The sequence below is a fragment of the Edwardsiella sp. EA181011 genome (assembly GCF_000800725.1).
Taxonomy (GTDB): domain Bacteria; phylum Pseudomonadota; class Gammaproteobacteria; order Enterobacterales; family Enterobacteriaceae; genus Edwardsiella; species Edwardsiella anguillarum.
Genome location: NZ_CP011364.1, coordinates 1439002 through 1496672 on the forward strand (window position 1 = coordinate 1439002; position 57671 = coordinate 1496672).

Consider the following 57671-nt stretch of genomic DNA (forward strand, 5'->3'; position numbering starts at 1 on the left):
CCCAGCGGCATCATTCTGTCCGGCGGCCCGGAGAGCACTACCGAAGCCGGCAGCCCGCGTGCGCCGGAGTTTGTATTCCAGGCCGGCGTCCCGGTCCTGGGCGTCTGCTACGGAATGCAGACCATGGCCATGCAGCTGGGCGGTCGCGTGGAGAGCTCCACCGAGCGCGAGTTTGGCTATGCCAAGGTAGAAGTCACGGCGCCGGGTCGTCTGTTCGACGGCATTCAGGACGCCCTTAGCGCCAACGGTAACGCCGTGCTGGACGTGTGGATGAGCCACGGTGACAAAGTGACGGCGATCCCGTCTGACTTCACCACTGTCGCTAGCACCGAAACCTGCCCGTACGCCATTATGGCCAACGAAGAAAAACGCTTCTACGGCGTGCAGTTCCACCCGGAGGTTACCCATACCCATCAGGGCCAGCATGTGCTGCAGCGCTTCGTGTTGGAGATCTGCGGCTGCGCCGCGCTGTGGACCCCGGCCACCATCATTGAAGATGCCGTCGCCCGCATGCGTGAGCAGATCGGCGACGACGAGGTGATCCTCGGCCTGTCCGGCGGCGTGGACTCTTCTGTCACCGCGCTGCTGCTACATCGTGCCATCGGCAAGCGCCTGACCTGCGTCTTCGTGGACAACGGCCTGCTGCGCCTGAACGAAGCCGAGCAGGTGATGGACATGTTCGGCGATCGGTTCGGCCTGAACATCATTCACGTCAACGCCGAAGCGCGCTTCCTCTCGGCGCTGTCTGGCATCGCCGACCCGGAGGCCAAGCGCAAGACTATCGGCCGGGTCTTCGTCGAGGTATTCGATGAAGAGGCGACCAAGCTGCCCCAGGTCAAGTGGCTGGCGCAGGGCACCATCTACCCGGACGTGATCGAGTCCGCCGCCTCTGCCACCGGCAAGGCGCACGTGATCAAGTCGCACCACAACGTGGGCGGCTTGCCGGAGGAGATGAAGCTGGGTCTAGTCGAGCCGCTGAAAGAGCTGTTTAAGGATGAAGTGCGTAAGATCGGTCTGGAGCTGGGACTGCCGTACGACATGCTGTACCGCCACCCGTTCCCGGGGCCGGGCCTGGGCGTACGCGTGCTGGGTGAAGTGAAGAAAGAGTACTGCGACCTGCTGCGCCGCGCCGATGCCATCTTCATCGAAGAGCTGCACAAGGCCGACCTGTATCATAAGGTGAGCCAGGCGTTCACCGTCTTCCTGCCGGTACGTTCCGTCGGCGTGATGGGCGATGGCCGTAAGTATGACTGGGTGGTCTCCCTGCGTGCGGTGGAAACCATCGATTTTATGACCGCGCACTGGGCGCACCTGCCCTATGACTTCCTCGGCCGCGTCTCCAACCGCATCATCAACGAGGTCAACGGCATCTCCCGCGTGGTGTACGATATCTCCGGCAAGCCGCCGGCCACCATCGAGTGGGAATGATTTCGCGTCTGGCAACAGCCTGCACGTAAAAGCAGTAAAGTACCTCTAAGTCCGCGTAACTGCGGGCTTTTTTGTTTTTGTGTCTGGCACTTTCTGGCAGCTGTTGGCAACGGGAAGCACGGTTTTTTCAATGGAATTTTTGATGGTACTCTCTGATTTCGAATTCAGGTTTGAAAAAGTACCATGTGATAAATTTCGGTTGAGTTATGGTATTTGTTTTTTATAACTCAATTAAAAACAGAGAGTTAAATGACTTTTCTGAATTTTTTACAACATGGTATTTTTTGATGAAGGAAAACAATAAACCATGTTGACTGACACCAGGCTGCGTCACCTTAAGCCGAAGGAGAAACTCTATAAAGTTAATGACCGTGATGGTTTGTATGTTGCGGTCACTCCGGCTGGAACGATCTCATTTCGTTATAACTATTCAATAAACGGAAGACAGGAGACCGTTACTTTTGGCCGCTATGGTGTTGGAGGGATCACGCTTGCAGAAGCGCGTGAACGGCTCAATGAAGCCAAAAAAATGGTTGCCGATGGAAGATCGCCTGCGAGGGAAAAAGCCAGAGATAAAGCGCGTATCAAAGATGCGGAGACTTTTGGTGCGTGGGCTGAGAAATGGTTACGCGGTTATCAAATGGCTGAATCGACGCGTGATATGCGGCGTTCGGTATATCAAAGGGAGGTGAAGTCAAAATTTGCCCAGCAGAAACTGAGTGAGATTACGCATGAAGACTTACGCGCATTAACCGATAATATTGTCGAGAGAGGAGCACCGGCGACAGCTGTACACGCCAGAGAGATTGTATTGCAAGTCTATCGCTGGGCTATTGAGCGCGGTCAGAAGGTGGAGAATCCAGCTGATCTGGTACGTCCTGCAAGCATTGCAAAATTTGAACCTCGTGACAGGGCATTGACGGCAGGTGAAATCGGGTTGATGTACCGTTATATGGAATGTGTAGGCTCGACGCCATCAATCAGAGCCGCAGTTAAACTATTACTGTTAACGATGGTACGTAAAAGTGAGCTTACTAACGCGACCTGGGATGAGGTCAATTTTAGTGAAGCTGTATGGACGATACCAAAGGAGAGGATGAAACGACGCAATCCACATTTGGTTTTTCTTCCCCGACAGGCAATGGATATTTTGATTGCACTCAAAACCTTTGCCGGTAGCTCTGATTTTATTCTTCCTTCGCGCTACGCATTCCGATGCGCCAATGAGTAGCGCTACTTTAAACCGGGTTTTGACACTGACGTATCGCCTGGCTCAGAAAGAAGGGGAGTTGTTGCCTAAGTTTGGTCCCCATGACTTACGGCGTATAGCCAGCACCTTGCTACATGAGGCCGGGTACAATACTGACTGGATTGAGAAGAGCCTTGCTCATGAAAAAAAAGGGGTACGAGCTGTTTATAACAAGGCTGAATATCGTGAGCAGAGGGCTGAGATGCTACAAGATTGGGCGAATATGATTGATGAATGGACTAGTAAGTAGTTAACAATCAGTAAGTTAAGTGGATATGCTTCTTTTGTCTACGCTAGGAGAGTAATTTTAGCCGCTAAAATTTACTGAATCTTTACTGGTTTTATCTGGATTGCATAAAAAGGAAAAATAAGAGTGCCTGAGTTGTCTGTAATTATACAATGGATGAATCAATACCCTAAGACCGGCTGGCTATTGCTGTTTATCTATATTGTACTCGGTGTAGTTCGTCACAGAGTAATTAATGCTGAATCTGGTAGTGTCTTTCGTGGACTACTCAATCTTAGGAAGCGCCGGCTAGAGCAAATGCTTACACAGCCATATTTGAATAAAAATGCGGTCCGTCTGGCAAAGCGTGAGCTTCGTCAGCGCAGCCTTTATCGGCTCACAGGCTTGTATAATTATCGGCTGCAGGATTTGGCTGTAATAATGTGTGATCGTTATGGGTTGCGGGCTGGTTATCTCAAGCCGTGGCGTAACTGGCTCGAAGAACGGGATGGACGGATTGTGTTCAACAGGAAATGGCATTGTTTTCGCTGGCGTCTTTTTCTGGCAGGTCAGATTGCAAACGCAGTTCTACTGATAGTATTCATTATCTATATAGTTTCTCATGCTTCGGCCGAAATGGTCGCACCGTTTATGATGCTCTTCATACTTGTATGGTGGTTTCCGTGGCTAATGGTGACCTTGGTACCCGCCCCTAGGTGGACTCGCGAAATGGAAGTCTATCTGGAGAAATTTAACGGTGAACAGACCATGGTCTAGGAGTATCCATTATTGCCATGCATTTTAGAGAAGCATCGTCTTCTTATCATTTCCGGGCCTCCGGGTGTAGGCAAAACGATATTGGCCGAGATGCTTTGCTACACCTTCCTGAGTGAGCAGTGGGAGCTCGTTCCCATCCGTAGTCTGGAGGACGGCTTCGCTGCTATTGCCGACAGCAAAAAGCAGGTATTCCTATTCGACGACTTTTTGGGAAAGGTTGCTCTTGACCGGCAAGCTTTGGCGTACAAAAATTCTGATTTGGCGCGGTTCATGAGCCGAGTACGTCGCTCACCCAATGCCCGTTTTATTCTGACGACGCGGGCGTACATCTTTGAGGAAGCCCGGAGGGTTTCAGAACATCTTGGCGATCAGCGCCTCGATGTAACGAAGTATGTACTCGATGTTGGTGTCTATACACGCCAGATCAAGGCACGGATTCTTTACAATCATCTTCTCGTCTCAGAGACACCTCAGCCGTATATCCGGGCCCTATTGGAAAGCAATAAGCTTGGGGAAATTGTTGATCATAAGAACTATAACCCACGTGTTATCGAGGCCATGACAGACGCATTTCGTGTCCGCGATATTGAACCTGCCAACTACCCTGCAGATTTTATCGACGCGCTGAATAATCCTCGCCAGATTTGGGACACCGCCTTCCGCACACACATCGATCATCGGTGCAGGCACCTTTTGATAGCGATGTTTTTTCTGGCGGAGTATGGGGTATCCTTGGTGACCCTTCGCTCATCTTTTGAGCCCTTACATACAGCGATGAGCAGAACCTACGGCTTAGCGCACGGGCCTAAGGATTTCGAAGAGGCCCTTCGTATCCTAGAAGGGGTTGTACGCCGGAACCGCCGAAATTTCCGGGATGGGGTTGTAAGCGGCAAGCCGCCAAAATTTTGTATATTCCGCCGAAAGCGGGTGATGGATCTGGCGTGTAGGGGTAGTGACCGGGTAGCAGCGATAGCTGCCAACTTTTCTTTCCTGTGGATCACCGGAACTGCTGAAAGCTGGTTTCAGACCAGTGAAGTGAGGTTTAAATGTTGATTTCTTCGTCGTCTCAAAAACTACATCTGCCTCCGAACGCTCAGGTTCGCCGGCGAGGATAACGGAACTGATAAAAAGAAGGCCTGTCAGCGTAGCTGTGGTGAGTATGGCCAACAAACTGGCGCGGACTGTATGGGCTATCACAGCCCATGGCCGTAAATACGATAAAAATCATGTCAGTATCAGGCCGTATTAATCGCTGATATCGATAAAAATCAACGCTTACAAATGGTGCATGCTGAAAGGTTGCTATGGTGGCCAGAGTTATGATCAAGACAGGTAAGACCGTGACTTGCTAAACCTGAAGGGCATCCAGAGCTTAAAGCTCGTAATGGGAATAAGGGGCAAGTCAGCGAATCTCATAGTGGCCCGCAGCTCTGGCTGTGTTAAGGCCGGATATAGAGCTGCAACCTACCTGACAAAGTCAAAACAATGGACGCCTTGCAAAACGGGATGCGTTCATATAGATGCCCTGAACGAATACTGCCGCAATGGCTGGGTGGAGATCGACAATAACCTGTGTGAAAACGCCCTCCGGGTGGTTGCGCTGGGGCGTCGTAACTACATGTTCTTCGGCTCTGATGGTGGTGGCGACAGTGCAACAGTGATGTACAGCCTGATAGGTAGCTGCAAACTTAACGGCATCGAGCTGGAAACGAGGCTACGTCACGTGATCAGTGTCATCAACACCTGGCCTGCCAACCGCGTGAAAGAGCTGTTGCTCTGGAACGTTACTCTCTCTGTAAACTAATTTTTACCCCACGTCCTTCACGGTGCGCTTACGTTCGAATAAACCAGTTCAATCAAGGTAAATGGTTGCACACTTTGCCTGAAGCAGCTAGATGACCAGCAGGGGGAGTGCGCACGGGTAATAAACACACTGGTGCGTGATAAGAGGGCGAAGCTCATGCTTCGCCCTCTTATTTAATCTTCCAGGGACACCACATCGACCATCAAAAGCTTCCTTATTCCGTACAGCCTGGCCTTACAGGCGTCCGGCGGACACCCGAAACCGGTAATAAGATTTTCCCAGTACATACGCCGGATTTTGCTGATTTGCGGGTAACTGACTGGAATTACTCTGTTGTTCGATTATTATTGCCACGCAGTCTGACAACATACTTATTACTAAGGTAAGATTATGGCTCGAACCCTGCTTCGCTCCCGCGATGGCCACGGCGCCAGTGTTTCATTTTCAGAGCTGCTTTTCGATCTGATTTATGTTTTTGCAGTGACCCAGCTTTCTCACTACCTGCTACATCACCTGACGCTGACAGGAGCCCTGCAAACGCTGGTGCTGTGGTTCGCTGTCTGGCTCGCCTGGCAATATACCGCCTGGGTCACTAACTGGTTCGATCCTGATACTCGCCAGATCCGCTTACTGCTTTTCGCCATTATGCTCCTGGGGCTATTTGCGGCGGCGGCCCTGCCAGAAGCTTTTGGTGAACGCGGAATGGTTTTCGCGCTTTCGTTTGCCGCTATTCAGGTAGGCCGCTCGTTGGTCATCCTGCGTTTACTGGGTCGGGATAATCCGTTAAGGAAGAATTTTCAACGGATCCTGGGCTGGCTTTGCATCTCAGCGCTTTTCTGGATCATCGGGGGTTTTACTGAAGGTCACGCCAGGTTGGCTCTGTGGGCCGTTGCGGTGCTGTGCGAATACCTTTCACCCATGTTCGGGTTCCGTCTGCCAGGACTGGGGCGTTCGGACAGCAATCAGGAATGGACTATCGAAGGTCATCATTTAGCCGAACGTTGCCAGCTGTTTGTGATTGTCGCACTAGGTGAAACAATTCTTATCACGGGAGCCACACTAAGTGAGCTTGAGTTTTGGAGTCTCCCCATCGTCATTGCTGCACTGGTTGCCTTTGTCGGTAGCCTGGCGATGTGGTGGGTTTATTTCGATACCAGCAGCAAAACAGGAAGTCATGCCATTACTCATTCGAAAAATCCCGGTCAAATGGGAGCCTGGTTCCACTATATTCATGTCGTGCTGGTTGGGGCAATTATTGTCTGCGCAGTGGCTAATGAACAAGTGATTGCGCACCCCGACGAGCGCATACAGTCCGTAACCGCCGTCGTGTTAATCCTCGGCCCCGCTATTTATATTCTGGCTAACGTTGTGTATAAGCGCATCATTCACGGCAGATTCCCACTGTCGCACCTTATTGGCCTGATTGCCTTTATCGTGTTGTTCCCGCTGGCGTTTCACACGGATTTACTGATGGTTAGCGGTTTAACGACGGTGATTCTGGTAGTGATTGGCATCTGGGAAAGCCTTTCCCGTGACAAAATAACAACGGGTTCATAGGTCTAAAGTCGCCAAATCAAGGTTATCCAGGTACATCAAAGACTGGGCAGCGAGGCAGTTCGAGGGGGATTCACTGAAACTGCACTGCTCTGTCACTCATCCACACTGGTACGGGTTGACGCTGCTGCCCATGGATGGCGTGGTCTGGCGAACGCCAGAAACTCCTTAGAATTATGCCTCCTTCCCGCGACAGACTTATGCCAGCCAGACAGCACCTTATCCGCAGATAAAAATGGTCTACCAGATAGAGCTGAGCAGCCATCTGCTGACGGCCGCCGCCTTTCGTGCGTTGAAGGAAAGCGAATAGGTTCTTTGTAAGCGCACCACCAAGGCTACCTCACAGGCAGAGATTTGATATTATAACGTTAATAATAACTGATTGAAAATCCTAACCATCAAGAAGTGCCGGATCTGCATCAGGAAAATCCTCTATGACAGTTTTTTCCGCAGTGGTTACGTAACCGGTGTCATTAATGAATTGAGCAAATTGTTTATTTGTTACAGGGGTAATATCAATCCAAAACCCATGAACATGCTTAGGCCTGACCGGCCGCTCCTCCGGATAATGCAGGTTGGATCCCATATTGAACTCGCCATCGTTTATCCTGCGCATATTGTCGTATGAATGAGGTACAGCTTTTTTCATAAGTAAATCCTACATGTTTCAAATGGGAGTAAAATAAATAATTTTGCAAAATGTCGGTTCCTCTAAGGAATACCCCACAGTTCAGCAAGATAACATAAACCTGACAATACCACTGATACGCTAAACGACAACAGCAGGAAATATCTGAGCGGGTACCGAGTGCTAAGGGGAGGAATTTTCAGAGAGTCGTCAACTGTATGGTTCAGGGTAAAACTGCACAGAGCTGCAGCAAACATCATCATCCCTGCGACAGCGTATGAAATTTTTTCACACAGTATGGCCTGTCTGAAGAAAAGTACCGCAATTGTAAGTGCTAAAAAAGTGGTTCTGGCCCAGGCAAGAGAGGTGCGTTCTGGTTGCAGTCCGGGATCGCGCATGATTATTTCACCATCATGCCATAAAAATCATATACATAATGACTACAGCAATGGCCAGCAGCCAGACGGATAATATTGGTAATAACTTCGAATAAGATAAGTCATCATCGTGGCGCATTGCCTTTTCATTTTGTTTCCAGCGTCTCCAGGCCATGCTTCCCAGAGCGATTGCTCCGAGCGTCAACATCGAAGGCAGCAAATAACTAGCAAGATATGAATCTGTGTGGCTGGTAAGTTGTTGAATACCAACAGCTCCTGCCAGCAGTGCCAACGCTGTACGGATCCATGCCAGGAAGGTGCGTTCGTTTGCGAGAGAAAACCGATAATCTGGACGTTTACCTCGTTGCCACCATTTTGTGGGGGAAGAACCGTTATTTTTTTGCATATTCTTATCTGCCCGTTTGAGAGCTAATCTTATATACTGCAGGAAAGGAACTAATCATCTTTACTGCTCAAATCAATGGAGTGCTGGATAATGAATGGGGCTTCTGTAAAATGAACGAAATTTACGAGTCACCCCTTATTCCTATAGCCACAACGTTCAGGTAAGATTTAATTCCCAATCAGTTTTTTATGCCATCCTGCATACTGTTGTTTTTATAAAGTGTGGGATCAGGCTGAAATGCCGTTGGTTGGCTATATTTTTCTGCCTCCTGTTGCCATATTTCCTTCATTTTTGATAGAATTTCCGGATTCTGGCTTGCTAAATCTGTGGATTCGGAAAAGTCTTTTTCGGTATCAAATAATTCCCATTTGTCCTGAGAGAAATCGGTATTTACGTCATGCATGGCAACCGCACGCCATTTTCCCCAGGTAATAGCGCGTTGTCCACGCAACTCGAAGTACTGGATATCGCGAGTTTTCGCCATATCGGAATTTAATGTATCAAGTATAGATTTTCCTGCAATCGGTAGTTGCTTTTGGCCGTCCACAGAAGCAGAAAATTTTGTTCCTGTTGCCTGTAGAATGGTTGGTGCCAAATCAATGATGTTGACATATTGATGCCGAATAATTCCCGGGTTATCAATATGCTGAGGCCAGGAAATAATTAATGGAGTCCTGACTCCACCTAAATATGGCCAGAGTTTATATCTGCGGAATGGTGTAGTACCGGCATAGGCCCATGGGCGTTGATACAGCATATATGTAGAAGCGCTGCCGGCTTCGTCAAGACGTTTATCCATTTCCTCAACCGGCATTTTATCATTATAGGCGACCTGGAAACCCCCATGTGGCCCTCCTTCGGAAGCGGCTCCATTATCGGTTAAAAATACGATCATTGTATTATCATACTGACCCGTTTTTTTAAGCGTATCGATTATCCGACCAATCTCATGATCGGTATGGGTTAGGAAACCGGCGTAGGTTTCCATAAACTTTGAATAGACTCTTTTTTCAGTTGGATTTAAAGAGGCCCAGGCTGCATCGCCATTTTCTCTCGGTGGTAATTTGGTATTGGTAGGGATGATGCCCATTTTTATCTGTCGTTCGTAACGTTGGCGCCGTAGCTCGTCCCAACCTTGTGAGTATAACCCTTTATATTGCTGAATATAGGTGTCAGGTACCTGATAAGGTGCATGAGCAGCTCCGAATGCCAGGTATACAAGTTTGGGCTTTTTTGCATCTTTTGTTATAGCATCAATCGCGTGATTAACAATATCGGTAGAAAAATGGTAACCGCTCGGGTGTTCAACTTTAGGTAAAACTGTATTATTTTCTACCAGGTCCGGATGATATTGGTCAGAGTGGCCACTTAAAAAACCGTAAAAATAGTCAAACCCGCGTTGCCGTGGATAAAAGGGTTTATTCCGCTCTGTATTGTCTTTGTATAAAGGAGCCATATGCCATTTACCAAATGCATAAGTTGAATACCCGTCGGCCTTAAGTACTTGCGCTATATTCTGCGCGTTCAGCGGTATTTCTCCACTGTCAGACGGCCCTGATCCCAGTGGGACCTTTTGCGATGGTGTTGGCTTTCCTTTCGGTGGGAGGTCAGCCATATTGACCGTATGGTTGTTTCGACCGGTCAGTAGGGAGGCTCGTGATGGCGAGCACATAGCTTTCGTATCGAATTGATTATACCTGACGCCTGAGCTGGCCAGGGCGTTGATATTTGGGGTTTTAATTTCTGAACCAAAGGCTCCAAGGTCAGCAAAACCGACATCATCAAGTACAATAAGTAGCACATTCACCTTTTCATTCGGAGCCGTGTGTGAGGCAGCGAGAGCGGAAGGCGTAGCTGCGAGGGCTGCAAGGACAAACGCGCCGACCACGGTTATCCGGGTACGTTGAATTAGTTGATCTGTCAATGATTGCTGGCACGATTTGTGGGTAGAGGAGGCTTGTTTCATATTTTTCTCCTTATATTTCATTGTATAACTGGTTTATGTATTACATTGATCTCTCTGAATGTATCCGAAGCTATTCATGATGCTCGATTGAGAAAAGTTTTTTGTAATTTTTGTTTCTAAATTTAAATTCAGTGAGAATTAAATATTTCATATAATAATATGAGTCAACGCTGTTGTGAGCATAAAGTGATGTATGTCACGCTTTATGCGGAAAACATTCAGTCTCTTGCTTGCTTAAAGTTGTTTGGGTCGCTGCAATGGCCGATGCAGTATGCATGACGTTAGCAGGGGGAAGGTGTAGATTTAACTGGTATGCCATAAATCTCATATAGGGATCTATGTGACTGAAAATGGCCTTATATCCGGGACATAGGTGGTTATGCCAGCCTCTGCTCGTTTTGTGGATACGGTGCTTTGGGCATCCTCCCTGGCAGGCAAAACGCCACTGACAGCGCTCACATTCGGCTGACAGCTGATTTTTTGCCAGTCCAAATTTGCGCTGCTGTTTGCCGTTCGCCATCTGGACCAGATTATCATGGTGTAAGTTACCCAGTCGGTGCGAGGGATAGACATAATGATCGCAGCTATAAACGTCTCCATTTTGCTCGACAACAAGCCCTTTGCCGCAGGATGAGCGCATAACGCATAGCGAGGGTTGTTCACCAGCCCAGGCGGCCAGAGCATTGTCGAATAGCTGAATAAATACGCGACCAACGTCGTGGCGCACCCAATAGTCAAAAATAGTATTGATAAAATAACCGTACTGTCCTCCCGATACGGACCACTCTGTAACCATCCCTCCGGATAATGTTTGTGGATAAAGAAGCTCTCCGAACTTTTCAGCGTCGGGACGCTGTTCCACTGCCGGGATAAACTGAATGAATTCGGCTTTCAGCTCTTGGGTTAAAAATTTATATATTTCAATGGGGTGACTGGATGTGATGTTATTGACGACCGTTAATACGTTAACTTCAACCCGGTGGCGCTGAAGCGCATCCATCGCCTTGATGACTTTATTAAACACCGATTTATTGCTGTTTGATTTACGGTACTGATCGTGAAGCCACTCCGGGCCATCGATAGAAAGACCTACGAGGAATTTGTGCTGGGCAAAAAAAGAAGCCCATTCGTCATCGATGAGTACCCCATTGCTCTGAAAGCTGTTGGAGATCGTTTTTCCTTTTGCATACTTCTGTTGCAGCATGAGCGCTTTCTTATAGAATTCTATTCCCGCCAGCGTGGGTTCCCCCCCTGCCAGGTGAACTCGATCTCGGACATCGGGTTAGCTTCAATGTACTGGCGTACGTAGGCTTCCAGCGTTGCATCGTCCATATGTCTTTGTTCCTTACATGTCTTTACTAATCCCTTTTTTGCAGAATAAAAGCAGTAATCACAGGCGATATTGCATTGATAGCTAACGGGTTTAGCCATCAAATGAAAAGGGCGATTCATATAACCTCCGGACCAATTTCTGCATCAGTAATAGTGATGTTGATCACTTTTGCAGCATCCAATTTTGACTTTACGTATAAACAGTAGAAATAATGATTTCATGACTTTAATTTGTATGTGAAATATAAACTACATTTGGTTAATACCAGAGGTTTTTATGAGTAAACTGTTCGCTGGGGCACAAAATCTGGGCAAATCATTCATGTTGCCCATTGCTATCTTACCTGCTGCCGGTCTGCTGCTAGGGTTTGGTGGCGTTTTCACCAATCCGGTAACGATCGAAACTTACCCCATTCTGGACAACCATATTGTTCAGATGATTTTCACCGTAATGAAACTCTGCGGCAGCGTGGTATTCGATAACCTCGCACTTTTGTTTGCCGTGGGGATTGCCGTTGGTATGGCGCGAAGCGATAAAGGAACCGCAGGGCTAGCCGCGGTTCTGAGCTTTCTCGTTATGAACAAAGCAATCAATGTGCTGCTATTGTTGAGTGGCAAACTGGCCAGTGAAAATATGAACGCGGTAGGCCAAACTAGTGTTCTGGGTATTACCACTCTGCAAACGGGTGTGATGGGCGGAGTGATGAGCGGCCTGCTTGCCTGGTGGGTACAAAAGCGTTTTGGCAAAACCGAGCTACCGAACATGCTGGCATTCTTTAGCGGCTCGCGATTTGTACCTATTGTCACTTCTTTTTTCGCTATTTTTCTGGGTGCTGCGTTATTCTGGGCGTGGCCGCCGGTCCAGGCCGGGATCACTCATTTAGGTGGGCTGGTGGAACGGACTGGCTACGTCGGAACTTTGTTCTACGGCATGATTCTGAAGTGCCTTATCCCGTTAGGACTGCATCATCTCTTTTATCTGCCATTCTGGCTGACAAGTGTCGGAGGAGAGGTGATGGTAAATGGTCATCTTGTGCAGGGCACGCAAAAAATATTCTTTGCGCAGTTGGCTGATCCCAGTGTAACCCAATACTACATTGGCGTTTCCCGTTTTATGGCCGGAAGATTCGCCGACTTCATGTTCGGATTACCAGGCGCCGCGCTCGCCATTTATCAATCTTCTCGCCCTGAAAACCGTAAACGCGTCGCCAGCCTGATGTTGTCCGCTGCTTTGACGGCATTCGTGACGGGGATCACTGAGCCTCTGGAGTTTGCCTTCATGTTTTGTGCACCACTTCTTTTCGGTGTGCATATCGTCCTTACTGGCGTAGCGTTTATGTTTACACATATTCTGCAAATAACGGTAGGCCAGACTTTCTCCGGGGGATTAATTGATTTCCTCTTATTCGGCGTGCTCCAGGGGAACGCGAAAACTAACTGGTTACTAATGCTGCCGCTCGGTGCCGTCATGTTCTGCTTGTATTACTTTAGCTTCCGTTTCCTCATCTCATGGCGCCAGTTAAAAACGCCCGGGCGTGAGGATGATACTAACGCTGTGATGACGGAGGAAAGCGGTGTTTCGACACAGGGTCAACGAGCTGCAGGCATCGTGGAAGCGCTGGGAGGGAAAAATAATATCGTCGATGTCGACTGCTGTGCAACCAGATTACGTGTGATCGTTAAAGATCCAAACTATGTGAAAGTTGATGATTTTAAACGGTTGGGGAGCAAGGGCGCTTTTGTAAAAGGTGAAGGGGTGCAGGTGGTCTACGGACCTCATGTCACGCTGATTAAGAACGAAGTTGAAGAATTTATTGGTTTGTAAGCAGGAATAAATTATGAAAGCCGTTATGTTGATTTTTGACACACTGACTCGCCATCATCTCGCACCCTATGGGGGCGAGGCGATCACGCCGAATTTTACTCGTCTGGCGGCGGAGTCGGTACAGTTTGATAACTTTTATGTCGGCAGTATGCCATGCATGCCTGCGCGGCGGGAATTGCATACCGGACGTTACAATTTTATGCACCGGAGCTGGGGCCCGCTGGAACCGTTTGATTTTTCAGTCATGGAGGCATTACATCAGGCTGGGATTCATTCCCATCTTGTCACAGACCATAAACACTATTGGCGCGACGGCGGTGCCACCTACCATACACGATACTCGACTTTTGAATTTATCCGTGGTCAGGAGGGGGATAACTGGATAGGGCAGGTAGAAAAGCCCGAAGTTAACTGGCAAGGGGCAGAGGATGAGGAAACCCGCTGCCGCAGAACCGTCAGAATGACGCAGGACTTGATTAATCGGTCCGCGATGCCCAGACAGGAAGACCACTATACCCACCGGACCATTGGTGCCGGCATGGAGTTCCTTCAGCGGAACCAGAACCAGGAAAACTGGTTCCTGCAGATTGAATGCTTTGACCCTCATGAACCCTTTTTCGTGCCGGAAAAGTATCTGACTCAGTACGACTGTAAGCAGGAAGATTTTAACGGTTGGGTACCTTATTATTGTGATGCTCCCGGCGGACCGGCGGATGACAAAACAAAGAAATTCTATCAAGCCTTGATCACCATGTGCGATGACTACCTTGGTCAGGTGATGGATAAAATGAAAGAATTAAACCTCTGGGAGGATACCTTACTTATTGTCTGTACCGACCACGGTTTTTTACTAGGTGAGCACCAGTGGTGGGGGAAAAATATTATGCCGGTCTATAACGAGATTGCTAATACCCCTTTCTTTATTCGTGATCCACGTAATGATGTACGGGGTGTACGGAAAGATATTTTGGCTCAAACCATTGATATTCCTGCTACTTTGCTGGATTATTTCAATATCACTCAGCCCAAAACGATGACCGGTAGATCTTTACTTCCGGCGATAGAGAAAAATGAGTTGATCCGTGATTACGCTCTCTATGGTTATTTTGGTGGACATATCAATATCACTGATGGTGATTATGTTTATATGCGCTGCTCGCGTGATAAAGGGAAGGGGTCGCTTTATGAATATACGTTGATGCCGACTCGTATCGACAGTCCGTTCAAACTTTCCGAGTTGCGCGAAATTACTATCCATCCGGGCTTTAATTTTACCCAAGGGGCCCAGGTAATGAAAATTCCTGCTTCATTCAGCTACCTTAATCCGTGGCGTTTCGGTGATAAATTATTCGATCTGAAAAACGATCCCGCCCAGAAGCGGGCTCTTAACGATGTAGATAAAACGCTTTATTATATGCAGGCAATGGTTTCGTTAATGAAAGAGCATGATGCGCCGGATGAGCTATATCAACGTTTCGAGCTGGAACCAATTTCGCGCTCGCGTGAGCTGGCATTTGCCGTACGCAGAAATGAGCAATACAGGTTCCAGGATTCTTCACTGCGTTGTACCGATCCGGGGGTTAAGGAGGCTCTATCATTTATTTCCGCGGCCAGCAGGGAACAAGGGAAAAAACTGTCAGATATCGAAGCGTTATTTTTTGAGGGGAAAGTCATAACTGAGCAGGATATTTTCAAACTGATTGATACGTTTTTCTCCGGGGACCGACATAAGGCGCTGATGTATCAGGTTCGTTTACTTTTACGTACCGAATAGGGCGAGCCAGATGCAAAAATGGATACTTGAGAATAACTGTTTCAGGGTGATGGTTAGCGCGCAAGGCAGCGAGCTTTGCAGCGTATGGGATAAACAACGGGAAAGAGAATGGATCTGGCAGCCCAGGCAAGGCGTATGGAACAACTCTGCGACCTGTCTCTTTCCCGTGGTGGGCAGACTTATCCATAACGGATGGCGGCAGAATGACCGTTTTTTTACACTACCTGCACACGGTTTTTTGCGCGATCAGGTTTTCTCCTGTGTTCATCAGCATGATACACAGCTGGCGCTCACCGCGAGCGCCAGCGAAGAAACACGCCTTATCTGGCCGTGGAGTTGGCGGGTGGATAGCTATTGGGAACTGGATGAGCAAGGCGTTCAACTTTGCTTTACAGTCCAGAATGAAGATACGATACCTTTTGCCTACTCTATGGGGTGGCATCCTGGTTTTAACTTGCCTATTTCGTCACAGCCCGGTTGGCAGGTTAATTTCGCTGGAAAACAGGTTGTTGGTCCGCTGCCGACACAAGATCGCACATTATCAATTCCGCACCCTGAGCCGGGAACCATGGCATTTCCGCTGACAGCGGAGTGCTTTCATCGCGGCGCTGTCTATTTTGGCTCCTGCCGCACCGTATGTGTAAACAACCCGATGGGAAAAACGGTGTTACGTCTGGAGTCGAAAAATTTTGACTGGCTCGCCTTATGGAACGTACCTGACGTCGATTTTTTATGCGTAGAACCGTTGGCGGGAACGACTGATGATCCGGACTTTTCCGGCCAGGTCGATACCAAACGGGGTATTCGCTGGCTGGAACCAGACGAGAGCTGTATGTTTAAGGTATCCCTCAGGTTTGATATAGACGTATAGCGTCAAAATTGGCAAAATGGCTAGGGCTATTTTTTCAACAGGATCTGGGCTATATGGGCGTAAATAAAGAAAATGTACGAATATATATTAGCAATATTCTTAATGGTCTGAAGCAATCAGACCGACAAATAGCCGAGTTTATTCTTCAAAACCCGGCTCAATTTGCCCAAATGCCGGTAAAGAAACTTGCTGAGCAAATTGCCCTTAGCGAGGCAACAATAGTTCGTTTTTGTAAAAAAATTGGTTATAGCGGTCTTTTGAACCTAAAAAGCGATTTAAAGAGGGAGCTGCTTGCTGAGAATGATTTATCATTACCTTCATCCCCTGATATTTACCTTAATGATTCACGAATTGATGTCGCCTATAAAATTGCGCTGACTGTTGATACAACCCTTAAAGAAACCATTGGCCTATTAGATATGAAGGTTGTGAAACCCGTGGTGGAAAGGTTACTACAAGCAAGCCGTGTAATTTTTGTCGGGTTTGGCGCGTCGGGTTTATCAGCTCTTGAGGCCAGAGATAAGATGAATCGTCTAGGGGTCGAGTCCGAGGCTTATATAGATCGGTTTACTATCACACTTAAGCTTGCCAATTTAAAACAAGACGATATTGTACTTGCGTTTTCTCATTCGGGAGAAACTCCGGAGGTGGTAAATGCTTTCCGGTTGGCTCAAAAGGCTTTAGCTTATCGGCTGGCGATAACCCACAATACTACTTCTCCGCTTGCAGAGTTGGCCAGCACTATTCTACTCACCAGTGGAACGGAAGGTCCTTTGCAAGGAGATTCAATCACAACCAGGGCTTCCCAACTTTTTATTATTGAGTTCCTTTGTACGGAAATTACTCGCTACAGATTTCGGGAAAGTGCTTCTATGGGACTGTCAATCAAAGAACTCCTTATTAAAGAAAGGATAAAACATACTTCATCCGAATAATGTGTGGCTTCTTATTGAGTTAGTGACCTGTAAAAATGTAGCTGAGACGATATAGCTAAGGGGCAGGGTATCGCTAAGAGGAAAACAGCCGGTAAATATACCGGCTGTTTTTGACCAGGCTATTAGTCTTTCGTTTCTATACCATCTTCCATTCGGTTAAATATATAGAAGAACGGCACAGGATCGATAACTGGTGGATTACTGTATTTTTGTGCTTCCTGTGGCACTGTTGCAAATAGTCGGTAGTGATAAACTTTTTGCTGACGAAGCTGCACATGAACCCATTCAAAGGCCGGCATTTTCAGCGTGACATCATTCTGTGGGCGGTACGCTGGTACTGCAAATACGGTATCAGTTACCGTGAGCTGCAGGAAATGCTGGCCGAACGTGGTGTGAATGTCGATCACTCCACTATTTATCGCTGGGTTCAGCGTTATGCGCCTGAAATGGAAAAACGTCTGCGTTGGTACTGGCATAACCCTTCCGAGCTTTGCCCATGGCACATGGATGAAACCTACGTGAAGGTCAATGGCCGCTGGGCGTATCTGTACCGGGCCGTCGACAACAGGGGCCGCACTGTCGATTTTTATCTCTCCTCCCGCCGTAACAGCAAAGCTGCATACCGGTTTCTAGGAAAAATATTAAACAACGTGAAGAAGTGGCAGATCCCGCGATTCATAAACACGGATAAAGCGCCCACCTATGGCCGTGCGCTAGCCCTGCTCAAACGTGAAGGTCGATGTCCGTCTGACATTGAGCACCGACAGATTAAGTACCGGAATAACGTCATTGAATGTGATCATGGCAAACTGAAAAGGATAATCGGCGCCACGCTGGGATTTAAATCAATGAAGACGGCTTACGCCACAATCAAAGGTATTGAGGTGATGCGTGCACTACGCAAAGGCCAGGCCTCAGCATTTTATTATGGTGATCCCTTGGGCGAAATGCGTCTGGTAAGCAGAGTTTTTGAAATGTAAGATCTTTCAATCAGACAAAAGGCTGCCTCATCGTTAACTTTGCAACAGTGCTCTCCTACCCACGCCTGGCGAGTTCATGCACTACATGGAAGTGCGGCAAGCTGTGGCTGGGATACGTGGAGCTCATCTCTTCGACGAGTTCGATCACTTGGGTGCTTATCTTAAGAAGAATTGTTTCGATCAGGATATTGTCGAGCAGCTGAAGGAAGGGAAAGCGAACATGCTTGTCTGGGATGGCATGAGTGACATCGTTGACAGAAGCTTCGAGGGTGAAGAGTGGGAAAGCAGACCGTTCCCAAGGCAGGAGTTCCCAGAGGAGGTGCTGAAGCTGCTTGGAGCACTCGATAGTACCCGAGCTAGCGGCTGGCTTTCAGCAGAGAGTCATATCCGTGACCTAGGAGAGGAAGGCCGGAATAATCTGGCCAAGATGCTGTTCGACCTTCGAAAAACACTGATTCAGCATCCCGTTCGTTACTTTGTTCTGGGCGGGGACGGTGTACCGCTCTTCGTTTGGCTTCAACGGTATGGCCATCCAATTGACTGGACTAAGGCCAGCGCAGTTGCGTTGAGCGCCAAGGCTACTAACGTCATTGGCGTTGTGGCTGAAGTCAGTGCCGATGGTACTTATGTCCAAGCGCGGTCTTTCAAAATTTACATACCGACGGAGCAAACGGCAGAAAACGTCCACATTTATTATGAAGACGCGGTGAGAATGGCTAACCCTGTACGTACAGTCAATCTAGACCGGGGAAAACAAATCTCCCCTAGTCGCAAGAGCTTAAAAATTGGCCGTAATGTACCTTGTCCATGTGGCAGTGGCATGAAATACAAGAGGTGTCATGGTCGGTAAAATGTGTCCGCATAGCTGACTACAATCTGCTTAGTAGTTCAAATGGAGGTTGTGCATGATTTTATGTAATATACTGATTTTTATATGTTAAATTAAATATCAAATGCATGTTATGCGAGAATCTTCTCAGCATAGCTGTATAAACGTCGATGAGCAGAAAAATAAAAAAATCTCCGCATGGTATAGATTGTGGTATCGAGAAAGATCAATTTTCTAACTAACTGTTATATGTATTGATTTTGATTTAATTGATAATCGAGTGGGAATGATTTAACGCTAGGCATTCTCTAGCGCCAAAAGATGAAAATATATAATCCCATGTTTACATGGGCTTTTTATTTATAGTGGTCTGGCAACAGATGTCTGTGATATTGGGCGGATATAATCGACCAATGGGGCCTATTGGTACTCGCGAATTCATTTAGTTAAATGTATAGACTTCAGATATACGTATGTAAAATGCATTGGAGCAAGTAATCAGTAATCGGCTCTCTGCCTTTTTATGAGCTCGCCCCGGGTACAGGACGCAAGATGAAGTTAACTGGCCAGAAGCGGAGCGAGTTTTCGGAGGGTCTACGGTCTGACTGATGGAATGGGGCAATCCATATGCGGATGTCGCCGAAGAGGAAGACTAACCTTCCTCGCCTTAATGACTTTCCGTTCCAGCCAGAGAGTGGTGGAGCCGCGCGAAAGCTGTGTTGTCGTTACGCCAGTTGATGATCCTTAATCCTTTGCTTTAGTATAAATATAAAAACGCCTACCTAACTTAGCCTTGTGAAGCCCTAGACTAGATGTTGAAGGCTTATCAATAATTAGTATCAATATTAATTATATCATTAAAATGCTTAAGTATGGAGTAGACAAGATGTCTTTCGCGAAAAAATTAGCTTTAGCTGCGCTACTGGTTGCCCCTTTGTATGCCTCCGCAGATGTAACTAACGGTCAGCTGACCTTTACCTGGCAGGGGACTATCCCTGCCCGAGTGCTTTCCGGCGACTGGAAATTTGTTGATGCCCTAGGAAATGATTATGTATCGACTCCTCAGACGCTCTCTACCTCAGTCGATGCTGATAATAACGTGAATTTAAACACCTCCTCACCGGTAACCTTTAATATTAAATCGAATACTGGCTCTATTAATGGTATCACTGCTTATTTGGCTTCTGCACCCGTAGCCACTGGTTTTAAAGGAAGCCGCCAACTGGATTTACAAGAAACATCCACTGCACCAGAGAATAATAAGGTATTGATTACCATCAATGGTCAGGCACTTAAAGTAGGTAGCTCTGATGCTGTTACTGTTACTGGCTCGGGTAATGATCGTCCTATCAGTCTTGGTCTGTATGCTAAAGCAACCCAGGATGCTTACGATGCCGGCAGCAGTGTCAGCTTTACGACGCCAGTCGTCTTCGGGGTTGATATAACTTCAACCTTACCATCTACAATTTAATTCTTAGATTCTATTCTACTGTTTAATGCGATCCGGTGGTAATTATATCGCCGGATATTTACCATTGTTCATAGAGTATTCTTAATGTATAAATGGATTATACCTTTTTTATTAATATTCAATCATGCCTATGCTTTTACTGTTGACTCACTATTCAAAGTTGACAGTGAAAACAGTCGCTATTTTGTACTAAAAAACCCAGACGCTGAGTCAGTTTATTTATCTGTTTCACTCACGGAACTTCAGCGAACAAATAAAGGCGTCTATCAAGAAATAGCGCTGTCTACTGACGATTTTTTATCATGGCCTATTTATATTGACCCCATGGATATCGTTATTGATGCTAGTGGTGAGGTGCGTGTTTCAGTTATCCGTACAGCACAAACCACCCCCCTCGATCGTATTATTGGTGTTAGCTTTATCCCTGACAGTTTACGTCAACAAGAGCAGGGCGCAAACAGCAATGTCGCCATCACCATTGGCTATAAGTCGTGGTATCTCATCCCCGGCACCCAACCTCTCGCTGGGGAACCCCAGGCCTGGATCAGCGACAAGCGTATTCATTTCAATAACCCAACGAATAAGGTTTTACGCCTGACGTTGGATGTTTGTCCAGATAGCGATAAAAGTACAGCAAGTGAGGGATGCTATAGCGAAGCCATCTTACTCCCCGGAAATGAAAAGCAGATTAATGTCCCTATGGGGGCGGATCTGAATACGGGGAAAGTGATGTTTTTTGATCTCAGCAATCAATATAAAAAAGAGATCTCTCTCCGTTCTGTTAGATAACCGAATTACGGTAATTTTTTAATACAGATAACAGATCACAGATGTGTCACAAGGATTGAATACCAATACGACCATGACGAGTATCCATATTAACGTAATAAAAATATTACCGGTTATCTGTTTGCTCGACGGTGCTGCATGGGCGGCGTCCTCTTCCCCTACAGATACGTTAACCAGTAATCACTCAACCTCCGCCTCTATGCAAACTCTGGCGCGGAATAATGCGACACTGGCTATGACACATGGGATGTCATTAGCCTCCGGCATCCCTTTGGCGAGCTCGCGTTATAGTAAAATTCTTACCCCTACGCCCATGGCGATCACCCTCGTTATTCCACAATTGGATGAGGATCGCTTTGAGGGTGAGCTTGCTTTAGACAGTGTCCGTATTGAGGATGTCGGCGCGGTAACAGCATTTTTATACCGTGCTGGGTTGAGTCAAAAACAGGCAAGCTACGTGGCTCAACAGTTTGCCGAAGGGGTATCACATGATAGCCGTTGTAAGGGAAGTCGGGCGACTTGTATCATCAACACTGATGGAATGGCCGTCGTTATTGATTATTACGCACGCCAAGTCCGTCTCTTCTTTACCCCCAGCTGGTTTGCACCTGAAACGCGTCATGTTGAATATCTGCAAGGGCGTACGGAGAAAAAAATCCTAGTTAACTATACTAGCCTCTTTGCTAATCGCTATGCAAATCAGGGAGATAGCATTTATGCCCGTGATTATGGCTTATGGGGATTACCCGGCGGCTTTTTAAAATATGATGCCTATGTTACCGAACAGACATATGGCATCAATGCATTAAATTACGTTTTTCAACACCAGTAGTTTAAGGCTCAGCTAGGCGCCGTTGATAGCAGCTATGACTTTAACCCCTCCGCGCAACGTAGCTTGTTCAAAAATACTCAAATGACCGCTCTTCTGCTTGGTAACTCTGCAGAGATGCAGGTGCGGAGCCATAACGATCGCCATTATACCTATTACGCCCCCTTACCGGGTGTCTTGGAGGTCTGGCGTGACGATAAACTGTTACTGCGTCGCGGCGTTAATGCGGGTATGGGGGATCTCGCCTATCAGAGCTTGCCGAGTGGCATTTATCAAGTACGGGTTGTCATTAAGGGGCTAAATGATGAGCTGTTTTCTGACCAACCCCTGCTTTTGGTTAACGATGGTCCGACGCTTGAGGGGGTTAGTACTCATCTTACTGCCGGGCGTCTGGATGATCATGCCTATTACGGTAACGCTTGGATGGGCGAATTCGGCCTTACGCTCCCCATCGGCGCTATCGCCAGTTTGTCTGGATTAGCCGGCTATGCCGATCGTGAGTTTTTGGGGACGGTAGGGACCGATATTCGTAGCAACAGCATCACGTTATCATTACTGCAAACCTTGGGGAGTCAGGGGTATACGAAGAGTGATGCAGTCGCTACATTCTACCGACTCTCGTTGCAATATACCCGCGAACGTTATCGTCAACGCGAGCGCCGCGCCGAACGCCCATTGTCTATCACTGTCGAGCCCGATGATGTGCTGCGGCCCAATCCAATCCCCGACTACCTGGATAACCTTCTTGGCACGTCAACAAACCGTGAGAATCTACTGGTTAACTATAACGTTGCCTTACATCAAGATCATACATTGCAGCTCGGTTATCAATTTTTTCGCGAGCAATCTCAACAGACTCAATACTATACATTCTCATTGTTTAGTCGATTACCATGGAATATTAACCTCACTTCCAGCCTAAGCTACTCTCAACGTGATCTCTGGAGCGCCACGTTGGGGATATCGGTACCGATAGGCAGCCTGCAAGCCAGCAGCTACTACTCGCAACAAAATGGAGGGCGCTGGCGCAGTCAAAATACCGTGAACTATAACCAAAGCTTGGCTGAAAATTGGCTTGTTAATCTTCAGGGCGGCCAGCAATTTTCCGATAGCAGCGCGCAGACAACCTTCTCGGCCGGCGCACAATATCGGGGTAAGGCAGATGTTCGGGCACAGGTTTACCTGGCCAGCGATCAGCCAGGCGGCGCTGGTAGCCTTGATGTGCAGTCCAGTCAATTAATCGCTGCAGATGGGATCTCCTTTCACCGTCCGGATGAGCTGAGTCAGCGAGCTTTTCTGCGCCTACCGGCACAGGAGAAAGGAGTCGTATCTGTGGCGTTGAAAGAGCAAACCACCGGACTCACTCGTTATTACACCGAAGGAGAGGGGGGAATCATCGCCCTGCCGGCATATAGCCGCTATCAGCTAGATGAGCGCCTGATTGGCAGTGGCTATGTCTTTGATAATCACCAGTTACGCTATCAGCAGCAGATTGATTTACTCCCAGGGCGTTTAGTTGACACCACACGTACGCTCCTACCGGTACGCAATCAGGCGATCCGCGTTAGACGACAAGGCAGTCCAGTAGAGCAATTGCAGTGCGACGGTCCAGGGTGTATTGGCGTTCAGCGGATACAGAACGGTCTGTTTATGCTGCAGCTACAACCTAACGGGGCAATTCACCTGTTGTCTGAAGGGCGCTCATGTACCTCGCTCTCTTCAGCGATGCAGTTACCGGCAGATCAATTACCCATCGTGGAGTGCAAAAGTGAATAAACGTCGAGTAGGACTGGGAATAGGACTAAGTCTCGGGTTGCTATTGAGCTCGGCACAGGCTTTTGTACTGAGTCATAACGGTCAGCGATTGGAAGAGACTTTACAGCTGAGCGCGCTTATCGATATGGGCAGCCATATTGTGTTACCGCTGCAGGTGATCAGCCAAACCCCGCTGTTTCAGCAAATCGCCTATGACTCGCAGCGTCAGCGCTTTGAGGCGATGGGGATTGCCTTACGGGCGATTAGCGAGCAAAACAGTCAACCGCTATTGCTGGAGGTCGTACACGATCAGTATCAGTGTGCGAGTCTTTCTCCGATACAGCGCCCGCCGTTTACGGCGACGGCGATCAACCAAGGATATCGCTATGAGGTGGAAAGCGGAGGGCGTCAGGTTGCCACGTTGCAGAGTGAGGGCGGGCGCCAACACCGTTTTGAGCCTGGGCAATGGCAACGTGCAGAGGATTTGGCGGGTATAACGGTAAATCGTTTTATTCTGGACCTTTATCTTCGGGTAACCCTGCCCGATATCTCAAGCCGACTTCCCGCCGATGGGGTCAGTATGCCGATAGTCTGCAGTGGGCAGGTTAGCTTATTAGTGAGTGTGCCTCTTTAATAGGTATCACCTGCTATGTTCTTAAGTTGGTGATTTAATTTTATGTAAGGAGAGAGTATGTATAATGTAATTAGGGGGAGGTTCCTACGCTATTTAGCTTATAGTGTATTGCCGCTGTCGTTAATAGCAAATGGGTATGCTATCGGCGTGAGTCTTAATATATTTAATCAAGAGGTACAGATTGTTAGTGGTGATGGGCCAGAAATTCTGAGTGACGGTGTACTGCAACTCCAGGATAACTACCCTGAGTTATCTGGGTTCTTGATATCAGATTTGGGAAATGGTGAGGGAGACTCTAGCTTCCATCGAAGAACAAGTCTTTTTACTGTAACTCTGACGGGGGCGCGATATGGAAGAACGATAACGTTACGTGCAAAGTTAGGTAGGAATATATTTAGACAGGATTCGTTCTTACTCGCTCATTTTTCTGGCAGTACCGTTAATAACGGATGTAGTGGGGGGCTGCAGCCGGATTATGATAATTTCCCTGGAGGCGCTGGTCATTTTATTTTTATTGACTCAGGCAATCATGATTTTACGCAGGATTGCAGTGGAAACACATATCCTTTTATCTATAAAAACATTCGCCCTATATATACATATGGCGATGCAAGACGCGTCTGGCTCGATATACCTACGTTGATAGCGAGTGATGCTTGGCAATCACTACCAGCGGATACTTATACCGGTAGCGTTAGTTTAAATTTGGAATCTCTGGAGAATCCCAATAGAGGCGCCAGAAAGCAATTAAATACAACCACATCTGTAACAATAAGAAAACAACCCTATTTTAGCGGATTATCTTTACCTTCAACGAACGTGCTATTTAAAACGAGATATACACAAGAGCACGTGGAAGGGTATGCCTCGACGCCGCTGATATTACAAGGTTCATTTGATCCAAATTTTGGCCGGGTGCGTTTGAGTGTACGCTCTGATAATAACTTCTCTCTGCGTAATGATACGGGAAGAGTATTACCTTATCAGGCTATATTGCATGCTGGGTCGAAACAATATGCCTTAAATAAGGATACGGTTAGCATCGCCCCCCCGTAGAGATAATCAGTTTAAACAGTACAAATCAACTTCCGTTAATTTTGATGTTTCAGTTTAATCAAGATAAATCAAATCTAATAGATGGTATCTATCACGATAATGTAACGTTGATTGCGGAGTTGCCGCTGCTATAATTTCGGTGAGTAATTTTATTTATTGTGGCTATGTAATAACGTTAGTTCATTAAATATCCATAAGCGATGTCAAATCACTTTATCGATTAAGTAGATGCCATGGAAAATGATTGATAATGGCTTGATAGTATTATGATAAACGATGATTTTTTACCTGTAGAGCATTTATATCGACGACGTGTAGCTATGATTTTTATAATTCAATAAAATTGGATTTGTTCCGTAAAAATAAAATATTATGAGTGAGCATTTTTTGCAAGGAGGTATATGCCGCCGGGGAAATACTCCCCGGTGGCCCTTAATTAGTTAGTTGATGTTTTTACTGTTGCAACTAAATTATACTCCCCTGGAGTAAGGTTAGCGTTATTACGGATCGCAGTAAATAGCAATGGCAATTTAGCATTGGTCGCCATTAGTGATTTGCTAATAAACTGATTAGACGTAGAATTCCAGATAAAGTCGCTTGCAGAGTCCAGATCTACCCAAATTTGTTTAGTCGCACCTTTACCGTCTCCGGTAATGTAGCAGAACTGGAAAGAACTTCCGTCACTGCACTTGTTGTTAGAGCTAATTTCAACGGCTGCTTTGGCCGGAGTGGTCCCGCTGTTGGTCACAGTAAAGCCACCTACTTGAACACCGTTAGTGATAGTGGAGCCCAGAGTCTTTGCTGGATTCCCCCCGATAGAGAATCCCGTAGAACCAGTGACAGTTACGAGGCTTGTGGCCGTTGTAGCAGCATATGCGGAACCACCTAAAGCAAAAATTGCAACAGCTAAAATAGTCTTTTTCATCTTTACATCCTTATTTAATTAGAGCTTCGTTGAGCAAAATAATTTGATTCAAGAGCCGATGTTTTATTCGGCTCAAGGTATTAATCACCTTGCTTATTTTAGTCGTTAGGTTCGATAGACTTGTATCTTGTAACATAATTCATTATGTGTGATCTATGTCGACAAGGTTGCTAATAAAACTACAGGTATCGTTCCTTACGAGCACGGCTAGCCATATCGGTGGCCCTGTGCTCATTAAATTTTTCATCTTACGGTTCCACGCGGTACGATTATTTACTAATAAAATCATCGCCTCCTTATTTCTTAAGAAAATATTTTTTGAATAAATAGTAAAGTCTTTGCGAATATTGTCGCAATTATTCGCATTTTGGTGCGAGCAATATAAAACTATCCACATTGTGTACATAACAACTCCTTCCATTTATTAAATTTAGAATTTGTGAGTTATAACATGCTCAATAATAAACGTAGTGTATATTGGCCTGGTCTCTTTGTTTTGAATGTATAAATATCATCGCTACTACCCACTTAATAATAAAAATAAGGTTTATCAAGTGATTTTAATTAACGGTTAAGATAACGCCCTTGAATCGTTATGACATAGGTATCTATCGGAACACTCTGGTTACCATTCGCTACAATATCAAACTGTTCTTGTCCCTTTCTAGTATATTTTATTATCCCTAAGCCATCCTTGGTATCTGGTACCCAACCCTCCTGACCGATTATTACGTATAGCTTATGTTGTCTGCTATTTTTTCCTGTAAGTACATACCGATTAGGTGCATCACCGTTTCTTTCTGCATCTAACCACACTTGATAACCTTGGCGTATTTGCTGACCGGTGATTCGCCCGCGACTAATCATTTGCCCATCTCTAACTTGCGAGCTTAAATTTGATACGCTGTTCAACGTAATGTCCACACTATCATTAGCCTGAGCCGGTATGCTCCCCAGGATAGCGCATACTGCTAGCACACCTTTTATTACACGCTGAGTCATTTTATCCGCCCCCAGTTATTTACCGGCACAATGCCTTCAGATTTGATACACCTGCAACGTCATTCTTTTCTAATAACTGGTAATCAGCTTGACAGTGCTGTCGCTGCCCATTGCCCCATTGCACCAGAAGTTGTCCTTTTTCCGGTAAACCAGTCATATAGACATCACCACTATCTCCGACAATACCCGTACCACGCAGCGTATCGATTTGGCCGACGAGGCTGGCGATGGCACCAAAGGGGACAGGCTTACCATTTGCTTGCGTCAGTGTAATCAATGCACGTCCACCAACACGCGTCACGAAACTTGCTGGAATGATAGCGCCTTCCGTTGGAACCACCTTGGTATCAGTGTGTGGTATTGATACATTTGTCGGTAACGTTACTGGGTTTAAGCTAATGGCATTCTCCTGATATGGAGCCAAATTTCCCACAGTGGTGTAACCACGAAAATCTGTTTTAACTCCCACTTCATTGATTACCGAAACACCACTGGCGTTAGGTGCCTCAATCAAGGCTGCGGTGTTACCCAGACGTTGTCCAAATGTCACTCCATGCTGATGGATAACCATACTACCTTGAACACCAGCATTCATTTGATTACCATTCTTGTGGTAACCATATCCTCCACTGATTTCACCATAGGTCCCATTCCAGCGTAAGTTCAGATCACTGCTATTTTGGTTATCGCTCGTGCTACCCTGTACTATCTGTTCATTAACATTCCAGTACAATCGTTGATCAAAGGCATAACCGTTCAATCCCACATTGTGCAAAGTACCCTGGTCCGTCCTATTTTGCATTTGGTAAGAAACACTGGTATCCCCACCCAACCAACGGTTTAATGGCACACTGATCCATAGATTAATAGATCGCTCGGTCTTATTATCATCACTACCATAATATGAGTAATAATCCCATTTTCGCTGAGTTAAATCCACCGACCAGGAGATACCCTGTATCATTGGTCCAGCGTAGCGTGCTGATATTTCATTAGTGCTTTGTGAGCGGTTCCAATAGTTTTCACGACTCCCACTAAAATAAATGGAACCCCATTCACCCAGTGGTTGACTTAATGTAATACTGGTCCGTGATTTTCGTTTTTCACTCGAATCATCACGATACCAATAAGACTGATAACCTTGTTCAGGATACCAATATTCTTTCGAATACCAACCATCGCCCGAACGATAAGTATTAAGAACATCTGATAATGAGTTATAGCCAGATGAAGCATATTGATAACTGGCTAATGTAAATCCGGTATTCGTGCTCTGAAATGATTTACTATAGCGAATGCGCCACGTCTGTCCTTGTTCTATCTCTTGATTTCGTTTCTGACCACGAGAGAGCGTACCATCCAATGATATTGCACCCACAGCACCCAGAGAAACCCCTAACCCTAATGTACCAGCCTGATAGTGGTTGGCCCATTGACCACCGCTGTAAGCGGTTAAATTCCAAGGTAAACCATACATAACGGTCGCCTGCCCAACAGGGGCTTTATCGACCGACGTATCTGCAGAGCGATATTGCCCCATCATTACGTTGTATTTTAAGTATCCTTGTCGTAACGCAATGGCGGGTGTGGTATAGGGTACTGTAAATACTTGACGGGTCCCATTTGATTCAAAAACCGTTACCTGTAAATCACCACCACCATTAATACCAGGAAGGTCAGTCAAGGCAAAAGGCCCTGGTGCTACCGTGGTATTATAAATGACATAGCCACTCTGTTTAACTTCAATACGTGCCTGTGTTTGCGCGATACCTTGTACTATTGGCGCAAACTCTCGCTGACTATAAGGTACCATTGCATCATCAGACCCTATCATTCCACCGCGGAAAGGAACGCTGTCAAATACGTCAGATGGTGTGAATCGCTCTCCCTGTGTTAAACGGCTTTTTAAGTCATATAGACCACGTTCAGCATAGGTATATGAGGTCTGCCATTGTCCCTCTTGTGCCCCTTGCTTCTGCCACGTGGTCAGATTGCGAAAACGCCATGCGCCTAAATTAAACCCCGGTTCTAACTGGACATCCATGCCGTTGATGCTGGAGTTTTCACCATTGCCTCGATATTCAGAACGAAAAGCACTCGCCTGGTAATTCATTAGAAATGCAGGGATACCATCATTCCAAAGTGCTTGTGGTGCAATGCCTGTATAATGAGGACGCAGCGCAATCTGTGGAATACTCAGCAACAGCTGTTGACTATTAAACTGATATGTCTCTTTAGCTTGCGGAATAGCCGATATCCGTGCACATTTAGCTACTTTAGGTGCACTATTGCGATTACCGCTTTTGATAGTCGGAAACAGCTCAGGATAACTATCCACTTTAATGCCATAACGTATCAACTGTTCACGGGTTAAACATGTTTGCAAAAAAGGCGTGTCACCTGCATCTTTCTCAAGATGAAAGAGCATCTCACGTGAGTCAATTCGTTCACCATTGAGTATCACATCAACTTGATAGGTGCCGGGTAATTGACCGCCTTGCTCAAGTAACGAAATGTCAACATTCCCCCCTCCATCTAACTGAGAGGCATCGAAAGTATAATACTTGGCTTGTACGCTAGTGCTGTACAGCCCACAGATAAACACCATACTAACAGCTAAGGCTATTGGGTTATAAACCAAACACGTAACCGATGTTTTTTTTGAAGAAGATCTTTTCATCAGACTACATTTCATTTTACTTTCCAGCATGAGTTCAGCTTGGATCATTTGGTTGATTAGTAAACGAAACCTGAATGACCACACTACCACTATGACTTACGATAGTGATACTTGGTCAAATTAAGTTAATTTGTTTTTAGTTTCTAATTTATTATTCAGTTGATACTTTTATGATATATATCACTCACGCCACCATAATCAGTGACAATACTCCAAGAGACCATCCCTGATACACCTTTAGGTAAATGGAATGTATAAGACGAAAATGGCGGAATATAATGCACATTAGAAATGTTAACATTACCAACCTTTAAAGATGCTAAATTCATATAAAATGGTGTATTATTCATCGCCTTTAAATTCGTATCTTGTTGAGACCAAGATAGTGATGAGGCAACATCCTCCGGATGGCCCTTGATGCTTTCCGGACGAACAAATAGTTTAATGCAACTATCAATAGAAACTTGTAGATTTAATGAAACTACTTTATGACTTTCTATCTTTCCCTTCTTATTATTCCAGAGATCTCCCTCCTTCGGAGGAAGCCCTTTTATACATAGCCACTGGAGTGACTCGCGATCTTTTGCAAAATCGCCACCGGTACGAATAATGCGCAGATTGCTTTGTTGTTGCCCATCTAAGCGGAATAACGGTGGTGTAACTACAAATGGGGCTTTGCTTTTCATATCTTCGCCATACACTCGTGACTGGATAAGCATTGGATAATCCAGAGGATTACTTACTGACAAAGTTTGCCCCATTGAACTCGGCGCATAAATAACCCGAGTCGCCCCCAATTTAACAGCAAATTCCTGAGAGTTTTGTTCAATGTTTGGTTTCTCTGCAGCAAGACTCTGCAAAGAGGACATGCTCAATGCGCAGCATGTAGCCAATAGCAACATTATTTTTTTTGAATACCGGCGTTGCGATACAGCGCCTAACATGCCGTATCCAGTAATGTTTAATATTTTTTTATTTTTCATTCTAGATTCCTAATGCAATTGCACTATATATAACTCACTAATTGACATGATGCTGATATTTATACTAAAAATAGGATGAGTTTGCTAATTCACCAATATAATAATGGTAAATCAATCGCATCGATATTTTAATTGGCAATATAAAATTAAGCCGCGAAATCAATTAGTCAATTAACACACTATTACCCCCCTGTGATTCATTAAGTTACGTTCTGCTTTAGCCAGTCTGCTATATGCATCAAAATATTATTTACAATGAGTAGATAATGATGTTGCTGCATTTTCGATGCGAAGTAGTTTAGTTAAGCTAAGCGACAGATATCCTGCGGAAACATTATTCCGTTCACAAACCTCTCTTCTTGTATAACCTAATACTAGATGCTCTTTTAGTACAGCTATAACCTTCTCGCTATGGATAGAGGATATCTCAATTAATAGCAAAAATCGTCCTTCTGTCATTACACCGGGTGCAAACTGACCTTTCGTGGTGGACGAGGAGAAATTATCATCATTATTGTTACGTTTTGTTAATGTGTCATCGTTCATATAATCAACAGCCTCATTCATATTACCTTTAATATCAGAAAATGAATGATAGATCCTCTTCAATGCTTACTTCTGTTTTAGTCACAAACTAGTCCTTATCCTTCTCTCTCCTTCAACTGGCGAGTATTCTAGAACAAGTTGATTGTTCCGCAAAAAGATAATTACACGATCTTAACTGCCTGTGAAAGTAAAGTAAACGATATATAAATCCTGTCATTTTTGTGTGTGCAGAACAAAAAACTAAGCATAGCGCAATGGGCAGAGAAAAAGATCGTAAATTAGAGCTCTTTTGGATTTTTTTAGACGAAAAAAAACAAAGATAAATCTGTTTTTAGTCAAAAAAGCGTTCACATATTTGCGCAAAAAAAGTAAATATATAAGCTTGGTGAATGAATGTTGTTGTGTATATATATTCGTCTGTGATTTTTTTATTGAAAAAGATTTATTTATCGTTGTAGGATAATGCAAATGCTTCAATGTAAACTGTATGCGGGGTAGTTATGTAAATGAACCGAGAATATTATCGACACGGTAATGTATATATTTGGGGAGATAGTACATATGAAAAGTATGGAGTAATGAAATTATTACAATTAATTGATTCAGTATACCTTGTAAAAGCAGGCTCTCTAAGTTTTACACTCAGGAGTTGTGTTGAAGAAATTCATATTTACTGTTTAAGTGATAGTCCTTTGTTAGGCATGGCAAATCGTATTGATAGAATAAGAAAAAAACACACCAGTAAAATAATTATTTTTCTTCCAGCCTCTGTTCCGAGAGCATCAATCGATTATATGTATAACGTCAGTGTTATTCCTTACTGTCGAACACTATTGAGGATGCTTTTACTATTAAAAGCCGCATTGTATACTAATAGGTATGATTTAATTAGAAAAAATAAATTTAAAGAAAGCAGTGGGAAATATGCTTTTTATCAAACTTTGCGCTCGGAAAATATTAGTAAAATAGCGACAAAGTTACAAATTTCACCAAAAACAGTCTATTCACATAGAACAAATTATACTAGGAAAATATTAGGCTTTAAACATCGACAAGTGGCTAGGCTTTTCTTTATTGGGTGTAATATAGATATCTAATATTGATAGGGTTATTGATGCGATCCTCTATACCTGACATGTTAAATTTAGCCACATGGATGTATAACTGAAGTAAAGTGTCTTAGTTCATACGCCAGCTTCAAGAATCTGCTTGCCGAGGTTATGCTGGATTTAGAGGAAGCAAGAGCGAAATCTCTGTCAATGGACAAGAGGTGGAAAGCTGTAGAAATCACCTGTAAGGTAGCGGATCTATCGCAACTGATAGACTTATTATTCTATATAAATCAATGCATTGCTATTGGTGTGCGTTTATCTGCGTACATCGTGGAGCAGGTACTTGAGCACCGACGTTTTGGTTATCGGCATATTTGATATGCTATTGTGCTAGGAAAGGTTTTATACACATCCTATTTACTATTTTAACGAATTAGATGTAAAGAGTAGATGGTATTATAAAGGATTATCAACTGAATGGTAACTCGCTTCCGTGCCGCAAGATCAGAACATGAGTTGGTCGCTATATTTTGCCATAAATGCACTTATCAGCGATGGCAGATTAATTATCTATAATCTATATGGGTGATTTGAATGATCTGATTTCGCATCATCTAGCAACAGTGATCGTCCCGTGACAAAGCAGATGTTCAGAATCACCAATTGGCATAACAGCAAGGCCTTTATCAACCAAGACTACATTATTTTATGACTGAATGATGAGGCGTTTACTCCTGATATGGGGCAGTATCATACTTATTACAGGGACGGTACCTGTGCTATTCTGACCTCACACCACCTTGGTGATTAAATATGTGTTCCGGCTCACCCTGTGGGCCGCACATGGCTTTATTGACTCCGTTTTGCCCTGATGAACGAACCCGGATTACAGCAGTTTCAGTAAATATTCCAGATTAGTTAACATCAATTTTAACCCTCCCATCCGGGATGACCTTGTTGATCTTCCATCAATATTAGAGTCTGGCTAAATCAGAAATCCGGACCTTTTTGCAGACTTTGGATAAAGTCCGCAGGGTCTGGTTATTTAACGATGGAGAGGGTCTGTTTCGGTTATATTCCTATCGCCACTACTCGATCTTTTCCTGCGCATCGTCCGGTGACAGGTTCAGATACCCATCGTGAAAACTACCGTTAAATGACTCGATCAGCGCATTATCCGTCGGTTTTTCAGGCCGTGGGAAGTCCATTGTTATACCGTTTTCATACGCCCAGTGCCCCAGCGTTTTAGATATAAATTCACTACCATTGTCTGTCTGAAGCCGTTCGGGTACTCGTTGCCTTAACGCTTTTCAACGCGCCATCACCGCGATGATATCCTCCCCACGCAGCCCTTGACCTACATGGATCGCCAGGCATTCACGACTAAAATTATCGACTACAGTCAATGCTCGGATATGGCATCCGTTGAACGGATTATCAGCAACAAAGTCCATGCTCCAGTACTGGCCTATGGCCGTCACTTCTGGACGGATGCTTCTATGTCGGGCATGTGACCCGTCCTGAAGAGCGTTGACACGTTCCTGGCTAAAATCTGGAGAACATAATGATGACTGGGCTCAAACCTACCCAACGTGATTATCCTCTATCCTTTAAGATAGCCGTTGTTGAGTAGGTCGAAAAAGGCGAGATGACCTATAAACAGGCCCAGCAACGATACGGTATTCCGGGGCGATCCACCGCTCTTGTCGGGTTGTGCAAATATGGCCGATTTGACTGGAGCCCTAGGCTCCTTGACCTAGTAAAGAGGAAACGGCCTGTGGCACAGATAAATCTCTCACTCCCCCCCGAGCAAAGAATCAACGAACTTGAAGAGCAGCTGAAGCGGGTAAATCAGAAAGCTGAGTTTGTTGAGTCGGTTATCAACGTTCTTAAAAACGATTACGGGGTGAGCATGGTAAAAAAGCGGCCCGGCAAGTCCTCGCGCAACGTCAGGCCGCAAAAATAACCGTTATGCACGCATACTAGTTCCTGGGGCACAGCAGACAGGCCTAGTATCAGGGCAAGGCAAGGTACAATAAACGACGAGAGCAGAATACTCATATCCTTGATTTTATTGTCCATATCCGTTCTCGTCAGCCACGAATTGGTACGCGTAAACTGGACTACCTGGTGAACAGTCAGGCCGATAGAATGTTGGATATCGGGTGGGGCCGCTTGTTTACCCTACTGGATGAACACCGACTCCTGGTACCGATGAAACGGGAATATCACAAAACCACCAACAGCCATCATCGGCTTTATCGGCATCCGAATCTGCTGAAACCCGGCCCTGAACAGGTTACAGCCCTTAAGCCGGAGCAGGTCTGGGTTGTTGACATTACTTACCTTCCGCTGCGCAGTGGCACTGTCTATCTGAGTCTGGTCACGGATGTCTGTTCCAGGAGAATCATGGGGTATCGTGTAGGGGAAAATTTGCAGACTGAAAATGTGGTGAAAGCGTTCAGGCAGGCACTAAGGCGGAGAAAAACGGCGGGTCCTCTGGTACATCACTCTGGCAGAGGAGTGCAATACTGTTCAGCGCTTTATCAGTCAATACATGCAAGAAACGGGGTAACCTGTTCAATGACCGATGGTTATGACTGTTACCAGAATGCACTGGCTGAGCGGATAAACGGCATCACTGAAAAGTGAGTTTTTACTCTCACGCCCGGCGGATCTTGCGCAGGCCAGAACCATGGTAAAAGGATCTGTAGATATGTATAGCCATGAGCGGCCACATCTGGCCCTGAAATATAAAACGCCCGGTGATGTTCATCAGGCGTTTTACAGACAAAAAACGGTTAACCTATATCAGGACTAGTCAATGCCACATGCCGTCGGGGGCGTTTCGTCCGTAAATCCAGACCTTCCTAACAATAAATTCGGTGTGTTTTCTGCCAGCCTTCCCGGCGTAGAAGAATATGAATACGCTGAACACCGTAGCGAACACGGGTTTCAGTTATTTCTCTTATCCATAAGATGATGGCCCGATCAGCACGGTAGCTACGATAGTTATATACCGGTGGCTTTGCAGCATCAGACGACAAGCCCGACGTAACCCGATACGGTAGGCCCCCGGCAGTCAGGTGATGGCCTCACGCTTCTGCGCCAGCCTTAGCACTTTTTCTTGATAGCTTACTGCATCATCTCTTTGTCTAGACTTAAATCTGTCACCAGACGTTTCAAACGTAGACTTTCTTCCTTGAGCCGGCGCAAACGACGTAATTCTGTTACGCCAATGTCGCCGAACTTCTTTCCAATTAATGGGATGGACTACCTCCTCCCGCTGCGGTTAACTGTACGAAATGTGCTCACCAGGAGAATCACCATGAATATCGTATTTCTGGGTATTGATCTGGCTAAAAATATTTTTCAACTCTGCGGGTTAAACCAGGCCGGCAAACCGGTTTATACGAAACGAACTGGCCGAAAAGAATTACTCCAGACGCTGGCAAATATTCCTGCATGTCTGATTGGGATCGAAGCGTCCACCGGGGCATTTTACTGGCAGCGTGAGTTTGAGAAACTGGGGCACAAAGTAAAGGTCATCAGTCCTCAGTATGTAAAACCCTTTGTCCGCGGGCAAAAAAATGATGGTAATGATGCACAGGCCATCGCAGTGGCTCTGATGCAACCGACAATGCAGTTCGTGCCGCCAAAAAGCCCCGAACAGCAGGATATCCAGGCTTTACACCGGGCAAGGCAGCGTATTGTCAATCACCGCACTGCTACAGTCTGTCAAATAAGAGGGCTGTTACTTGACCGGGGGATCCCCATTGGCAGTACTGTCTCCAGAGCTCGCCGGGCTATTCCTCTTATCCTTGAAGATGCAGAAAACGGTCTAAGTTCCCGTATGCGCAGAACAATTGCCGAGCTCTATGATCTCTTTAACGATCTCGAGCGTCGGATCCATTTTTTTGATAAGGAAATTGAAACAGTATTCAGGCAATCAGAAGCCTGTCAGCGTATCGCCAGAGTTAAAGGCATTGGCCCTAAAACGGCTACGGCCGTTGTTGCTGCTATTGGCAAAGGAACTGAATTTAAGAATGGCCGCCACTTTGCTGCATGGCTGGGTCTGGTTCCACGCCAGCATTCGAGTGGCGACAGGCAGGTGCTGATGAATATGACGAAAAAAGGCGACAAGCATCTGCGGACTCTTTTTATTCATGGTGCCCGCGCTGTCGTCAGGGTTGCCACAAATAACAATGATGGCCATATGAATCAGTGGGTTAACCAGTTAAAGGAACAGCGCGGATTTAATAAAACGACCGTGGCGGTCGCTAACAAAAACGCGCGAATAATCTGGTCGATGCTGAGAAATGAGACCGAGTATCAGGTAGTGTGAAATTAATCCCCTGCCAGAAAAAGTTGCAGCGTACTGAGAAATGGTGACAGGTTGCACCTGCACAATCGGAACCTGATTTTTATACTGGCCTCAGAGGCCGTCCAGTTGTTGAGGCGATTGTGTGCGAATTACCCATTTGGGCACAGATTTTCCTGATGCCGGATAGATGTAAGCGACAACCCAAAACCAGATTCAGTACTTGCAAAACGGAGGTAGTCCATAGATGTAAAAAGTAGCCTCAGAAATTCCCATCTTTCTGCAGACCTCCTCCTCTGGAGTGCCTGGTTCGGTCTGTTTTAGAGTAAAAACCGTCTGTTCCTCGATATAACCTGTTTTTTCATGCGAGATAACCTCTTTTTTCAGAAGAAGAAAGGTCGAAAACTCTGCTTTACGCTGGTTATGAACAAAGGGAAGAGGCCACCATACCGATCAAACCGAATTGTGTGTTGGTAAAAAAGGGGCATTTGTGCTGGTCTGAATTGTTTATTAAACAACCGTTTGCCGTTCTTGTAACCTCGTGAATCTGGAAACCGTTTTTTGCCAAATCGATGCCAATTGTTTTAATGTACACGATGGCCGTTCCGCTCAATTAGTGATGATTTATTGTCTCACAGTGGTGTAAGAGAGGGGGGCATCATTCCATTAGTGAAGCCACTGACCGATTTTAGTTAATCCATATTATTATTCAACGTTCATAACACAGGAGTCTCTCGCTGAAGAGTACTTCGTGTAATAAGCCCTTTAAGTAATAGCCGATCAAAATAGTGTTTAGCCTGATAAATAGAGAAGTTAATTGCATAAGCAATATCAACGTCTTACATGGTTTTTCTGTTTGATATAAGTGAATGTTTTTCCCTCCATTTTATATCGAAATTTATTCTCTCATTTTGTTATTTATCTCAAGAGGTTAAATTATCAAAAGGATAATGTATGATGAATATATATAATATGTGTGAGATTGATGTGTTATAAGATGGCTATTTTATTGAATATGTGATAGTCAATCATCCTCATCTTGGTCGTGTGCTCTGAACATTGACAGGGGCTAAGAAAATTCTTATTAAATAATCCATTGTTATGCTGAATGAAATTGCACATATATTATATATATACGATATATGTTGATTCTATAACTAGTATACCTACATATACAACTAGACTATCTAGTAGAATGAAATGATCCTCTTACCATCTGAATTCAAATAATTAATATCATCTAGATAACCATTGCTAGCGCTATGAGGTAATAAAGAGTTGGTTTCACACAGTCTTGTTAGTTAATTGTTTAAGTTATTATTGCTAGTCTTTATTTGTTTATAACCAAGTGATAAGGAAAACATGTTATGACTAGCAACTCCCATAAACCAATTGAATACATTGATGAATCAGGGAGCGATAGCTCTCAATCAACAAGCATTATTGATATCGCAAATAATATTGATGTTGTTGATATTTCTTTTGTTGTTGACTCTAACCCTATATATATATAGAATCTATAATGAAAACGCATACGCAAAGGAGCCGTAGAAGTGAGTCATCAGATATTGTTGGTGATTTATCACTTCAGATAAAGAAAATATTACTTGATTTAGATATGAGTAAGGAGGGATCTTCTGAATCAGAAGTTAGAGCTGGATTTAATATAATTTTTATAAAGGCTGAAGAAGCTAGAGAGGTGCAATCAGTCCCTCCAGGAAAAGAACGGGATATCAGGCAATTAATTAAAACAATCGAATTAATCAGTGCTTTCATTGATGAAATTAAAGGAAAGGAAAATATAGAAACTACTCTTGAAATTAGCATTGAGTTATTCAAAAAACTACTGGCACTTGGCGACTCTCAAACTGATGAATTGAGTAGGAGTATTTTAGAATGCTATAAAGAGTGTTTTTTTATAAAGAAACATCAAGAAACAGAAGTCAAGCTTACTACAGAGTCACCCGTTGAGAGAAGTGATGATGTCATATTAACGGATGCAATCATGAAATTGGGTGCTGAATGTTTAGAGCGGGTTGAGAAATTATATCAACCAATACTCAATCCTTCCAGTTACATTAATAATTACATTAAGGATGGAATTGATTCTTTTGAAAAAACAAAAGGGTTCAAAACTTATTTAACACCAATTAGTAATATTCAAGTAAACTATTTTCCTGATGTTAGCCCAAACCCAAATCTTCAAGGACATAAATCACCAGTAGCTATCAGTCTATATTTTTCTTTAACCGAAATAATCACTGGTCAATATTTATACAAAAGTAAGGAGTTAAGGGATCCTCTAGGTAGAAAATATAAGATAATATCAATGGATCATCAGGAGTTAATCAGTGAATTTGCGAAAAAAAATTTACAGTCAATAATGGAGCAAGACTTCAATACTTATCATGGGCAAGCAATAAACGCAGAAAATATGAAATCATTCTACCAAGATATGATTAATATACGCTGTTTAAGATTCTTAGATAGGAAGCATCAGCCTGCTGTATATGTTCAAGCCGTGAAAAAATTTTTAAGGGGTGAACTTCAGGCAAAAGAAGTTTCTTTTCATGGCGCTATAGTTAATGGTGTTTTTCTAATACCTGTCGGAGCATCAGCTGGTATTATGTTCTGTGTTGACGAGGAAAAATATTTTTATATTGGACAAACTAAGCATGTATATTGGGAGGATAAAGAATATACTGAAATGCTACCCTCCTTTCCACAAACTAGTGAGTTTAAAAAATGGATATTCAGTAAAATCCCTACTTATAATTATATAGATCTAGAGAGAAATAGCTTGGCTTTTAAATATGTTACAGATACCTATATTGCATATGGCCCATTTCAATATGTTAATAGAATAATGGTTCGTCCATTTACATTTAGTGCAACTAATAGTCGAGAAAATCTTGCTGATAGACTATATAATGCGCTGATGAACAGAACTAAATCTGATATTGATACTCTTGTTTTTAGTTACCCAGAACAAATCACTGAAACAACTTTAGAGGTAGCTAAAGCAATTTTACTGATTGGTGCTATATCTTTATCTATAGCGGCTATACCAGGGACTGGTGCCGTATTAGCTAGATTAAGTATTTTTATGACCGCGCTCGCATTAGATGCTATCTATGTTGGCATAAGTGTAGCTCAATATCATACAACAGATCGTCCTGATCAAGCAGAAACATTTCGTAATGAGGCCATAATCGCTGGAGTACTGGGCGGTGTGGGTGCAATAGCTGGAGGCGTACCACTAATTTCGCAGGGAATTAAGTCAGCATATTCAGTAAAAAATATAAACAGAGCTATTATGCTTTATCGACAAGCTAAAGCCGTATCACGTAGAGTAATCCCATCAGTACTTAGCGAGCTTAATTGGAACCGTTTAGTAGATCAAAAGAAAATAAAACTATTGATTGACACAACGCTGGAGAATGCTCAAGGGAAAAGTTTAGTAAAATTGACTAGTCGTGAAACAGTCCAAAGATCGGTCCGTAATAATTTACTATTAGATTTTGAAGGCCTGCCTAAAGCAAATATTGCATGGGGAGGGTTTGAACTAGAGCAAGCCCATGTACAACGCCGAATTAATTCAGATCTCGCTCGTCTTCATGATGCCAATAATCATATTGAACAATTACTATTAAATCCGCCAACAGTGTCTAGACAGATAATATCTGGAATATCAGGGAGGACAGAGGAGGCAGCAGCTGAGTGGATCGTTAGTAAAAGTACTTCAATTAAAACGGTTGAGCAAAGTCAAGAGCTGACAAATAGAATAAAAGAAATATTAATTCGTCATCGTGATGCAGATCTGTTAAATATTAATACTATAGATGCTATCCATGATGAAGTATATAAACCCGCTGCAGGGCATTTAGTAAGGACATATCGCTCCAGTAGTGATCCCATATTCATGGGATCAGATGTAGCTCGAGTTGGCTTTGAGAAATCACTCATTTCAATTGAAGCTAAAAATGTTGTTGCACCTGTCGATTTAGGAGATGTGCTTTATGCAGCAATTGTACGTTACCATCCTTTTGGTGATGGTAACGGTAGAACTGCACGAACCATTTATGCTTTAGATAAATTGAAAAAAGACACAGATTCTTTTATAGCGTTGAGTCAAGAAGGGGAGGATATCCTTAACCCACCAGGCCCACTTAGCTAACTGTAAATATAATATTGCAGCCAGGGGTTACATTATATGCTTTCAAATGAACGCTTATAACTCTGGCTGCAAAAATATCATAGAGCACTTCGTATATAGCTTTGCATATAAAATTCGCCTTTTGAATTAATAAATTTATTCAACTCAATTTATTATATGCTATTAATATACCGAAATGTACTGCGGTACTCCTGTACCCCTTGTGAGTTATCAGGAAATAAAATAATTATCATGCTGGAAATGCTATAGCCAAGCATAAAATAAGTAGTTTATCTGAAGCTTCAGCAATGTGTTAAGAACTGCCAAATTATTGGGGGATCTCTTGATAGAGTTTTCAGCTATTACGCACTATTCAATGAAAACGATATGGATATCTTTGATTAACCGTAATCTCTGTATATCTAATATCAATACGGCTAGGTAATATATTGTTAATTATATCATTGTTTTCACTACTTATAGGTAATGCTTATATAATAATGAGCTAGGTAAATGAAGTGGGGATTTTAGGGAGCTGAGTCCATCTGTGCGGTTACTCCATAATTTTGAAAACTTCAACAGGGTGGCTGAAAACGTTGACGAAAAAAGTTGCCTAAGATGTATTAAACTGACCGATAGTCAAGCCACAGATGCGAGCCGTAAGGTCAGTGATGATGGAAATATTCTGGTAAATCTAAATATTCACTTTTAGATATATTATCGGCCCGCTACATTCTCACTAACTCGATGCCAGGCAGCTTCCCAGTAGGGTAGCCAGGCTATCTATCCATATGCGCCGGCCGCCGCAGCTACGGGGTATTTGCTGCCAGCGCGTTGAGGTAGCGCCCGGGTGTTTGCCCTAATCCCTTGCGAAACATCGTGATAAAAGCGGTGGTAGATTCATAGCCAAGCGCATGGGCTACCTGATTAACGGCTTGACCGCAGACGAGCATGTGCAACGCCAGTATCAGCTGTAGCTGATGCCGCCAGCGGCGAAAGCTGAGCCCGGTCTCTTTTTCAATCAGACGCGCTAAGTTGCGCTCACTCATGGCAAAGCGTGTCGCCCACTGCCTTAGCGTCTGCCACTGCGCAGGCTCTGCGGCCATCGTATCGACCATCAGGCGGATCTTGGGGTGATTAGATACGGGAAGGTGCAGTTGCTCCTGCGGCTGCTGTGGCAACTCATCGAAAAGCACGTGAATGAGGCGTTGCGTCGCAGGGTGTTCCCGCGCCACGCGCTCACGCTGCGCCAGCGTTAAAATGAGCTCCCGCACCAGGGGGGAGATTTTGAGCGTACAGCAGTGGGCGGGCATGGCCGCCGCGCTCGGTTCAATAAACAAAAAGCATAGCGTGGCATTGGGGGTGGCGTGGTTACTGTGTCGCGTCTGTCCGGGAACCCATACCGCATACTGCGGTGGCACCATCCACATGGCGTCTTCTACCTCGCAGGTAATCGCGCCGTGCAGTGCCAGGATCAGCTGCCCCTTACGGTGTTGGTGCTCAGGGGTAAACTGCTCGTCAGCGGTGACCTGGATGCGGAACGCCACCGCGGCGTCATGGTGAAGGTCTGGTTCGTAGCCATCAAGCCCAAGGCCGAGCATGCTTTGTCCTATATTAGCGATAAATTGTCATTTTAGCTTGATTGAAACAGGTATGAAAAACGTTATTGTGGCGGCCACCCCTGATTGACAGAGAGCATCATGTTAAAAGCCCCCCTTTATATCAGTGCAATATTCTCCTGATCATCGGCATTATGCTCATCGCGTCCACTCTGCGCGTGACGTTTACCGGCGCGGCGCCGTTGTTGGATGTGATCCGCTCTGGCGACGATTTGACGACGTCCGAGGTCGGGTTGTTGACGACGCTGCCATTGCTGGCCTTTGGTCTGATTTCCCCCTTGGCGGCCGGTATTGCGCGACGTTTCAGCATTGAGCGCAGCCTGTTTGCCGCACTGCTCTTAATTTGCCTAGGGATTGTTCTACGAGCGCTCCCTTCGCCAGCTTGGCTGTTTATCGGTACAGCCGTTATCGGTAGCGGCATTGCGCTCGGTAATGTTCTGCTGCCGGGGCTGATTAAACGCGACTTCTCTGATCATGTTGCCAAGATGACCGGTGCCTATTCCGTGGTCATGGGCGGGGCTGCCGCGCTCGGCTCCGCGCTGGTTGTGCCATTGGCGTTGTATGGTTTGGGTTGGCGAGGCGCGTTGCTGGCGCTGATAATATTTCCGCTGTTGGCGCTGATCATGTGGTTACCACAGTGGCGTAATCGGCATCCAACGCAGATGACCGGGGCGCGTAGTTTGCATGATAAAGCCATCTGGCGCTCAGCCTTAGCCTGGCAGGTGACGCTCTTTCTTGGTCTTAATTCGCTGGTTTATTATGTGATCATCGGCTGGCTTCCCGCCATTCTGATCAGCCTTGGCTATAGCGATGCGCAGGCAGGATCGCTGCATGGATTGTTACAGCTGGCTACCGCGCTACCGGGCCTTTTGATTCCCCTCATTTTGCATAAGTTAAGAGATCAGCGCGGTATCGCTATTCTGTTGGCGCTGCTGTGTGGTCTCAGTGCGATAGGTTATTGGCTGCTGCCCGCGCAGGCGGTGCTGTGGACGCTGATGTTCGGTTTTGGCTCTGGGGCGACGATGATCCTCGGTCTCACCTTTATCGGGCTGCGGGCCGGCTCGGCGCATCAGGCCGCGGCACTCTCGGGGATGGCGCAGTCGGTAGGCTATCTCCTGGCCGCCTGTGGGCCACCGCTGATCGGTAAAATGCATGATATCAGCGGTAATTGGCATACTCCCCTGGCGGCTCTCGCCGTTATTTCGCTGCTGATGGCTATCTTCGGTGGCCTTGCCGGACGAGCCCGGGAGATAACGCCTCGCGTCATGTGATGGCCCTCTGGCAAGAAGGGCATCGCCTATTGCTCCCCGGCTACCGCCGCCGCTGAATATGCCGCTTTCTGCGGGAGTACAAAGATCTTGGGGGGAGGGGGGATATACTCGGCGGATAACCAGAGCGAGGGAATGCCATATGAATGAGATCAATGAATATGGGCAGCGTGTCGGAGAGGCGCTTCCTGACTGGGTCGGGGGTGGCATCTTAGCGGGGAACACGCTTAGCGGACGCACCTGTCGGCTGGTTCCCATGGATGCCCGCCGCGATGCCGCCGATCTGTTCGCCGCCTTTGCCGAGGCCGAGGGCGATCGCGACTGGACATGGCTGAGCAGCGTGCGTCCTTCAACGGCGGTCGCGATGCAGGCGTGGATGCAGAAAAAGGTAGATGACGCGTCGCTAATCCCTTTCGTGGTGGTCGATTTGCACACCGCGCAGGCGGTTGGCGTGGTGTGCCTGATGGCGATCGATCCAGCGAATGGCTCGCTAGAGATCGGCCACGTTAGCTGGTCGCCGCGTATGCAGCGCACGACGCTGAGTACGGAGGCCATCTGGCTGCTGCTACGCGAGGCGTTTAGCGGTGGCTATCGTCGCGTGGAGTGGAAGTGTGATTCGCTGAATACGGCGTCGCGCCGGGCGGCGGAGCGTATTGGTTTTAGGTTTGAGGGGCGTTTCCGTCAGCATATGGTACGCAAGGGGCGTAGCCGTGACACCGATTGGCTCTCGGTTATTGATAAGGAGTGGTCTGAGGTGGATGCGGTGCTGCAGGCGTGGCTGGCGGAGGACAATTTTGATGCGATGGGGCGGCAGCGACGTACGCTGACGCAGTGTCGTGAACGATGAGTCGGTGCCCTCGACGGCGCTGCCCCGGGCGGGGGGCGCCGCGCTGCGGGGCCACGGCAGCAGGGCGATCGCACGGCGCTCACCGACGCTCTAGCCACGCAGCGCGCTCAGTAGCCGGTTGAGGATCTCCGGCTGCGGTTCGTCATTCCACAGGGCGTAGAGGTCGGCAGGGATCGTCTCCTCCAGCTCGACGAAGGCGACGCCTGGCCAGGCGATCGTCGCACAGGTTTCCGGCAGCAGCGCGACGCCGTTGCCGGCGCTTACCAGCGCCAGCACGGTTTGCGGCTCGGACGCCTGCTGAACGATCAGCGGGTGAAAGCCGCGCTCTACGCAGGCGTCATACACTTGGCGCGCGAAATCCCCCTGGTTAAACGACAGCGAGATCAAGGGTCGCGTGGCCAGTTCGTGGAGCGAGACCCGGCGGCGGCGCGCCAGCGGGTCATCCTCCTGAACCGCCAGGCGTATCGTCTCTCGGGCGATGAGCTGGCAGCGAATATTGGCCTCCGCACAGGGGATGACATTGCGGTTGATCGCGATATCGATCGTTCGGGCGCGCAGGGCGGCGATTTGCTGCTGCTGGGCGAGTTCGCTGAGGCTCCAGTCGGCGTCCGGGTGGTGAGCGCGAAACATTTTTAGCCGGGTGAGCAAGACTCCCCAGATAGCGCTGCCGATGATGCCGATATTGATATGCTGTTTTTCACGCCGGCCGATTTGACGCACGTAGCTCAGCGATTGCTCTGCTGCGCTGAACAGGCGATCGACTTCGGTTTTAAGCACCTTTCCGGCGTGGGTTAATGCGACGCGCCGACTGGAACGCTCAAAGAGTTCGACCTCCAGGATCGTCTCAAGCTCTTTGATCTGCATACTGAGCGGCGGCTGGGAGATATTGAGCAGGGCGGCGGCCCGGCCAAAGTGAAGCTCGTCAGCGAGTACTTGGAAGTAGCGCAGCATACGGAGGCGGATATGGCTGAGAAGCGGGGGTTCGGTCATGGAGGTCATCATGTAGGGAGAGGGAGCGCCCATTCTTGCCCTCCCTCTCAGATCTGTCAAACGGCGGGGGCGCTTGTCTGCAGACGTTCGGCCTTACTGAAAAACGCAGCGCCCAGCAGCGTCAGCAGCAGCAGACCGTAGGCAACGGTGGCGCTGTTGAGCGCACCGTGCAGGCCGAACCGGCCATTGATCAGCGAGGAGACGCTGGCGAACAGCAGGGTGCCGACGGTACCGCAGGTGAGCAGCGCAGAGATCAGCGTCGATGAGCTGCGGCGGACCTGCAGTGAGCCGTAGCTCATCAGTCCCGAGAATAGGCCAGAGTTAAAGAATCCGAAGGTGCCACAGGCGATCAGGATCAGGCCGGCGTCGGCGCCGTTGCTAATCAGTGCGATCGACCCCATGCCGATAACGGTACAGATCAGCAGAAAGGTGCGTAGTCTCATCCATTTTACGGTGAACTGATTCAGGAAGAGGCCGATAGCCTTACTCACCCAATATACGGTGGTGTAGAGCGCGGCCTGCTCGGGCTGCATGGCAAAGCGTAGCTGCAGGTATCCCGGTGTCCACAGGGTAAAAATCGGCTCCGCCAGCAGGAATAAGAACAGCGCCAGGCAGATAAGCCATACCGATATGCCCCATGACTCTGCGGCGGCCGCGGCAGGGGCCGCGGTTTGCTTTTGCGCCGCTGTCTCATCGCTGGGAAAGCGAGCGCGCAGGACGAACAGCAGCATCAGCACGCCAAGCGCGCCCATGATGGCATACATTGCGATCCAGCCGGCGCCGAGTTTAAACATCCATGCCAAAAGAAAGGAGAGCGTTGCGCCGGCGAGGCTAAAGAAAAAGTCAGTGAAAATCAGGCTTGAGGAGCGACTTTTTTCATCGGGATTGATGCGGACGACCAGGTAGCTCCCTATCGTCATAAAAATACCGCCGCAGGCGCCGATTACCGCGACCGCCACGCTGAACAGCGTGAGTGTGGGGGTTGTGAACAGCGCGATGCTGATGATGATAGTGAACAGCGCGGCCGCCGCCAGCGGCTTTTGTAGCCCCCACTTTTTGATCAGTAGGCCGCCGAACATAATCGGTATAAACATGCCGATATTCATTAAGGTAAAGATCTGACCGATAAAGCTCGGCTCTTTCTGGAAGGCGACGCACAGCGGGCCGAGGACAATGCCCAGGGTTGAAACCAGCGCACCGACAAAATAGTAGCTCAGGTATGAGATGGCATTCAGTCTGCCGCGGGAGTCGTAATGATTTTGCATCTGCGGTTCTCCTGGCAGGCGAACGGCCTGCCGGTGGCAGGGGATCAGCGGGAGTTCTTCACGAACTGGCTGATTAAATGGATAAAGTCGTCGGTGAGCATCGCCGCGCATTTCAGCGTCTGCTCATGGGAAAGCTCAACGTCGCCCAGCCCCTCGGCCATATTGGTAATGGCGGAGACGGCCAGTACCTTTAGCCCGCAGTGGCGGGCGGCGATGACCTCTGGCACGACCGACATTCCCACGACGTCACCGCCCATGCGCTGCATCATGCGGATCTCGGCGGCGGTTTCAAAGTTGGGGCCCGGATAGGAAACATATACCCCTTCGTACAGCGTCAGGTTGAGCTCGCGGGCCGAGGCATGCAGCCGCTGGCGCAGCCCGGTGTCATAGGCATTGGCGAGGCTGAAGAAGCGCGGGCCGAATCGCTCGTCGTTCGGCCCCACCAGCGGCGTTGATGGCAGGGTGTTGATGTGATCGCTCAGCGCGACCAGTGAACCGGCCGGAATGGCCGGGTTGAGTGAGCCGGCGGCGTTGGTACAGAGCATCAGTTCGCAGCCAAGCAGCTTAAAGGTGCGTACCGCCTGGGTCATGATGCCCATGCCGGCGCCTTCATAGAAGTGGCCGCGGCCTTTCATGCACAGCAGCGGAATACCGTGTAGCGTGCCCATGACTACCTCACCGGCGTGCCCGCTTACGCTGCTGACGGGAAAGCCCGGCAGAGCGTCGTAGGAGACGCCGGTTTTGTTGTCCAGACGGTCGGCCAATGTGCCCAGGCCAGAACCGAGGATCATCGCAATGCGCGGCGAGAAATTTGGCTTTGCCGCGCGTAGGATCTCGGCGGCCTGATAGGGGGAGTCGTTGAAAACATCGCGGGACATAAATCACTCCTGAGTTGAGTCGCGTTATTGACGCCATTCTCAAAGTGATTTGATTTGCCCTCCAATATTATTGGCGCGTGTATTGATTCGATTTTTAGTATTGATTGGTTAAGGGTATACAACGTTTCAATGGGATAGTGCGGAAGGGGACGCAGAATAGAATGCAAAAACGCGAGGGGAAGTGTGATGGCGATCATCTGGGCTGAGGCGCAGGTGCGATGGGCAGCCTCTCGTCCATCGCACCATCATGCCTAACCCGCGCGCCGCCGGCGGAGCCCCCTGTGCGTGGATGGCTACGCGCTTGGCGGCTCGCGTGGTCCGCCCCATCAACGCCCCCCGCAGGAGGCAAGGCGGGGGTTACTTCAGCTTGGCGAAGCTGCGGCGGGCGGCGTCGATGGTTTTCTGGATATCCTCCTGGCTGTGGGCCAGGGACATAAAGCCCGCCTCGAACGCGGACGGCGCCAGGTAGATACCCTGCTCCAGCATCAGGTGGAAGAAGCGCTTGAAGCGCTCGGCGTCGCAGCGCAGTACGTCCTGATAGCCGGTGACGGCGGACTGGTCGGTGAAGAAGATACCGAACATGCCGCCGACGTGGTTCACCACCAGCGGGATCCCTTCTTCGCGTGCGGCCGCCAGCAGCCCCTCGGCCAGGCTATCGGTCAGCTCCGTCAGCCGTGGGTAGATCCCCGGCTGGTTGATCTCGTTCAGGCAGGCGTAGCCGGCGGCCATGGCGACCGGGTTGCCGGACAGCGTCCCGGCCTGGTAGACCGGACCGGTCGGCGCCAGCGCCTCCATCACCTCGCGGCGTCCACCGAAGGCGCCCACCGGCATGCCGCCGCCGATGATCTTGCCCAGGCAGGTCAGATCCGGGGCGACGTCGTAGTACTCCTGGGCGCCGCCGAGGGCGACGCGGAAGCCGGTCATCACCTCGTCGATGATCAGCAGGGCGCCGTACTGATCGCACAGTTCACGCAGCCCCTGCAGGAAGCCCGGCTGGGGCGGAATGCAGTTCATGTTGCCCGCCACCGGCTCGACGATGATGCAGGCGATCTCCTGCGGATAGCGGGCGAAAGCGGCACGCACCGAGTCCAGATCGTTGTAGCTGCAGGTCAGGGTGTGTTTGGCGAAATCGGCCGGTACCCCCGGGGAGTTGGGCTGACCCAGGGTCAGGGCGCCGGAGCCCGCCTTGACCAGCAGATGATCGGCGTGCCCGTGGTAGCAGCCCTCGAACTTGATGAGCTTATCGCGGCCGGTAAAGCCGCGCGCCAGACGGATGGCGCTCATGGTGGCCTCGGTACCGGAGTTCACCATGCGTACCATGTCCATGCTGTCGATCAGCGAGGTGACCAGGTCGGCCATACGCACCTCCATCTCGGTCGGTGCGCCGAAGCTCAGCCCGCGCTCGACGGCGGCGATTACCGCATCGCGGATCGCCGGGTGATTATGGCCCAGGATCATGGGGCCCCAGGAGCCTACGTAGTCGACGTAGGCCTTGCCATCGGCATCATACAGGTAGGCGCCGTCGGCCCGCTCGATAAACAGCGGCGTACCGCCAACGCCGGTAAAGGCGCGCACCGGGGAGTTAACGCCGCCGGGGATCAGCGTTTTGGCCTGCTCGTACAGTCGTTCGGACTTGTTCATTATCGGCTCCAGACGTGTAGAAAATAAGGTAATAAGCCTGTGCTATTCTAGAGAAGTCTGGCGCCAGATGAAATGCGTCGTGATGCGCCATGGCATGGCGTGTCAATTTTGGCCGTTAGAGGCATTGTCTAATCGTTTGCGGAGACGAGACCTCTCAGAGAGAGTAAAATGCTCAACCTATTTGTACTATTTATCTATTCCTTGACCAACTTCACTGACTGAATTAACTATGACTACGCAACAAGACTCGATCTCTCAGCCGACGACGCCCCATCTACGGCGCAGTAACGTGCTGAAACGCGTAATACACCGGGATAAGACGCCGCTCGCCACTTTGGTGCTGGCGGCGATCGTCGGAACCTTGGCCGGACTGATGGGCGTCGCCTTTGAGCGCTGCGTGGACTGGGTGCAGCAGCAGCGTCTGGCCGGTCTGGCGGAGGTCGCTAACTACTGGTTTATCGTCTGGCCTGCGGCGATCCTGGGGTCAGCGCTGCTGGCCATGTGCGGCTACTATCTGGTGCGCCGCTTTGCGCCAGAGGCCGGTGGATCCGGTATCCCGGAGATTGAGGGGGCGCTGGAGGATCTGCGCCCGGCGCGCTGGTGGCGGGTGATCCCGGTGAAATTCATCGGCGGTCTGGGCACCCTGGGGGCCGGCATGGTGCTGGGACGCGAGGGACCCACGGTGCAGATGGGCGGCAACCTGGGGCAGATGGTATATGACCTGTTCCGCCTGCCCAAGCGTGACAACGAGACGCGTCATACGCTGTTGGCCACCGGTGCGGCAGCGGGCCTGACGGCGGCGTTCAACGCGCCGCTGGCTGGGATCCTGTTTATCATTGAAGAGATGCGCCCACAGTTCCACTATAGCCTGGTGTCGATCAAGGCGGTGTTTATCGGCGTGATCATGTCCTGCGTGGTGTTCCGCCTCTTCAATGGCGAACACTCGGTGATCGAGGTCGGGCGTCTGGGCGTTGCGGAGATCAATACCCTGTGGCTTTATCTGGTGCTGGGCATGGTGTTCGGTATCGTCGGCGTGCTGTTTAACATGGGAGTCTTTCGTACCCAGGATATGTTCCAGCGCATGCACGGCGGTAACTGGCGTAAGCTAATGCTGATCGGCGCGGCGCTTGGCGGCCTGTGCGGCGCGCTGGGGCTGATCCAGCAGGAGGCGGCGGGCGGCGGCTTTGCCCTGATCCCCATCGCCGCCGAAGGCAACTATACCGTCGGCATGCTGCTGTTTATCTTCATCGCCCGCGTGGTGACGACGCTGCTGTGCTTTGGCTCCGGCGCGCCGGGCGGGATCTTTGCCCCGATGCTGGCGCTCGGCACCCTGCTGGGAACGGCGTTTGGCATGGCGGCCGCCTATCTGTTTCCGCACTATGGCATCGATCCGGGCACCTTTGCTATCGCCGGCATGGGGGCGCTGTTTGCCGCCACGGTGCGCGCGCCGCTGACCGGTATTGTGTTGGTGCTGGAGATGACCGACAACTATCAGCTTATTTTGCCCATGATCATTACCTGCCTTGGCGCTACACTACTGGCGCAGTTCCTGGGTGGTAAACCGCTGTACTCCCGCATTCTGGAGCGTACGCTGCATCGCCAGATGCAGGAGCAGGAGGCCGCGCAGAAACGGGCGGAGCAGAGTGGGCAGCAAACCACCAATACTTGAATGGATTACTCGGGTATTAGATAATCGTCCGATGAGTCAGTATGCCCTGGGCCAAGCGGCATTCTGACATGTACACTGGCTGGAGCAATCAATGAGTGATGAAATGGCAGTGCCGCTGCAGTTTACCGATGCGGCGGCAAACAAGGTGAAATCCCTGATCGCAGACGAAGATAACCCGAACCTGAAGCTGCGCGTGTACATTACCGGCGGCGGCTGCAGCGGTTTTCAGTATGGCTTTACCTTCGATGATAACGTCAACGACGGTGATATGACGATTGAGAACCAGGGCGTTGCGCTGGTAGTGGATGCGATGAGCCTGCAGTACCTGGTCGGCGGTTCGGTGGACTATACCGAAGGGCTGGAAGGATCGCGCTTTATCGTCAATAACCCCAACGCGAAGACGACCTGCGGCTGCGGATCGTCGTTCAGTATCTAAGCGTAAGCCGGAGCGCGGGATCTCGCGTGGCGCCTTCCTGTGGAAGGCGCCATTTTTTTATCGGCGGCGCCCGGGGCTTAGTCCAGTGTGAAGGTCGGCAGCTTGAGATGCCAGCGGATAGCCGCCAGACGGATACCCAGCGTGATCGCCATGCCCAGCATCATGGCATGCTGTAGCGCCATGCCAAAGGTGACATAGGCGGTGACGTGGACGATGCCCCCGATGATGCAGGCGGTGGCGTAAATTTCGGTGCGCAGGATCATCGGGATCTCCCGCGCCAGCACGTCGCGAATAATGCCGCCGCCCACCCCGGTGATCACCCCCATACAGACGGCGATCATGGGGCCGGCGCCGGCGGCGAAGGCCTTATTGACCCCGATGCCGACGAAGACGGCCAGACCCACGGCGTCCAGCACCGGCAGCACCCAGCCGGGCAGACGGCGCGGCTGGCGCACCAGGGCAATGGTCAGCAGACAGGTCACCATCGCCACCACCAGATCGGTGGGATCGCGTACCCAAAAGGCCGGGCCATTATCCAGCGCCATATCGCGGATGGTGCCGCCGCCTACGGCGGTGACAACTCCCAGCACCAGGACGCCAAAGGGGTCCATGCGCAGTTTGCCCGCCAGTAACACGCCAGAGATGGCAAAGACCGCCGTCCCCAAAATATCCAACCAGTAAACCAGCATAACCCTTACCTCTTCAACGCCACCGGACTCCGGCAGGATTAGTTGTAATGACAATTATTTGTGATCTTATTGTTTTGATTGGGAATCACCTTCCAGCGGCGGCGCATAAGATAGCGTGAAAACGGGGATTACGCCACGTTGGCGGATGAGGAGAGAGCCAGCTTTTGGCTATTCTGTGCGTCGGCTCGCGCCAGCGGCGGATCCCACCGAATCCAGCGGCGTTTTGTCTGACAAGCGCGGGGAAGAAAGGCGGGCGCAGGGCGCGCCCGCCGGGGCTCAGCGGGGAGGCGCTGCGGCGCTCAGCGTATGCAGCTGTGCGCAGAGGGCGTCGGCGGCCAGCAGAATGCGCGGGCCGCTGCGGTTGAGCCAGTCCTGGTTGACGGCGATCACCGGCACCGCGAGCTGGGGGCGCCAATAGTCGGCGACGATGGCCGCCTGAGCAGCGTCGCCGCCGATGACGATCGCCTGCGGGTGGCGCACCATCACCTGTTCGCGGCTGACCTGCGGCCAGGGCACCGGGCTGTCGGCAAAGATATTCTGTGCGCCGCACAGCGTCAGCAGATCGCTCTGCAGCGTTTTAGCGGAGGTCGAAAACAGCGGCTGGTTACCGAACTGCATCATCACCCGCAGCGGCGCGCCCCGGGCGTAGCGCTGGCGCAGCTGCTGTAGACGCTGGCGAAACTGGGCGGCGGCGCGGTGCGCCTGCCCGGGGTGAGGGCTATAGACCGCCAGCCTATCGAGATCGTCAGCCACCTGATCCACGCGCTGGGGATCGGAGTAGAAGAGGGGGATCCCCAGCGCGCTCAGCTGATCGAGTACGCGTCGGGGATTGCCGCCGTGCCAGGCCAGGATCAGATCGGGCTTAAGGGCCAGGATGCGCTCCAGGTTGATCCCGTTCCAGGAGGCCACCTTTTCTAGCCCTGCCGCCTGCGGCGGGTAGTCGGAATAGGCGCTGGCGGCGACCAGGCTATCGCCGAGGCCGGCGGCGTAGGCAAGTTCGGTAGTATGCGGCGACAGGCTGACGACGCGCAGCGCCGCCGCCTGCAGCGGGGGCAGGCTCAGGCCGAGGCCCAGCAGCAGCACGGCCAGCGACAGTATGCCGCCCGATCCGCGGCGGCGTTTGGCGCGTCGCAGGGCCATGGATTACTGGGCGGCCAGTGCGCGCAGCATCGCTTCCACCATCAGGGTGGACTGCTCGGCGGCGACCTTGAGGAACTCATCAAAGCTGATATGGGACTCCTGATCGGCGACGTCGGAGATGGCGCGCACCACCACAAATGGGGTTTGGAAGGCGTGGCAAACGTGGCCGATGGCCGCCGCTTCCATCTCTACCGCGGCGACCTGCGGGAAGGTGCTGCGAATACGGGCCAACGGCTCGGCGCCGTTGATGAAGGCGTCGCCGCTGCAGATCAGGCCGCGCACGGCGTTCAGCTGCAGCGCGGTGATGCAGCGTTCGGCCAGGGCGATCAGCGCCGCATCGGCGCTAAAGGCCGCCGGACAGCCGGCCATCTGTCCCGGCTGATAGCCAAAGGCGGTGACGTCGGCGTCGTGGTAGCGCACCTCATCGGAGATAACGATGTCACCGACCCGCAGGGTGCTGGCCAGGCCACCGGCGGAGCCGGTGTTGATCACCACGTCCGGGCGGCAGTGATCCAGCAGCAGGGTGGTTCCCATCGCCGCAGAGACTTTGCCGATGCCGGACTTCAGCAGCGCAACCTCAACGCCGTGCAGGCGGCCAGTATAGATTTCGCAGCCGGCCAGGCTAAGGGTCTGACGATTTTCGATGCGGTCGCGCAGCAGGGTAACTTCCTGCTCCATGGCGCCAATGATGCCTACTTTCATATCAATACCTGTAATTGGGAGTAATAACGGGAATCCGGTTGCGCAGTTTAGCATAGCTCTGTCCCAGACCGCTGCGCAGGGCGGCAATGGCGGAAATTATCTGTTAGGCTGTGGACATCGGGCGTGTCTGCGACGCCCTCCACGGTGGGAGATTCACCATGAGCATCGATTTTGCGTCCAAACTCAGTTACCAGCGTCCCCTGCGCTCGGCGGAGGAGGCGCTGTTCCTGCACGGCGCTTACGAGATCGGACGCCAGTTTGAGAGCGATCGTGGACGTATCATCAACTCGGCGGCCATCCGCCGCTTGCAGCAGAAGACCCAGGTGTTTCCGCTGGAGCGCAACGCGGCGGTGCGTTCGCGCCTGACGCACTCGATGGAGGTTCAGCAGGTGGGGCGGCATATCGCCCGGGAGATCCTGCACTGCCTCTCTAGCCAGGGGCATATCGTGGAGCTGGGCCTTGCGGACTACACCGACGCCTTTGCAAGCTGCGTCGAGATGGCCTGCCTGATGCATGACATGGGCAATCCGCCCTTCGGCCACTTTGGCGAGGCGGCCATCAAGGCCTGGTTCAGCCGCGCGCTGGGGGTCAGCGCCGATGGCCATAACCGGCTGGACGATGCGGCCTGTCAGGTGGCGTTCCTGCGCCGCGACGGGCAGGATGCCGAGCTAGATACCCTGCGCGCCCGTCTGCGTATCGACCTGAGCAACTTTGAGGGTAACGCCCAGTCTATCCGTTTAATCCATACCCTGCTCAAGCTGAATCTGACCTATGCCCAGACCGCCTGCGTCTTAAAGTACACTCGCCCGGCCTACTGGCAGGGGCCGCTGCCGGCGGGCTTTGACTATCTGATGAAAAAGCCCGGTTACTACTGGGCAGAAGAGGCGTTTGTCGCGCAGCTGCGCCAGCAGGTCGATCTGCTGCCGTATCATCGCTTTCCGCTGACCTATATCATGGAGGCGGCGGATGATATTTCGTACTGCGTGGCCGATCTTGAGGATACGGTCGAAAAGCACCTGCTCAGCGTGGAGCAGCTGTACGCCCTGCTGAAGGAGGAATGGGGGACGGTGACCAGCGGCGATCTGTTCAGCGTCACCGTGCAGGATGCCTTCGAGCGCTGCAATAAAAAATACGGTCGGCGCAGCGCTGACGATATCTTTTTTATGTATTTGCGGGTGAATGTAGTGAAGCGTCTGGTTCCCTATGCCGCCGACTGTTTTTTAAATAACCTGCAACACATTTTTATTGGCGCATTTAATGAGCCGCTGCTGTCCGCCGGGGCTGAAGAGTATCGGCTGCTGAATATATTTAAACAGGTTGCGCTGAAGCACGTATTCAATCATTTCGAGGTCGAACAGCTGGAGCTGCAGGGGTATCGGGTGATTAAGGGACTGCTGGATATTTATAGTCCGCTGTTGGCCATGCCGCAGTCGGATTTTCTGCGCCTGGTACGCGACGATCGCCACCCCGACTACCTGATCGAGACGCGGCTGTTTCACAAGCTCTCCGTGAAGCATCGCTTGGCCTACCGGGAGGCGGTGGACGGCCTGGCGGCGTTTGACGGTGCCCAGCTGCAGGTGCGGGAGTATTATTATCGGGCGCGCCTGATACAGGACTATATCAGTGGAATGACGGATTTATATGCCTATGATGAGTATCGCCGGCTGATGGCGGCGGAATAATCATCTGCTGGATATATCGCGCGCATACGCTGGCTTTGTAAAGTCGGGCGTATAAATATTTACGCTTCCTTGACTTTATCGCGGTGAACTTCATTTCAGTTTACTACTCTTAGTAAACATAATATCACCGTCTCGGTGATAGCGGCGCCGTCTGGCGCAACGCCGTTCAGCGCCGCTGAATGAATCCGTTTTATCGTTGCTAATACGAGAGAAAATCGTGCTATGAAAAAAACCACTTTAGTATTGAGTGCCGTTGCATTGAGTCTGGGAATGGCGCTGAGCCCGATGTCGGCCAGTGCGGCAGAGACCTCTTCCGCCACCACCGCCCAGGCGTTGCCGAGCCTGGCACCGATGCTGGAGAAAGTGATGCCGTCCGTGGTCAGCATCAACGTCGAGGGCAGCGCGACCGTCAATAACAGCCGCGTGCCGCCGCAGTTCCAGCAGTTTTTTGGCGAAGACTCTCCGCTGTGCCAGCCGGGCTCGCCGTTCGGCGGTTCGCCGATGTGTCAGGGCGGCGGCAATGCGCCGTCCAAAGAGCGCTTTAAGGCGCTGGGCTCCGGGGTGATTATCGACGCGGGGAAAGGCTATGTTGTCACCAACAACCACGTCGTGGCTAACGCCGACAGCATTAAAGTGCAACTGAGCGACGGCCGCCGCTTCGACGCCAAGGTGATCGGCACCGATCCGCGCACCGATATCGCGCTGATTCAGCTGAAGGATGCCAAGAACCTGACTGCCATTAAGATGGCGGACTCTGATAATCTGCGGGTGGGCGACTATGCGGTGGCGATCGGCAACCCCTACGGGCTGGGTGAGACCGTCACCTCCGGGATCGTTTCCGCGCTGGGCCGCAGCGGCTTGAACGTGGAAAACTACGAGAACTTTATTCAGACCGACGCGGCGATCAACCGTGGTAACTCCGGCGGTGCGCTGGTGAACCTGAACGGCGATCTGATTGGGATCAATACCGCGATCCTGGCGCCGGACGGCGGCAACATCGGCATCGGCTTCGCCATTCCGAGCAACATGGTGAAAAACCTGACCGGTCAGATGGTGGAGTATGGCCAGGTGAAACGCGGTGAGTTGGGGATCATGGGGACCGAGCTGAACTCCGAGCTGGCGAAGGCGATGAAGATCGACGCCCAGCGCGGCGCCTTCATCAGCCAGGTGCTGCCGAAGTCAGCCGCCGCGAAGGCCGGGCTGAAAGCCGGTGATGTCATCGTCTCCCTGAACGGGAAGAACATCTCCAGCTTCGCCTCCTTCCGCGCTGAAATCGGCACCATGCCGGTCGGTAGCAAGCTGGCGCTGGGAATCATCCGCGACGGTAAGCCGATGAACGTGGAGGTGACCCTGGAGCAGAGCGCGCAGAGCCAGGTGGCCTCTGACAACATCTTCAGCGGTATCGAAGGGGCCGAGCTGAGCAACGCCGCCGGTGGCAAGGGCGTGAAGGTGGATAACGTGAAGAAAGGCTCCACCGCCGCGCGTATCGGCCTGCAGAAGGGCGACGTGATCCTGGGCGTGAACCAGCAGGCGATCGCCAACATCGGTGAGCTGCGTAAAATTCTGGATGCCAAGCCGCCGGTGCTGGCGCTGAACATCCAGCGTGGCGACAACACCCTGTATCTGCTGATGCAGTAATCGCCCCGCGCGCCGCCTGACATCGGGCGGCGCATCCGGAAAAACAA

Annotated in this window: 44 protein-coding genes and 9 pseudogenes (1 of these 53 running past the window's edge); 31 read left to right on the forward strand and 22 right to left on the reverse strand. The window is 49.1% G+C overall.

Features of this window, described 5'->3' with window-relative positions:
* The 8 genes and pseudogenes from guaA to QY76_RS19190 form a co-directional block, all read left to right on the forward strand.
* A protein-coding gene (guaA, locus tag QY76_RS06400; RefSeq protein WP_034165367.1) for a glutamine-hydrolyzing GMP synthase crosses the window boundary here: on the forward strand, window positions 1-1428 show its 3' portion. The gene continues 150 nt to the left of window position 1, outside the view; the window shows 1428 of its 1578 coding nt (coding positions 151-1578); the start codon falls outside the window, past its left edge; its stop codon occupies window positions 1426-1428.
* Window positions 1429-1735: 307 nt separating this feature from the next.
* Window positions 1736-2927 (forward strand): annotated as a pseudogene (locus tag QY76_RS06405) (tyrosine-type recombinase/integrase).
* 123 nt (window positions 2928-3050) lie between these two features.
* On the forward strand, window positions 3051-3680 hold the full coding sequence (locus QY76_RS06410; protein WP_034165365.1) for a hypothetical protein: 630 nt from the start codon (window positions 3051-3053) through the stop codon (window positions 3678-3680).
* A 12-nt stretch (window positions 3681-3692) separates the two neighbouring features.
* Complete coding sequence (locus QY76_RS06415; protein WP_338271248.1) at window positions 3693-4733, forward strand: hypothetical protein; 1041 nt, start codon at window positions 3693-3695, stop codon at window positions 4731-4733.
* A gap of 58 nt (window positions 4734-4791) precedes the next feature.
* Window positions 4792-4929 (forward strand): annotated as a pseudogene (locus QY76_RS18655) (IS110 family transposase); the annotation flags it as partial.
* Window positions 4930-5202: 273 nt separating this feature from the next.
* Window positions 5203-5484, forward strand: a pseudogene (locus QY76_RS06420) (transposase); the annotation flags it as partial.
* Window positions 5485-5874: 390 nt separating this feature from the next.
* Window positions 5875-7041 carry a low temperature requirement protein A gene (locus QY76_RS06425; RefSeq protein WP_034165364.1) on the forward strand — a complete coding sequence of 389 codons (1167 nt, stop codon included), beginning with the start codon at window positions 5875-5877 and terminating at the stop codon, window positions 7039-7041.
* A gap of 100 nt (window positions 7042-7141) precedes the next feature.
* Window positions 7142-7324 (forward strand): annotated as a pseudogene (locus QY76_RS19190) (IS4 family transposase); the annotation flags it as partial.
* Window positions 7325-7429: 105 nt separating this feature from the next.
* Here the strand turns inward: QY76_RS19190 and QY76_RS17725 are convergent.
* The 5 genes and pseudogenes from QY76_RS17725 to QY76_RS06440 all read right to left on the reverse strand — a co-directional run bounded on the left by QY76_RS17725 (window position 7430) and on the right by QY76_RS06440 (window position 11867).
* The gene (locus QY76_RS17725; RefSeq protein WP_045425639.1) at window positions 7430-7687 is read right to left on the reverse strand and encodes an SUMF1/EgtB/PvdO family nonheme iron enzyme; all 258 of its coding nucleotides are present in this window, start codon (window positions 7685-7687) and stop codon (window positions 7430-7432) included.
* Between the two features lie 62 nt (window positions 7688-7749).
* Window positions 7750-8064: a DUF202 domain-containing protein gene (locus tag QY76_RS19675; protein ID WP_071844122.1), complete on the reverse strand. Its 315-nt coding sequence runs from the start codon at window positions 8062-8064 to the stop codon at window positions 7750-7752.
* A gap of 13 nt (window positions 8065-8077) precedes the next feature.
* On the reverse strand, window positions 8078-8449 hold the full coding sequence (locus tag QY76_RS17735) for a YidH family protein (RefSeq protein ID WP_071844123.1): 372 nt from the start codon (window positions 8447-8449) through the stop codon (window positions 8078-8080).
* 178 nt (window positions 8450-8627) lie between these two features.
* On the reverse strand, window positions 8628-10415 hold the full coding sequence (locus QY76_RS06435; protein WP_235439453.1) for an arylsulfatase: 1788 nt from the start codon (window positions 10413-10415) through the stop codon (window positions 8628-8630).
* Between the two features lie 196 nt (window positions 10416-10611).
* A pseudogene (locus QY76_RS06440) lies at window positions 10612-11867 on the reverse strand (anaerobic sulfatase maturase).
* Between the two features lie 157 nt (window positions 11868-12024).
* Between QY76_RS06440 and QY76_RS06445 the strand changes: the two are divergent.
* The 12 genes from QY76_RS06445 (at window position 12025) to QY76_RS18665 (ending at window position 25495) form a co-directional block, all read left to right on the forward strand.
* On the forward strand, window positions 12025-13572 hold the full coding sequence (locus QY76_RS06445; RefSeq protein WP_049648771.1) for a PTS transporter subunit EIIC: 1548 nt from the start codon (window positions 12025-12027) through the stop codon (window positions 13570-13572).
* 13 nt (window positions 13573-13585) lie between these two features.
* Window positions 13586-15346, forward strand: a complete 1761-nt coding sequence (locus QY76_RS06450) for a sulfatase (protein ID WP_045425648.1) — start codon at window positions 13586-13588, stop codon at window positions 15344-15346.
* A 10-nt stretch (window positions 15347-15356) separates the two neighbouring features.
* The gene (locus QY76_RS06455; RefSeq protein ID WP_034165358.1) at window positions 15357-16217 is read left to right on the forward strand and encodes a hypothetical protein; all 861 of its coding nucleotides are present in this window, start codon (window positions 15357-15359) and stop codon (window positions 16215-16217) included.
* A 53-nt stretch (window positions 16218-16270) separates the two neighbouring features.
* Complete coding sequence (locus QY76_RS06460; RefSeq protein WP_045425651.1) at window positions 16271-17152, forward strand: MurR/RpiR family transcriptional regulator; 882 nt, start codon at window positions 16271-16273, stop codon at window positions 17150-17152.
* Window positions 17153-17427: 275 nt separating this feature from the next.
* On the forward strand, window positions 17428-18132 hold the full coding sequence (locus QY76_RS06465) for an IS6 family transposase (protein ID WP_038631709.1): 705 nt from the start codon (window positions 17428-17430) through the stop codon (window positions 18130-18132).
* Between the two features lie 76 nt (window positions 18133-18208).
* Window positions 18209-18982, forward strand: a complete 774-nt coding sequence (locus QY76_RS19195; protein WP_045425654.1) for an SEC-C metal-binding domain-containing protein — start codon at window positions 18209-18211, stop codon at window positions 18980-18982.
* Window positions 18983-19847: 865 nt separating this feature from the next.
* Window positions 19848-20432 (forward strand): hypothetical protein, encoded by a 585-nt coding sequence (locus QY76_RS17740; protein WP_071844124.1) that lies wholly within the window; start codon window positions 19848-19850, stop codon window positions 20430-20432.
* A gap of 84 nt (window positions 20433-20516) precedes the next feature.
* Window positions 20517-21221, forward strand: coding sequence for a hypothetical protein (locus QY76_RS06475; protein ID WP_034172584.1), 705 nt, complete (start codon window positions 20517-20519; stop codon window positions 21219-21221).
* A 55-nt stretch (window positions 21222-21276) separates the two neighbouring features.
* Window positions 21277-22053, forward strand: coding sequence for a hypothetical protein (locus QY76_RS19200; protein ID WP_235439454.1), 777 nt, complete (start codon window positions 21277-21279; stop codon window positions 22051-22053).
* Window positions 22054-22134: 81 nt separating this feature from the next.
* A complete protein-coding gene (locus QY76_RS06480) occupies window positions 22135-23826 on the forward strand; it encodes a TcfC E-set like domain-containing protein (protein ID WP_235439455.1) in 1692 nt (563 codons plus the stop codon).
* A complete protein-coding gene (locus QY76_RS06485; RefSeq protein WP_081854082.1) occupies window positions 23819-24439 on the forward strand; it encodes a hypothetical protein in 621 nt (206 codons plus the stop codon). The genes QY76_RS06480 and QY76_RS06485 overlap by 8 nt, the downstream gene beginning before the upstream one ends.
* A 57-nt stretch (window positions 24440-24496) precedes the next feature.
* Window positions 24497-25495, forward strand: a complete 999-nt coding sequence (locus QY76_RS18665) for a hypothetical protein (RefSeq protein WP_144418097.1) — start codon at window positions 24497-24499, stop codon at window positions 25493-25495.
* A 436-nt stretch (window positions 25496-25931) separates the two neighbouring features.
* Here the strand turns inward: QY76_RS18665 and QY76_RS18670 are convergent, their stop codons facing one another.
* From QY76_RS18670 to QY76_RS06510, 5 genes are all read right to left on the reverse strand, one after another.
* On the reverse strand, window positions 25932-26420 hold the full coding sequence (locus tag QY76_RS18670) for a Dr family adhesin structural subunit (protein WP_144242795.1): 489 nt from the start codon (window positions 26418-26420) through the stop codon (window positions 25932-25934).
* 564 nt (window positions 26421-26984) lie between these two features.
* Window positions 26985-27422 carry an AfaD family invasin gene (gene afaD, locus QY76_RS06495; protein WP_045425658.1) on the reverse strand — a complete coding sequence of 146 codons (438 nt, stop codon included), beginning with the start codon at window positions 27420-27422 and terminating at the stop codon, window positions 26985-26987.
* 19 nt (window positions 27423-27441) lie between these two features.
* Complete coding sequence (locus QY76_RS06500; protein WP_045425856.1) at window positions 27442-30030, reverse strand: fimbria/pilus outer membrane usher protein; 2589 nt, start codon at window positions 30028-30030, stop codon at window positions 27442-27444.
* Window positions 30031-30257: 227 nt separating this feature from the next.
* A complete protein-coding gene (locus QY76_RS06505; protein WP_045425663.1) occupies window positions 30258-31085 on the reverse strand; it encodes a fimbria/pilus periplasmic chaperone in 828 nt (275 codons plus the stop codon).
* Window positions 31086-31331: 246 nt separating this feature from the next.
* A complete protein-coding gene (locus tag QY76_RS06510; protein WP_235439456.1) occupies window positions 31332-31694 on the reverse strand; it encodes an adhesin biosynthesis transcription regulatory family protein in 363 nt (120 codons plus the stop codon).
* Window positions 31695-32137: 443 nt separating this feature from the next.
* On the opposite strand from QY76_RS06510, the gene QY76_RS18675 reads away from it, so the two are divergent.
* Complete coding sequence (locus QY76_RS18675; protein WP_144242793.1) at window positions 32138-32728, forward strand: LuxR C-terminal-related transcriptional regulator; 591 nt, start codon at window positions 32138-32140, stop codon at window positions 32726-32728.
* A 945-nt stretch (window positions 32729-33673) separates the two neighbouring features.
* On the opposite strand, the pseudogene QY76_RS06515 reads toward QY76_RS18675, so the two are convergent.
* A pseudogene (locus QY76_RS06515) lies at window positions 33674-34191 on the reverse strand (DDE-type integrase/transposase/recombinase); the annotation flags it as partial.
* 56 nt (window positions 34192-34247) lie between these two features.
* Between QY76_RS06515 and QY76_RS18430 the strand changes: the two are divergent.
* Window positions 34248-35504: pseudogene (locus QY76_RS18430) on the forward strand (IS3 family transposase).
* A gap of 52 nt (window positions 35505-35556) precedes the next feature.
* Here the strand turns inward: QY76_RS18430 and QY76_RS18435 are convergent.
* Window positions 35557-35938, reverse strand: a pseudogene (locus QY76_RS18435) (IS3 family transposase); the annotation flags it as partial.
* A gap of 73 nt (window positions 35939-36011) precedes the next feature.
* Here QY76_RS18435 and QY76_RS06530 point away from each other — a divergent pair.
* Complete coding sequence (locus tag QY76_RS06530) at window positions 36012-37028, forward strand: IS110 family transposase (protein WP_038631256.1); 1017 nt, start codon at window positions 36012-36014, stop codon at window positions 37026-37028.
* A gap of 225 nt (window positions 37029-37253) precedes the next feature.
* Here QY76_RS06530 and QY76_RS18680 read toward each other — a convergent pair.
* Both QY76_RS18680 and QY76_RS19680 read right to left on the reverse strand, forming a co-directional pair.
* Window positions 37254-37376, reverse strand: a pseudogene (locus QY76_RS18680) (transposase); the annotation flags it as partial.
* Window positions 37377-37720: 344 nt separating this feature from the next.
* Window positions 37721-37834 carry a FaeA/PapI family transcriptional regulator gene (locus QY76_RS19680; RefSeq protein WP_081854090.1) on the reverse strand — a complete coding sequence of 38 codons (114 nt, stop codon included), beginning with the start codon at window positions 37832-37834 and terminating at the stop codon, window positions 37721-37723.
* 537 nt (window positions 37835-38371) lie between these two features.
* Between QY76_RS19680 and QY76_RS18955 the strand changes: the two genes are divergently transcribed.
* Together QY76_RS18955 and QY76_RS18685 are read left to right on the forward strand one after the other, a co-directional pair.
* Entirely contained in the window at window positions 38372-38518 is a 147-nt protein-coding gene (locus QY76_RS18955; RefSeq protein ID WP_158409687.1) for a hypothetical protein, read from the forward strand.
* Between the two features lie 8 nt (window positions 38519-38526).
* Window positions 38527-41181, forward strand: a complete 2655-nt coding sequence (locus QY76_RS18685; protein ID WP_117026386.1) for a Fic family protein — start codon at window positions 38527-38529, stop codon at window positions 41179-41181.
* A gap of 788 nt (window positions 41182-41969) precedes the next feature.
* Here QY76_RS18685 and QY76_RS06535 read toward each other — a convergent pair.
* Window positions 41970-42761 (reverse strand): helix-turn-helix domain-containing protein, encoded by a 792-nt coding sequence (locus QY76_RS06535; RefSeq protein ID WP_045425668.1) that lies wholly within the window; start codon window positions 42759-42761, stop codon window positions 41970-41972.
* Between the two features lie 131 nt (window positions 42762-42892).
* On the opposite strand from QY76_RS06535, the gene QY76_RS06540 reads away from it, so the two are divergent.
* A complete protein-coding gene (locus tag QY76_RS06540) occupies window positions 42893-44050 on the forward strand; it encodes a CynX/NimT family MFS transporter (RefSeq protein ID WP_256379296.1) in 1158 nt (385 codons plus the stop codon).
* Window positions 44051-44189: 139 nt separating this feature from the next.
* Window positions 44190-44894: a GNAT family N-acetyltransferase gene (locus QY76_RS06545; RefSeq protein ID WP_034165511.1), complete on the forward strand. Its 705-nt coding sequence runs from the start codon at window positions 44190-44192 to the stop codon at window positions 44892-44894.
* A gap of 90 nt (window positions 44895-44984) precedes the next feature.
* Here the strand turns inward: QY76_RS06545 and QY76_RS06550 are convergent, their stop codons facing one another.
* The 4 genes from QY76_RS06550 to hemL form a co-directional block, all read right to left on the reverse strand.
* A complete protein-coding gene (locus QY76_RS06550) occupies window positions 44985-45917 on the reverse strand; it encodes a LysR family transcriptional regulator (RefSeq protein WP_049648773.1) in 933 nt (310 codons plus the stop codon).
* 23 nt (window positions 45918-45940) lie between these two features.
* On the reverse strand, window positions 45941-47149 hold the full coding sequence (tsgA, locus tag QY76_RS06555) for an MFS transporter TsgA (protein ID WP_045425674.1): 1209 nt from the start codon (window positions 47147-47149) through the stop codon (window positions 45941-45943).
* Window positions 47150-47193: 44 nt separating this feature from the next.
* Window positions 47194-48027: a xanthosine phosphorylase gene (xapA, locus tag QY76_RS06560; RefSeq protein ID WP_034165513.1), complete on the reverse strand. Its 834-nt coding sequence runs from the start codon at window positions 48025-48027 to the stop codon at window positions 47194-47196.
* Between the two features lie 357 nt (window positions 48028-48384).
* Window positions 48385-49668: a glutamate-1-semialdehyde 2,1-aminomutase gene (hemL, locus tag QY76_RS06565; protein WP_034165514.1), complete on the reverse strand. Its 1284-nt coding sequence runs from the start codon at window positions 49666-49668 to the stop codon at window positions 48385-48387.
* A 229-nt stretch (window positions 49669-49897) separates the two neighbouring features.
* Between hemL and clcA the strand changes: the two genes are divergently transcribed.
* Both clcA and erpA read left to right on the forward strand, forming a co-directional pair.
* Window positions 49898-51337, forward strand: coding sequence for a H(+)/Cl(-) exchange transporter ClcA (clcA, locus tag QY76_RS06570; protein ID WP_045425676.1), 1440 nt, complete (start codon window positions 49898-49900; stop codon window positions 51335-51337).
* A gap of 91 nt (window positions 51338-51428) precedes the next feature.
* Window positions 51429-51773 (forward strand): iron-sulfur cluster insertion protein ErpA, encoded by a 345-nt coding sequence (gene erpA / locus QY76_RS06575; protein WP_034165515.1) that lies wholly within the window; start codon window positions 51429-51431, stop codon window positions 51771-51773.
* Between the two features lie 77 nt (window positions 51774-51850).
* Here erpA and QY76_RS06580 read toward each other — a convergent pair whose 3' ends face one another.
* The 3 genes from QY76_RS06580 to mtnN form a co-directional block, all read right to left on the reverse strand.
* Window positions 51851-52462 (reverse strand): TRIC cation channel family protein, encoded by a 612-nt coding sequence (locus tag QY76_RS06580; RefSeq protein WP_034165517.1) that lies wholly within the window; start codon window positions 52460-52462, stop codon window positions 51851-51853.
* Window positions 52463-52738: 276 nt separating this feature from the next.
* A complete protein-coding gene (gene btuF / locus QY76_RS06585) occupies window positions 52739-53602 on the reverse strand; it encodes a vitamin B12 ABC transporter substrate-binding protein BtuF (protein WP_045425679.1) in 864 nt (287 codons plus the stop codon).
* A 3-nt stretch (window positions 53603-53605) separates the two neighbouring features.
* Window positions 53606-54304: a 5'-methylthioadenosine/S-adenosylhomocysteine nucleosidase gene (mtnN, locus tag QY76_RS06590; RefSeq protein WP_045425682.1), complete on the reverse strand. Its 699-nt coding sequence runs from the start codon at window positions 54302-54304 to the stop codon at window positions 53606-53608.
* A 158-nt stretch (window positions 54305-54462) separates the two neighbouring features.
* On the opposite strand from mtnN, the gene dgt reads away from it, so the two are divergent.
* On the forward strand, window positions 54463-55986 hold the full coding sequence (gene dgt, locus QY76_RS06595) for a dGTPase (RefSeq protein ID WP_034165521.1): 1524 nt from the start codon (window positions 54463-54465) through the stop codon (window positions 55984-55986).
* 222 nt (window positions 55987-56208) lie between these two features.
* On the forward strand, window positions 56209-57624 hold the full coding sequence (degP, locus tag QY76_RS06600) for a serine endoprotease DegP (RefSeq protein WP_034165522.1): 1416 nt from the start codon (window positions 56209-56211) through the stop codon (window positions 57622-57624).
* The last annotated feature ends 47 nt before the right edge of the window (window positions 57625-57671 follow it).

Bases quoted from the DNA above. Each gene is read 5' to 3' on its own strand.
- QY76_RS06425 (WP_034165364.1), top strand. From the start codon at position 5,875: ATGGCTCGAACCCTGCTTCGCTCCCGCGATGGCCACGGCGCCAGTGTT.
- QY76_RS17725 (WP_045425639.1), bottom strand. From the start codon at position 7,687: ATGAAAAAAGCTGTACCTCATTCATACGACAATATGCGCAGGATAAAC.
- QY76_RS19675 (WP_071844122.1), bottom strand. From the start codon at position 8,064: ATGCGCGATCCCGGACTGCAACCAGAACGCACCTCTCTTGCCTGGGCC.
- QY76_RS17735 (WP_071844123.1), bottom strand. From the start codon at position 8,449: ATGCAAAAAAATAACGGTTCTTCCCCCACAAAATGGTGGCAACGAGGT.
- QY76_RS06435 (WP_235439453.1), bottom strand. From the start codon at position 10,415: ATGAAACAAGCCTCCTCTACCCACAAATCGTGCCAGCAATCATTGACA.
- QY76_RS06445 (WP_049648771.1), top strand. From the start codon at position 12,025: ATGAGTAAACTGTTCGCTGGGGCACAAAATCTGGGCAAATCATTCATG.
- QY76_RS06450 (WP_045425648.1), top strand. From the start codon at position 13,586: ATGAAAGCCGTTATGTTGATTTTTGACACACTGACTCGCCATCATCTC.
- QY76_RS06455 (WP_034165358.1), top strand. From the start codon at position 15,357: ATGCAAAAATGGATACTTGAGAATAACTGTTTCAGGGTGATGGTTAGC.
- QY76_RS06460 (WP_045425651.1), top strand. From the start codon at position 16,271: ATGGGCGTAAATAAAGAAAATGTACGAATATATATTAGCAATATTCTT.
- QY76_RS06465 (WP_038631709.1), top strand. From the start codon at position 17,428: ATGAACCCATTCAAAGGCCGGCATTTTCAGCGTGACATCATTCTGTGG.
- QY76_RS19195 (WP_045425654.1), top strand. From the start codon at position 18,209: ATGCACTACATGGAAGTGCGGCAAGCTGTGGCTGGGATACGTGGAGCT.
- QY76_RS17740 (WP_071844124.1), top strand. From the start codon at position 19,848: ATGTCTTTCGCGAAAAAATTAGCTTTAGCTGCGCTACTGGTTGCCCCT.
- QY76_RS06475 (WP_034172584.1), top strand. From the start codon at position 20,517: ATGTATAAATGGATTATACCTTTTTTATTAATATTCAATCATGCCTAT.
- QY76_RS06480 (WP_235439455.1), top strand. From the start codon at position 22,135: ATGACCGCTCTTCTGCTTGGTAACTCTGCAGAGATGCAGGTGCGGAGC.
- QY76_RS18665 (WP_144418097.1), top strand. From the start codon at position 24,497: ATGTATAATGTAATTAGGGGGAGGTTCCTACGCTATTTAGCTTATAGT.
- QY76_RS18670 (WP_144242795.1), bottom strand. From the start codon at position 26,420: ATGAAAAAGACTATTTTAGCTGTTGCAATTTTTGCTTTAGGTGGTTCC.
- afaD (WP_045425658.1), bottom strand. From the start codon at position 27,422: ATGACTCAGCGTGTAATAAAAGGTGTGCTAGCAGTATGCGCTATCCTG.
- QY76_RS06500 (WP_045425856.1), bottom strand. From the start codon at position 30,030: ATGGTGTTTATCTGTGGGCTGTACAGCACTAGCGTACAAGCCAAGTAT.
- QY76_RS06505 (WP_045425663.1), bottom strand. From the start codon at position 31,085: ATGAAAAATAAAAAAATATTAAACATTACTGGATACGGCATGTTAGGC.
- QY76_RS18675 (WP_144242793.1), top strand. From the start codon at position 32,138: ATGAACCGAGAATATTATCGACACGGTAATGTATATATTTGGGGAGAT.
- QY76_RS06530 (WP_038631256.1), top strand. From the start codon at position 36,012: ATGAATATCGTATTTCTGGGTATTGATCTGGCTAAAAATATTTTTCAA.
- QY76_RS18955 (WP_158409687.1), top strand. From the start codon at position 38,372: ATGACTAGCAACTCCCATAAACCAATTGAATACATTGATGAATCAGGG.
- QY76_RS18685 (WP_117026386.1), top strand. From the start codon at position 38,527: ATGAAAACGCATACGCAAAGGAGCCGTAGAAGTGAGTCATCAGATATT.
- QY76_RS06535 (WP_045425668.1), bottom strand. From the start codon at position 42,761: ATGCTCGGCCTTGGGCTTGATGGCTACGAACCAGACCTTCACCATGAC.
- QY76_RS06545 (WP_034165511.1), top strand. From the start codon at position 44,190: ATGAATGAGATCAATGAATATGGGCAGCGTGTCGGAGAGGCGCTTCCT.
- QY76_RS06550 (WP_049648773.1), bottom strand. From the start codon at position 45,917: ATGGGCGCTCCCTCTCCCTACATGATGACCTCCATGACCGAACCCCCG.
- tsgA (WP_045425674.1), bottom strand. From the start codon at position 47,149: ATGCAAAATCATTACGACTCCCGCGGCAGACTGAATGCCATCTCATAC.
- xapA (WP_034165513.1), bottom strand. From the start codon at position 48,027: ATGTCCCGCGATGTTTTCAACGACTCCCCCTATCAGGCCGCCGAGATC.
- hemL (WP_034165514.1), bottom strand. From the start codon at position 49,668: ATGAACAAGTCCGAACGACTGTACGAGCAGGCCAAAACGCTGATCCCC.
- clcA (WP_045425676.1), top strand. From the start codon at position 49,898: ATGACTACGCAACAAGACTCGATCTCTCAGCCGACGACGCCCCATCTA.
- erpA (WP_034165515.1), top strand. From the start codon at position 51,429: ATGAGTGATGAAATGGCAGTGCCGCTGCAGTTTACCGATGCGGCGGCA.
- QY76_RS06580 (WP_034165517.1), bottom strand. From the start codon at position 52,462: ATGCTGGTTTACTGGTTGGATATTTTGGGGACGGCGGTCTTTGCCATC.
- btuF (WP_045425679.1), bottom strand. From the start codon at position 53,602: ATGGCCCTGCGACGCGCCAAACGCCGCCGCGGATCGGGCGGCATACTG.
- mtnN (WP_045425682.1), bottom strand. From the start codon at position 54,304: ATGAAAGTAGGCATCATTGGCGCCATGGAGCAGGAAGTTACCCTGCTG.
- dgt (WP_034165521.1), top strand. From the start codon at position 54,463: ATGAGCATCGATTTTGCGTCCAAACTCAGTTACCAGCGTCCCCTGCGC.
- degP (WP_034165522.1), top strand. From the start codon at position 56,209: ATGAAAAAAACCACTTTAGTATTGAGTGCCGTTGCATTGAGTCTGGGA.